The organism is Candidatus Poriferisodalis sp., assembly GCF_965215815.1.
Classification (GTDB): domain Bacteria; phylum Actinomycetota; class Acidimicrobiia; order Acidimicrobiales; family Poriferisodalaceae; genus Poriferisodalis.
Window position 1 is genome coordinate 1 of record NZ_CBDCEO010000011.1, and the last position, 57,671, is coordinate 57,671.

At 67.0% G+C, this 57,671-nt stretch carries 46 protein-coding genes and 1 tRNA gene (1 of these 47 running past the window's edge); 27 read left to right on the forward strand and 20 right to left on the reverse strand.

Annotated features, from left to right (window positions below; translation table 11 throughout):
- The 3 genes from ACOOHB_RS01465 to ACOOHB_RS01475 form a co-directional block, all read right to left on the reverse strand.
- The coding region (locus tag ACOOHB_RS01465) for a class I SAM-dependent methyltransferase (RefSeq protein ID WP_420443057.1) at positions 1–823 on the reverse strand (823 nt) is incomplete at its 3' end.
- 6 nt (positions 824–829) lie between these two features.
- Complete coding sequence (locus tag ACOOHB_RS01470; protein WP_420443058.1) at positions 830–2,182, reverse strand: glycosyltransferase family 4 protein; 1,353 nt, start codon at positions 2,180–2,182, stop codon at positions 830–832.
- 364 nt (positions 2,183–2,546) lie between these two features.
- Complete coding sequence (locus ACOOHB_RS01475; protein WP_420443059.1) at positions 2,547–3,896, reverse strand: HNH endonuclease signature motif containing protein; 1,350 nt, start codon at positions 3,894–3,896, stop codon at positions 2,547–2,549.
- A gap of 339 nt (positions 3,897–4,235) precedes the next feature.
- Between ACOOHB_RS01475 and hemE the strand changes: the two genes are divergently transcribed.
- The 5 genes from hemE to ACOOHB_RS01500 are packed head-to-tail and all read left to right on the forward strand — an operon-like array spanning position 4,236 to position 10,929.
- On the forward strand, positions 4,236–5,348 hold the full coding sequence (gene hemE / locus ACOOHB_RS01480; RefSeq protein WP_420443060.1) for a uroporphyrinogen decarboxylase: 1,113 nt from the start codon (positions 4,236–4,238) through the stop codon (positions 5,346–5,348).
- Positions 5,349–5,398: 50 nt separating this feature from the next.
- Positions 5,399–6,976: a protoporphyrinogen oxidase gene (hemG, locus tag ACOOHB_RS01485; RefSeq protein WP_420443061.1), complete on the forward strand. Its 1,578-nt coding sequence runs from the start codon at positions 5,399–5,401 to the stop codon at positions 6,974–6,976.
- Positions 6,973–8,439 (forward strand): apolipoprotein N-acyltransferase, encoded by a 1,467-nt coding sequence (gene lnt, locus ACOOHB_RS01490; protein WP_420443062.1) that lies wholly within the window; start codon positions 6,973–6,975, stop codon positions 8,437–8,439. Before hemG ends, lnt begins: the two co-directional genes overlap by 4 nt.
- 56 nt (positions 8,440–8,495) lie before the next feature.
- On the forward strand, positions 8,496–10,733 hold the full coding sequence (locus ACOOHB_RS01495) for a HelD family protein (protein WP_420443063.1): 2,238 nt from the start codon (positions 8,496–8,498) through the stop codon (positions 10,731–10,733).
- A complete protein-coding gene (locus ACOOHB_RS01500) occupies positions 10,726–10,929 on the forward strand; it encodes a CDGSH iron-sulfur domain-containing protein (protein WP_419921901.1) in 204 nt (67 codons plus the stop codon). Before ACOOHB_RS01495 ends, ACOOHB_RS01500 begins: the two co-directional genes overlap by 8 nt.
- A 31-nt stretch (positions 10,930–10,960) precedes the next feature.
- Here the strand turns inward: ACOOHB_RS01500 and ACOOHB_RS01505 are convergent, their stop codons facing one another.
- Positions 10,961–11,254: a hypothetical protein gene (locus ACOOHB_RS01505; protein ID WP_420443064.1), complete on the reverse strand. Its 294-nt coding sequence runs from the start codon at positions 11,252–11,254 to the stop codon at positions 10,961–10,963.
- On the opposite strand from ACOOHB_RS01505, the gene ACOOHB_RS01510 reads away from it, so the two are divergent.
- The 13 genes from ACOOHB_RS01510 to ACOOHB_RS01570 all read left to right on the forward strand — a co-directional run bounded on the left by ACOOHB_RS01510 (position 11,245) and on the right by ACOOHB_RS01570 (position 34,791).
- Positions 11,245–16,560 (forward strand): Lhr family helicase, encoded by a 5,316-nt coding sequence (locus ACOOHB_RS01510; protein WP_420443065.1) that lies wholly within the window; start codon positions 11,245–11,247, stop codon positions 16,558–16,560. The genes ACOOHB_RS01505 and ACOOHB_RS01510 overlap by 10 nt on opposite strands.
- Before the next feature lie 73 nt (positions 16,561–16,633).
- Positions 16,634–17,380 (forward strand): ABC transporter ATP-binding protein, encoded by a 747-nt coding sequence (locus ACOOHB_RS01515; protein ID WP_420443066.1) that lies wholly within the window; start codon positions 16,634–16,636, stop codon positions 17,378–17,380.
- Positions 17,381–17,408: 28 nt separating this feature from the next.
- The gene (locus ACOOHB_RS01520; RefSeq protein ID WP_420443067.1) at positions 17,409–19,985 is read left to right on the forward strand and encodes an ABC transporter permease; all 2,577 of its coding nucleotides are present in this window, start codon (positions 17,409–17,411) and stop codon (positions 19,983–19,985) included.
- Positions 19,986–20,033: 48 nt separating this feature from the next.
- Complete coding sequence (locus ACOOHB_RS01525; RefSeq protein ID WP_420443068.1) at positions 20,034–22,673, forward strand: ABC transporter permease; 2,640 nt, start codon at positions 20,034–20,036, stop codon at positions 22,671–22,673.
- A gap of 70 nt (positions 22,674–22,743) precedes the next feature.
- Entirely contained in the window at positions 22,744–26,535 is a 3,792-nt protein-coding gene (locus ACOOHB_RS01530; RefSeq protein WP_420443069.1) for an adenylate/guanylate cyclase domain-containing protein, read from the forward strand.
- Between the two features lie 9 nt (positions 26,536–26,544).
- Positions 26,545–26,961, forward strand: coding sequence for a cobalamin B12-binding domain-containing protein (locus ACOOHB_RS01535; protein ID WP_419921908.1), 417 nt, complete (start codon positions 26,545–26,547; stop codon positions 26,959–26,961).
- A gap of 53 nt (positions 26,962–27,014) precedes the next feature.
- Entirely contained in the window at positions 27,015–27,869 is an 855-nt protein-coding gene (locus ACOOHB_RS01540; RefSeq protein WP_420443155.1) for a 3-hydroxybutyryl-CoA dehydrogenase, read from the forward strand.
- Between the two features lie 12 nt (positions 27,870–27,881).
- Positions 27,882–28,985, forward strand: coding sequence for a phosphotransferase family protein (locus ACOOHB_RS01545; protein ID WP_420443070.1), 1,104 nt, complete (start codon positions 27,882–27,884; stop codon positions 28,983–28,985).
- A complete protein-coding gene (locus tag ACOOHB_RS01550) occupies positions 28,985–30,643 on the forward strand; it encodes a S1C family serine protease (RefSeq protein ID WP_420443071.1) in 1,659 nt (552 codons plus the stop codon). Before ACOOHB_RS01545 ends, ACOOHB_RS01550 begins: the two co-directional genes overlap by 1 nt.
- Positions 30,644–30,772: 129 nt before the next feature.
- Positions 30,773–31,603, forward strand: coding sequence for an enoyl-CoA hydratase-related protein (locus ACOOHB_RS01555; protein WP_419921911.1), 831 nt, complete (start codon positions 30,773–30,775; stop codon positions 31,601–31,603).
- A gap of 168 nt (positions 31,604–31,771) precedes the next feature.
- Positions 31,772–33,265, forward strand: a complete 1,494-nt coding sequence (locus ACOOHB_RS01560; protein WP_420443072.1) for an MFS transporter — start codon at positions 31,772–31,774, stop codon at positions 33,263–33,265.
- Between the two features lie 54 nt (positions 33,266–33,319).
- The gene (locus ACOOHB_RS01565) at positions 33,320–33,871 is read left to right on the forward strand and encodes a disulfide bond formation protein B (protein WP_420443073.1); all 552 of its coding nucleotides are present in this window, start codon (positions 33,320–33,322) and stop codon (positions 33,869–33,871) included.
- Between the two features lie 80 nt (positions 33,872–33,951).
- Complete coding sequence (locus ACOOHB_RS01570; protein WP_420443074.1) at positions 33,952–34,791, forward strand: DM13 domain-containing protein; 840 nt, start codon at positions 33,952–33,954, stop codon at positions 34,789–34,791.
- A 1-nt stretch (position 34,792) separates the two neighbouring features.
- On the opposite strand, the gene ACOOHB_RS01575 is transcribed toward ACOOHB_RS01570, so the two are convergent.
- From ACOOHB_RS01575 to ACOOHB_RS01600, 6 genes are all read right to left on the reverse strand, one after another.
- Positions 34,793–35,152 (reverse strand): hypothetical protein, encoded by a 360-nt coding sequence (locus ACOOHB_RS01575; protein ID WP_420443075.1) that lies wholly within the window; start codon positions 35,150–35,152, stop codon positions 34,793–34,795.
- Positions 35,153–35,207: 55 nt separating this feature from the next.
- A complete protein-coding gene (locus tag ACOOHB_RS01580; protein WP_420443076.1) occupies positions 35,208–35,987 on the reverse strand; it encodes a TIGR03617 family F420-dependent LLM class oxidoreductase in 780 nt (259 codons plus the stop codon).
- A 48-nt stretch (positions 35,988–36,035) separates the two neighbouring features.
- A complete protein-coding gene (locus ACOOHB_RS01585) occupies positions 36,036–36,245 on the reverse strand; it encodes a hypothetical protein (RefSeq protein ID WP_420443077.1) in 210 nt (69 codons plus the stop codon).
- Positions 36,245–36,320, reverse strand: a tRNA-Arg gene (locus tag ACOOHB_RS01590). Before ACOOHB_RS01590 ends, ACOOHB_RS01585 begins: the two co-directional genes overlap by 1 nt.
- Positions 36,321–36,514: 194 nt before the next feature.
- Positions 36,515–38,191, reverse strand: coding sequence for a hypothetical protein (locus tag ACOOHB_RS01595; protein ID WP_420443078.1), 1,677 nt, complete (start codon positions 38,189–38,191; stop codon positions 36,515–36,517).
- Complete coding sequence (locus tag ACOOHB_RS01600) at positions 38,184–39,218, reverse strand: hypothetical protein (protein ID WP_420443079.1); 1,035 nt, start codon at positions 39,216–39,218, stop codon at positions 38,184–38,186. Before ACOOHB_RS01600 ends, ACOOHB_RS01595 begins: the two co-directional genes overlap by 8 nt.
- 650 nt (positions 39,219–39,868) lie before the next feature.
- On the opposite strand from ACOOHB_RS01600, the gene ACOOHB_RS01605 reads away from it, so the two are divergent.
- Positions 39,869–40,195 (forward strand): hypothetical protein, encoded by a 327-nt coding sequence (locus ACOOHB_RS01605; RefSeq protein ID WP_420443080.1) that lies wholly within the window; start codon positions 39,869–39,871, stop codon positions 40,193–40,195.
- A 133-nt stretch (positions 40,196–40,328) separates the two neighbouring features.
- Here ACOOHB_RS01605 and ACOOHB_RS01610 read toward each other — a convergent pair whose 3' ends face one another.
- The 3 genes from ACOOHB_RS01610 to ACOOHB_RS01620 form a co-directional block, all read right to left on the reverse strand.
- Positions 40,329–43,079, reverse strand: a complete 2,751-nt coding sequence (locus ACOOHB_RS01610) for a DNA methyltransferase (RefSeq protein WP_420443081.1) — start codon at positions 43,077–43,079, stop codon at positions 40,329–40,331.
- Positions 43,080–43,504: 425 nt separating this feature from the next.
- Entirely contained in the window at positions 43,505–43,675 is a 171-nt protein-coding gene (locus tag ACOOHB_RS01615; RefSeq protein ID WP_420443082.1) for a hypothetical protein, read from the reverse strand.
- Between the two features lie 115 nt (positions 43,676–43,790).
- Positions 43,791–43,934 carry a hypothetical protein gene (locus ACOOHB_RS01620; RefSeq protein ID WP_420443083.1) on the reverse strand — a complete coding sequence of 48 codons (144 nt, stop codon included), beginning with the start codon at positions 43,932–43,934 and terminating at the stop codon, positions 43,791–43,793.
- Between the two features lie 108 nt (positions 43,935–44,042).
- On the opposite strand from ACOOHB_RS01620, the gene ACOOHB_RS01625 reads away from it, so the two are divergent.
- The gene (locus ACOOHB_RS01625; protein ID WP_420443084.1) at positions 44,043–44,855 is read left to right on the forward strand and encodes a TIGR02391 family protein; all 813 of its coding nucleotides are present in this window, start codon (positions 44,043–44,045) and stop codon (positions 44,853–44,855) included.
- A 157-nt stretch (positions 44,856–45,012) separates the two neighbouring features.
- Here ACOOHB_RS01625 and ACOOHB_RS01630 read toward each other — a convergent pair whose 3' ends face one another.
- Positions 45,013–45,318, reverse strand: a complete 306-nt coding sequence (locus ACOOHB_RS01630) for a hypothetical protein (RefSeq protein WP_420443085.1) — start codon at positions 45,316–45,318, stop codon at positions 45,013–45,015.
- 71 nt (positions 45,319–45,389) lie between these two features.
- On the reverse strand, positions 45,390–46,238 hold the full coding sequence (locus ACOOHB_RS01635; RefSeq protein WP_420443156.1) for a VWA-like domain-containing protein: 849 nt from the start codon (positions 46,236–46,238) through the stop codon (positions 45,390–45,392).
- Positions 46,239–46,285: 47 nt separating this feature from the next.
- Here ACOOHB_RS01635 and ACOOHB_RS01640 point away from each other — a divergent pair, with 47 nt between their 5' ends.
- On the forward strand, positions 46,286–47,554 hold the full coding sequence (locus ACOOHB_RS01640; protein ID WP_420443157.1) for an IS256 family transposase: 1,269 nt from the start codon (positions 46,286–46,288) through the stop codon (positions 47,552–47,554).
- A 6-nt stretch (positions 47,555–47,560) separates the two neighbouring features.
- Here ACOOHB_RS01640 and ACOOHB_RS01645 read toward each other — a convergent pair whose 3' ends face one another.
- The 4 genes from ACOOHB_RS01645 to ACOOHB_RS01660 all read right to left on the reverse strand — a co-directional run bounded on the left by ACOOHB_RS01645 (position 47,561) and on the right by ACOOHB_RS01660 (position 51,003).
- Positions 47,561–48,109 carry a DUF2201 family putative metallopeptidase gene (locus ACOOHB_RS01645; RefSeq protein WP_420443086.1) on the reverse strand — a complete coding sequence of 183 codons (549 nt, stop codon included), beginning with the start codon at positions 48,107–48,109 and terminating at the stop codon, positions 47,561–47,563.
- Positions 48,106–49,257 (reverse strand): AAA family ATPase, encoded by a 1,152-nt coding sequence (locus ACOOHB_RS01650; protein ID WP_420443087.1) that lies wholly within the window; start codon positions 49,255–49,257, stop codon positions 48,106–48,108. The genes ACOOHB_RS01645 and ACOOHB_RS01650 overlap by 4 nt, the downstream gene beginning before the upstream one ends.
- A 103-nt stretch (positions 49,258–49,360) precedes the next feature.
- Positions 49,361–49,501 carry a hypothetical protein gene (locus tag ACOOHB_RS01655; RefSeq protein ID WP_420443088.1) on the reverse strand — a complete coding sequence of 47 codons (141 nt, stop codon included), beginning with the start codon at positions 49,499–49,501 and terminating at the stop codon, positions 49,361–49,363.
- A complete protein-coding gene (locus ACOOHB_RS01660; protein ID WP_420443089.1) occupies positions 49,492–51,003 on the reverse strand; it encodes a hypothetical protein in 1,512 nt (503 codons plus the stop codon). Before ACOOHB_RS01660 ends, ACOOHB_RS01655 begins: the two co-directional genes overlap by 10 nt.
- Before the next feature lie 121 nt (positions 51,004–51,124).
- Between ACOOHB_RS01660 and ACOOHB_RS01665 the strand changes: the two genes are divergently transcribed.
- From ACOOHB_RS01665 to ACOOHB_RS01680, 4 genes are all read left to right on the forward strand, one after another.
- Positions 51,125–52,072, forward strand: a complete 948-nt coding sequence (locus tag ACOOHB_RS01665; protein WP_420443090.1) for a metallophosphoesterase family protein — start codon at positions 51,125–51,127, stop codon at positions 52,070–52,072.
- Between the two features lie 53 nt (positions 52,073–52,125).
- Positions 52,126–52,470 (forward strand): hypothetical protein, encoded by a 345-nt coding sequence (locus ACOOHB_RS01670; protein ID WP_420443091.1) that lies wholly within the window; start codon positions 52,126–52,128, stop codon positions 52,468–52,470.
- Positions 52,467–53,096, forward strand: coding sequence for a hypothetical protein (locus ACOOHB_RS01675; protein WP_420443092.1), 630 nt, complete (start codon positions 52,467–52,469; stop codon positions 53,094–53,096). The genes ACOOHB_RS01670 and ACOOHB_RS01675 overlap by 4 nt, the downstream gene beginning before the upstream one ends.
- A 489-nt stretch (positions 53,097–53,585) precedes the next feature.
- Entirely contained in the window at positions 53,586–54,839 is a 1,254-nt protein-coding gene (locus tag ACOOHB_RS01680) for a DUF5677 domain-containing protein (RefSeq protein ID WP_420443093.1), read from the forward strand.
- Between the two features lie 401 nt (positions 54,840–55,240).
- Here ACOOHB_RS01680 and ACOOHB_RS01685 read toward each other — a convergent pair whose 3' ends face one another.
- Positions 55,241–55,600: a hypothetical protein gene (locus ACOOHB_RS01685; RefSeq protein ID WP_420443094.1), complete on the reverse strand. Its 360-nt coding sequence runs from the start codon at positions 55,598–55,600 to the stop codon at positions 55,241–55,243.
- Between the two features lie 149 nt (positions 55,601–55,749).
- Between ACOOHB_RS01685 and ACOOHB_RS01690 the strand changes: the two genes are divergently transcribed.
- Together ACOOHB_RS01690 and ACOOHB_RS01695 are read left to right on the forward strand one after the other, a co-directional pair.
- Positions 55,750–56,100, forward strand: a complete 351-nt coding sequence (locus tag ACOOHB_RS01690; protein ID WP_420443095.1) for a hypothetical protein — start codon at positions 55,750–55,752, stop codon at positions 56,098–56,100.
- A gap of 80 nt (positions 56,101–56,180) precedes the next feature.
- On the forward strand, positions 56,181–57,671 hold the 5' portion of the coding sequence (locus ACOOHB_RS01695; protein WP_420443096.1) for a cell wall-binding repeat-containing protein. The gene runs 402 nt beyond the window's last position; only the first 1,491 of its 1,893 coding nucleotides appear in the window; its start codon is at positions 56,181–56,183; the stop codon falls past the right edge of the window.

Genomic DNA, 57,671 nt, shown 5'->3' on the forward strand with positions numbered 1-57,671 from the left:
CGGGCGACGTTGCGGGCCGGGGTGCGGTTGGCTGGCGGAACTGCGGGGCCTTGTACGCGTACAGCACGAGCGACTTGGGCAGCACAAGGTTCAAGAAGCGGTCGAGTGTGCGTGTCAGCTTCGGCGCCTCGGTGATGTCCCACACGAGCAGCCGGTGGTATGCCTTCACCAGCCAGTGGTTGTCATCTTGGGGACCCACCACACAGCGCAGCCACCAGTACGGCGTGTGAAGGCCATGCGCGCCGTGGCTGTCGCTCACCGAGAGCCCGGCGGCGGACAGTTTCGCCCGCAATTCGACTGAGCCGTAGATGCGGACATGGCCATCGGGCACTGCGGGCGCGTGATAGTCGCTGCTGAGGGCCCAGCAGACACGCTCCGCGGCTTTGGCGGGGACGGTGATTGCAATGGTCCCGCCGGGGCGCAGCACCCGGGCGAGTTCGGCGATGGCGGCTTCGTCGTCGACGATGTGCTCGAGCACTTCCGCAGCGATAATGCGGTCGAAGGCGCCGTTGGGATATGGCAGCGCTGTCGCATCGGCCCGGACAGCGTGATTCGACGCCGAGCCGCTGTCGTCGTTGTGGTCGGTGGCCTGGTTTGCACTATTGCCGTTGCCTCGGCCGCTTGGCGCCTCGAGGTCGGCCTGTGTTGCCATGGCCGCGAACATCGCGGTCACCGAGCGCAATTCGGCGTGGTCCCGATCCGAGGCCACCGTGACGCAGCCACGGCGCGCGCTCTCGAAGGCGTGGCGGCCCGCGCCGCAGCCGAGATCCAGCACCCGATCGCCCCGCCGGGCCCCGAGACGTTCATAGTCGACGGTGAGCATCAGCGTCTAGGAGGCCGAGCGCAGCATCCGACGCTGTCGAGCGGGTGAGCGCTGGCCGGGTGAGGGCTGGCCGGCCAGCAGTGCCCGGTAGTGCTCGACGGTGTGCTGAGCGGTCGCAGTCCACGAGTAGTTGGACTTCACCCGCTCACGACCTGCCGCGCCGACCGTGGCGCGCAGGCTGGGCTGGCTGAGCGCCCAGCCGATGCGCGCTGCGAGCGCTTCGGTGTCGCCCGGCGGCACCTGCAAGCAGGTCTCGCCGTCGGGTCCGGTCACTTCGGGCAACGCGCCGCCGGTGGTGGCGACGAGCGGAACGCCGCACGACATCGCTTCGATAGCGGGGAGCGAGAAGCCCTCGTACAGCGACGGCACCACCGCCAGCTGGGCCTCGTTGTACAGCTCGACAATGCGTTCATCGGTCACGCCGCTCACGAATTCGACGCTGCCGCGCAAGCCGAGCTCGTCGATCATCCGGCTTGCAGCCGAATCATCCTTCGGACGCCCGATGACGACGAGGTGCAGCTCGGGATCTTCGGTGCGGAGCTTGGCGAGCGCCTCGAGCAGGTACGCAAGGCCCTTCATCGCAACATCGGCACTGGCTGTGGTCATCAGCCGTCCCCGCACCGGCAAGGAGTCGGGCAGTGGGCGGAAGTGCGCGGGATCCACTCCGACGTGGGTGATGTGCAGGCGTTCGGGACGGACGCCGTGGTCCGCAACGATGTCGTCGAAGCTGTTGCGCGACACCGTGACGATGCGGTCGAGTCGCTTCGCCACCCGCGATTGCATCTTGGTGAAGGCGTAGAAGCGGTTCAGCGCGAAGCGCTTGCCCGATGTGGGCGCGTGGGCTGTCTCGAGCCGCCGGTCGACGGTGATGGGATGGTGGATCGTGCCGAGGACGGGCATGCCGGCGCGGCGCAGCCAGTCGATGCCGTAGCCGAGGCACTGGTTGTCGTGGACGAGGTCGAAGTCGTCGATGCGGCCGCGCAGTGCCGCAAAGGCCCGCAGGCTGAACGTCAGCGGCTCGGCAAATGACGCGGTGCACGTGATGGCCCACTCGAGCACGTCGATCGGGGAGCGGAACTCAGCGAGCTTCGGGACCCGGAACGGATCGGGCATTCGGTACAGGTCGAGGCTCGGCAGCTCGGTGAGCTTGATGCCGGGTTCCAGATGCGGGTAGGGAGGACCGCTGAACACTTCGACGCTGTGCCCGAGGGCTGAGAGCTCGCGTGACAGGTGCCGGACGTAGATGCCCTGGCCGCCCACGTAGGGGTGTCCGCGATAGGTGAGCAGGGCAACTCGCAGCGACCCCGACGCCGCGGCGCGCGAGGTCTGCGCCCGTCGGGTCTGTGGGTCGGCGACCATTGCAGCCTCCGCCCGCCGGCGAGGCCTGTGGGGGTCAACCTTGTCGTGGGGTCGACCTGATTCGCCGCGGGTTGGGTGAGGCTACCGGGGACCCGTCCCGCGATTTCCGGATCCGATGGAAAGTCACTTCCAGAAGGAGCACAGCATGTCACCTGCCCTACAGCAGATGGTCCTGTCGGTCGCGGGGTTGGAGTCGGCGGCGCCGGGGCCACACATCGGTCACCGCTCCTGTGACCTTGAAGTCAGGGAGGTCGTGCGACGGTGGCGTGAGGAGAGTCGACTCGGGAGCCCGGTGTGAACCGCCGTTGCGGTTCGAGGTCGCGGTCGGTGGCAGTCGTCGCTCCGGGGACAGCGCGGGGTGTGGTCAAGGGCTGCGGGCAGAGACCGGTGCGGGTGTGGCCGTGTCGAACTCTGATGGAGGCTGGAGGCGGGGGCGGCCGTTGAGTGGGGTGTCGATTTTGGTGTCGTGGTGGTGGAGGTCTTTGTGGCAGGGCGTGCACAGCGACGCGAGGTTCGGCATTTCGGTGAGGCCGTTGTTCTCGAAGTATTGGATGTGGTGGGCTTGGGTGTGCTCGCTGGTGAGCTCGCAGCCGATGCAGCCGCCGTCGCGCACAGCGAGGACGAGCGGTTGGGCGTCGCTGGCGTTGCGTGAGCGGCCCAACGCAAGTTCGGACCAGTCCGCGCTGAACACCGCGGCCAGAACTTTGGCGTCCACGGCGTGCTCGGCGAGCTGTCGCGCCGACAGCGGCGTGCCGTCGTCGAGGCGGGGGTTGGCGAGCCGGTCGTTCACAGCGTCGTAATCCGCGATGATCAAAAGGTTCGTGGCTGCTCGCCGCGTCTTGTCGGCGCCGGCGATGAGGTCGCTGATCGCGTCGGCGGTGAGATGGGCCCGCGTCGGCTCGCCGCTGCCGCCGCTGCCGCCGCTGCCGCTGCCGCTGCCGCCGTCACCGCCGTTGGTGTTGTTGTTGAAGTTGTTGTCGTTGTTGTGGTGGCGTTGTGATCGCACGGCGGCTTGGATAGCGGCGCTGACCTGTCGTCCGGTGATGAAGTCGAGCTTGGCGTGCAGGTGCCACATGCCGTCGTCGCCCATGCGCATCGAACCCGAGCGCTCGAAGCGCTGCAACGCGAGCTCCGCGTCGATGGGGCTGAGCCCGGCCGCGGCGGCCTCGGCTTCGAGTTCGGCGTACACCGCCAGGCTCTCATAGGCCAGCGGATTGCGGGCCACGGTGTCGGAGGGATAGGTGCGGCACAGCTCCAAGAACTCGTCTTCGCTGCGGCGATGCTTCTTGGGAGCCTCGCGTGCGATCACCTTCGCATGCGATGTCTGGATCTGCCCGCACTTGAGCGCGTCGAGCGTGGCGGACAGGTCGTGTTCGACCAGGCTTTGTGCGAGCCGGGACTCCGCGCGTGCCTGGGCGGAGTTCATGCGGGTGAACTCGCGCAGCTGCCACGCCGCGGACTGGGAGCCGCAACGCGACGTCATCTCGCCCAAAGCAGCCAGATACTCGCCTTCGACACGGGCCCGCAAAGCCACGAGACCCATGACCCGGTCCTCCAGATCGCTGTTGCTCAACGCCCCAAGATCGACACCGGCAACGCCATCGCGCCCCGTGTCGACCGCACCGGGCACATGGACAGCGTCGCCGGCCGAGCCGACTGCGTGCGCCGCCGCTGCGTCGTCGCGGATGCGATGCCCAGGCGAGTCGATGAACATGGACAGAGCATACACACGTTCGCTATCAATCACAAACACTCGTACGCATCAATTTCTGAAATTCTTCGGCAATCGTCGCCACGACCGACGGACATGACAGGTTCACCGGCACCCAACCCAGCAAGACGCCCGAACGTGAGCTACAAGCGAGCACAACGCCAGCAATGAACGCCCAACACCGCAAGAGCGGCCCGACCACAGCGAGCTCTTCCACCCTCACAACCCACACTTGACATCTATGGGGACGTCCCAGAGTGGTTTAGTCCGCAGAAACCGCACTACCAGAGGCGATCTGCCCACAGACCACTGCACGCCATCGGCCGGTACCGTTCGCACCGCATGGTTGACGCCCCAGAGACCGTCGAAACGGCCGCCGGTCCCCTCCCCGCGGATCACCCCAGCCGTCGACTGGCCGACAGCGCCTACCTGCGAGCAGCACGCTGTGAGCCGACGCAGCGGGTGCCCGTGTGGTTCCAGCGCCAGGCGGGACGATCACTTCCCGAGTACCGGGCGCTGCGCGGCTCCGGCAGCATCCTGGACGCCATCGCCGACCCGGCAACCGCGGCGGAGATCACGCTGCAGCCCGTGCGGCGCTACGGCGTGGACGCAGCGGTGCTGTTCTCTGACATCGTCGTGCCTGCCGCCGCCATCGGATTCGGCATCGACATCGTTCCGGGCGTCGGCCCCGTCGCACCCGAACCGCTGCGGCGTCGCGCCGATCTCGATCGCCTGCCGCCCCTCGATCCCCAGGCGCACACGCCCCACGTGATCGAGACCGTGCGCTTGCTCGCTGCGCAGCTCGAAGTGCCGCTCATCGGCTTCGCAGGAGCACCGTTCACGGTGGCCAGCTACCTCATCGAAGGCCAGCCGTCCCGCCAGCATCTGCTGACGAAGGCGCTGATGCACGCCGATGCGGCGCTGTGGCACGACCTCATGGAGCGGCTCGCCGCGATAGCGGTGGCGTCGATGCGGTCCCAGGTGCTCGCGGGCGCCAGCGCCGTGCAGTTGTTCGATTCGTGGGCGGGGGCATTGGCACCCGCGGACTATGCCGAATTCGTGGCGCCGCACAGCAAGCGGGTGTTCGACGAGCTGGCCGACCTGGGCGTGCCCCGTGGACATTTCGGCGTGGGCACCGGCGAGCTGCTCGACCAGATGGCCCAAGTGGGAGCAGACGTTGTCGGAGTCGACTGGCGCGTGCCGCTGGGCTTGGCGCGCCAGCGTGTGGGGCCCGGCGTGGCGCTGCAGGGCAATCTGGACCCAGCGCTGTGCCTGGTCGATTGGCCGACGGTTCGCACCGCCGCTGATCGCATTCTTGGCGAGGGCACCGCTGCGCCCGGCTACATCTTCAACCTGGGCCACGGCGTGCTCCCCGAGACCGACCCGTCTGTGCTGGAGCGCCTGACAGACCATGTGCATGCGTACCAGCCGACGCACGCAAGCCAGCACGAGTGAGCGAGCGGGGGCCTCGTCATGGCACCCAGTAGTCATGGTGACCTGTAGTCATGGCACCTAAGCGAGTCGTCGTGGTCGGCGGCGGCATCACCGGGCTGACTGCTGCGTACCGCCTGCTGCATCCCGCTGACGCCGGAACTGCGGTGCCCAGGGTGGTGCTGATCGACAGCGCCGAGCGCCTGGGCGGCAAGATCCTCTCGACTCCCTTCGAAGGCCGGCTCGTCGACGAGGGCGCCGATGCGTTCTTGCTGCGGGTGCCCTGGGCGATCGAACTCTGCGACGAGCTGGGAATCTCGGCCGAACGCATCTCGCCAGCGGTCGGCGGTGCTTCGGTGGCGCATCTGGGCGTACACGGTCCGCAGCTCACGCCCCTTCCTGATGGGCTGGTGGGCGGGGTGCCCACGCGTCTGGGACCGCTGGTGCGTTCCCCGCTGCTGGGTCTGGCGGGCACGCTGCGCGCCGCAGCCGACTATGTCCTGCCGCGCCGGTTCACCACACGCCGAGCAGGTCCCGACGGGATCGACAGGGTGACAGAGGGCGTGCGCGCCACCTGGCGCTTGCGTCTCGAGTCCGCCAGCGTGGGTGACATCGTGCGCTCCCGGCTGGGAGCGGCGGTGGCGTCCCGGGTGGTCGACCCGCTGCTCGGCAGCATCAGCGCGGGGGACATCAACCGGCTGGACGCAACAATGTCGGCGCCGATCCTGATCGAAGCGCTCGGACGCAGCCGCTCGCTCATGCGGGGGCTGCGCGCGATGCAACCGGCTCCCGCCGCACGTGCTCCAGGTGCCGCCGGTCCGGCACCGATTTTCGGCAGCTTCGAAGCCGGGATGGGTCGGCTGGTCGAAGCACTGGTGCAGCGGCTTGACGGATGCATCTTGCGGCTGGGCGCCCCGGTGGAAGCAATCCGGCGCCCCGGAACACGGTTCGCTGTGGACACCGGGTCCGAGGTGCTCGCCGCAGACGCAGTCATCGTCGCTGCACCCGCCCACGCGGCGGCCCAGATGCTGCCGGGCGCGCCCAACGCAGCAGCTGCGCTCGCGCGCATCGGTTACGCGTCGGTTGCGGTGTTGACGCTCAGCGTGCGCCCCGATGCCATCGAAGCGCCGGCCGAGGCCGGCTTGCTGGTCACCCGAGACATCGGCTGGCTGACGACGGCGTGCAGCTACGCGTCGGCGAAGTGGCCGAAGTGGTCCGACGCCGACAACAGCGACGCCGGCAACAGCGACGCCGGCAATGGGGGCAACGGGGGCATCCCGAACGCCATCCTGCGTGTCTCGGTCGGCCGGTATGACGACGACCGCCACACGCGCCTGGGTGACCGCGAGCTGCTGGAAACTGTGGTGGGGGAGCTGTGTGGCCTGGCGCCCCTGCGAGGGCTGCGCGACCCCGCGGCAATCACGTCGTGGCGCGTCTCACGCTGGGAGCGGTCGCTGCCCCAGTACGTGCCGGGTCACGGACATCTCGTCGAGTTCATCGAGAGCGCACTCGCCCGCGAACTCCCCGGCGTGTTCGTGGCTGGTGCGGCCTACCGGGGACTTGGCATCCCCGCATGCATCCGGCAAGGCAACGAAGCGGCAGCAGCAGCGGTGCAGCACCTCGGCTCGGGCCGGCCCGTCGCCTCGCCGTGAGCCGGACGTTGCGCCGAACGCGGCTGGTGCGTCTCGCCCTTGCCGGTGTGCTGGGCGCGCTGACAATGCTGTCGCTGCCGCCGTGGGGGCTGTGGCCGCTGGGGCCGGTCGGCTTCGGCCTTTGGCTTCGCTTCTGCGATCCGGGCCCCGACGGCGGCCGCTGGCGAGATCGTCTGGCATCCGCGTGTGCCTTCTGGCTGGGCGCCTACCTGCTGGGCCTGTTCTGGATGACCGAGCTGACCGTGCCCGGCTGGGCCGCGGCGCTGCCGGTCGAGACCCTCATCATGGCGTTGCCGACATCGATCATTGCCACGCGCGGAACGTGGCGAATGGTCACTGCAGCCGCAGCGCTGGTGGTGGGCGAGGCGGCACGTTGGACCGTTCCCTTCGGCGGCGTGGCCATGTCGAACCTGGCGTTGGGCCAGGTCGACGGTCCCTGGCTGGCGGTGGCGTCGGCGGCGGGATCCCTCGGAATCATCGCCGTCGTCGGCGTCGGAGCGGTCGTCGTCGAGCGCCTGTGTGCACGCGAATGGGTGCAGGTGTGGCAACCAGCCCTCGTGCTGACGGTCGTGTCGGTGGCCGTGCTGGCCGTGCCCGACACCGCAGTCAGCGCCACGATTGACGCGGCGGTGGTACAGGCCGGCGGCGAGCTGGGCACCGATGTCGGAACACCGCAGCGCAGCGTCCGGCTGCGACATCTGGCGACCACCGCGGAGTGGTCGGGCACTGCGGATCTCATGGTGTGGAGCGAAAGCAGTACATCCAGCGACGGCCCGCTCGAAGAGTCACCGCGTCTCGCAGAGCTCGAGGCGCTCGCGTCCGAGCGCGACCTCGTGCTTGTCGCCAACTTCTACGAGCGCACCGCCGATGAGAGTCCCCCACGCTTTCGCAACGCGACAGTCGCGGTCGGCCCGTCTTTTGGCCTGACCGATCGCTACGACAAGGCCCACCTCGTCCCGTTCGGTGAGTACGTGCCGCTGCGCGGCCTCGTCGAGCCGTTCGCCGACCTCTCGCTGATCGCGCGTGAGGCGATCGCCGGCGAGGGTCCCGGCGTTGTGAAGACGCCGCTGGGCGACGTGGCCGTCGCCACGTCCTACGAGATCTACTTTCCCGGCCTTGTGCGCGCTGGTGTGCGAGCCGGCGGCAGCATCGTGGCCAATCCCACGCTGGCTTCCTCGTACCGAAGCTCGGTGGTGCCCTCCCAGTCGCTTGCAAGCGCCCGGCTCCGGGCGGTCGAGACCCGCAGATGGGTCCTGCAAGCCTCGACCACGGGATACAGCGCCATCGTGGCGCCCGACGGGACGGTCATCGCGCGCAGCGAGCTGCGCGAACCGGCGGTGCTGGTGGCTCCGGTCGAGCTGCGTACGGGCACGACGCCCGCCGTCGCGCTGGGCATGTGGCCGCTCGCAATCGCCGCGGCTGCGGTCCTGGCGTGGCGCGGTCTGCGCTTGGGCGACAACTAGCCTTAGCAGGCCGTTTTTCGGCGGATGAGTCCTGTGAGGCAGGTTCGAGACACAGCGTGAGCCATCCTGAAATCTCCGCAGAACAAGCCCAAATTGATCGGGCGTACGAGCTGCTGGAATCGTCGCGGCAACGCGCGACACGGCTGCGTGACATGGTCGAAGTAGGGCGCGGCGGCACGACACAGGCGCGGTTCGAACGAGATGTCATCGAGGAAGCCGTGGTCGGGCGACTCAGCCAGCTCGAACTGGGCTCCTCCTCGTTGGTGTTCGGACGCATCGACCGGCCGTCGAAGGCAACTGCGGCAAACGAGCCGGCACAGCAGCCCACCTTGACCGCATCGAACGAGACCTTCTACATCGGCCGGCTGGCAGTCGCCGACGAGCGTCGAGAACCTGTTGTGGTCGACTGGCGGGCGCCCGTCGCCGAGCCATTCTTTCGTGCGACTGGCGGCGATCCGCTCGGGCTCCTGCGACGCCGCCACTTCGTGTGTCGAGGACGCGAGCTGGCGGACCTCGAGGACGAGGTGTTCGATCTCGACGCGTTCGGCGACACTGCGAGCCCCCAAGGTTCGGGCCACAACGGGCTGACCGCCCACGGCGCGCTGTATGCAGCGCTCGAAGAGCACCGCGACGGTCAGCTGAAGCAGGTCGTTGCCACGATTCAGGCCGAGCAGGACGAGATCATCCGCAGTCCGCGAAAGGGCATTCTCGTGTGCCAGGGCGGGCCGGGCACCGGCAAGACGATCGTGGCGCTGCACAGAGCCGCGTACCTGCTGTACACGTACCGGTTCCCGCTGGCCGGCCAGGGCCTGCTGGTGGTCGGCCCGAACCGGCTGTTCCTGCGCTACGTCGAGCGTGTCCTGCCCAGCCTCGGCGAGGTCGGCGTGCACCTGTTCGTGCTCGCCGACCTGTTCAACGAGCTGTTTCCCGAGGTCCGGGTGCGCCTCGGCGACGCGCCCGAGGTGGCGCGTACCAAGGGTGACGCCCGCATGTCGCAGTTCATCGCCAACGCGCTGAAGGACCGACAGCGCAAGCTCCGTCGCGGCCTGCGGCTGGACTTCGGGCTGGGATACCTGACGCTGCGGGTCGACGAGTCCCGCGCCATCGTGTCCGAGGCCCGCCGACGGTTCCGTCACCACAACGCAGGCCGCGCCTACGTCGAGCAGGAGGTGTACGCGGCCATGTCGGCGTCGCATCGGCGCCGGCCCGACCCCGCAAAGCTGCGCGAGCGCTTCTCACGGCACCCCGATGTGATGGCGGCGTTCGAGCGCATGTGGCCGCTGCTGACGCCGGCACAGCTGCTGCGCGACCTCTACAGCTCGCGGGCGCTGCTGCGCTCGGCCGCCTCGGGGCTCCTCCCCGAAGCCCAGTGGGAATCGCTCTACCGGCCCCGCGGCGACAGCGAGGCCTCCTACCAGTGGAGCGACGCGGACGTGCCGCTGCTCGATGAGGCCTACGCACAACTCGGCCCGCAGACCCGCTCGAAGCGACGGCGGAACGACAGCGGCATTCGCACGTACGGTCACATCGTTGTCGACGAATGCCAGGACCAGCCGCCGATGGCGCTGCGCATGATCGCCCGCCGATCGCTGAATGGCTCGATGACCGTGGTCGGCGACATCGCCCAAGCCACGTCCGCGCACGCTCCGACCGACTGGCACGAAGTGCTGGCCCATCTGCCGGCAGCCTCAGTGGCGCCCCGGCTGGCCGAGCTGACGCTCAGCTATCGGATCCCTCAGCCCAGCCTCGATCTCGCGAACCGTGTGCTCGCCGCAACGGCTCCACAGCTCGCACCGCCAGCAGCGGTACGCATCGCGGGCGCACCGCCCCGATTCGTGGCCGCAGACGCCGAAGCCATCGCATCCGCAGTCTCCCAAGTCGTCAAAGAAGAGACCGAAGCGCTCGGCGGCGGGAACCTGCTCGTCGTCTCGCCGTCAGGGCTCATCGACGAGATCACTTCGGCGTTCACAGAGGCCGGATTGGATTTCGGCCGTGCCACCGCTGCAAGCCGCAACACCACCGGAGCGCTGCACCCGCGCGTCACGCTGGCGCCCGTTCGCCTCTGCAAAGGACTCGAGACCGACGGGGTGGTGGTCGTCGAGCCCAATGCCATGGTTGCCGAAGAGCCCCAAGGCTTGCGCGCCCTGTACGTGGCGCTGACCCGTGCCACCAAGCGCGTCGCGGTGGTCTGGTCGCAACCGCTGCCTGAACCGCTCCATGCTGGCGCTGCCGCGTGCAACACTGACGCAACCGCCGCAACAACTGAGAGAGTCTCGGGAGATTCACATGGCTGACGTCACGGTGCAGGTATTGAACAACGGACCGCTCTTGGTCAAAGGAACCTGCGCGGTCACTGACCACGAGGGCAACACCGTCGCCGACAGCGACTCGGTGGTGGCGCTGTGCCGCTGCGGCATGTCGTCCTCGAAGCCCATGTGCGACGGCACCCACAACACTGGCTTCGACGGCACGCTCAATCCGCCCAGCTAACGCGCCTCGCCGTCGGTCGCACGGCGGCCCGCTATTCGCGCATGACATCGGCCTCGAGCGTGTGACCTGATTGCGTCGAGTCGGCACTGGGCGTAGCTGCGCGGCTCGGCGGCATCGGGGCGCTGCGCACGTTGACGGTTTGTGTCGTGCAGCCGATTGTCTCCCGCTCTCGTTCGGTGCGCTCGTGCCACGATTCGCTGCCTATCCGCTTGGCCTCCAACACGTATTCGGCACTTTGCAGCACTCTTATGGCGGAGTTGCGCCGCTTGGCGCGCTCGCGGTGTGCGTGATCGGCTTGGATTGTCGGTGATTCGAATGCGCACACCATCCACCTCTGACGACGTCGCAGCCGGGCGGCGCAACAGCCATCCTTCGCTGAGCGCGTTCTCGACGCCGACCGCGGAGTGGTTCGCGACGACGTTCGCTGCGCCGACGGAATGCCAGGTGGCCGGGTGGCGCACCATCGCTGACGGCCAGCACTGTCTCATCGCGGCGCCCACCGGCTCGGGCAAGACCCTCGCAGCGTTCCTGTGGGCCATCGACCGGATCATGAGCGAACCCGAGCCCGCCCGAGCTGAGCGCACCCGGGTGCTGTACCTCTCGCCGCTGCGAGCGCTCGCGGTCGACGTCGACAAGAACCTGCGGGCACCGCTGCGCGGCATCAGCTTGGCGGCCGAGCGCCTCGGCATCGAGGTGCATTTGCCGACGGTCGGCGTGCGCACCGGGGACACCAGTGCGGCGGAGCGGCGGCGGCTGGTGACCCGGCCGCCCGACATCTGCATCACGACGCCCGAGTCGCTGTACCTCATGCTGACGTCGCAAGCGCGCGAGACGCTGCGGTATGTGCGATGGGTCATCGTCGATGAGATCCATTCGGTCGCGGCGACGAAGCGGGGCACGCATCTAGCGCTCTCCTTGGAGCGACTGTGCGAGCTGACTGCGGACAAGACCGGAGGGGCTCCTCAGCGCATCGGGCTGTCGGCAACGCAGCGGCCGATGTCCGAAGTCGCGCGGTTCCTCGGCGGCACCGACCCGCTCCGTCCGGCGGATCGACACGTCGAGATCACCGACGTCGGCATGACCAAGCAGCTCGACGTGGAAGTGATCGTCGGGGTGTCGGACATGGGCGACCTGGCCGCAGCCAGTGCCGCGACAGGCCCCAGCGGCCGCGTCGTCGAACGCGCCGATCCCGACGACGATTTCGCACCGCCGGCGCCATTGGGAGCGTCGTCGTCGGCTACTGCGGCGCCATTGGAAGTGCCGGCGCCCGCGGACGCAGCGGTGCCATCTGAACCGGCGACCGCGGAGCTACAACCCCCTGCCCAGACCCACTCCAACAGCATCTGGCCCGCCATCCACCCACGTCTGCTGGCGCTAGTGGAGGCCCACCGCTCCACGATCATCTTCGTGAACGCTCGCCGCCTCGCCGAGCGATTGGCAACACGTCTCAACGAGCTGCACCTCGATGGCCTGAACCGGGCGGCCGAGGCCGAGGGCACTTCACCCCCGCCGGGTGCCGAGCTGGTGCGAGCGCACCACGGCTCGCTCAGCCGCGAACAGCGGCTCGCGATCGAAGACGATCTGAAGGCGGGCCGCGTCCGCGCCATCGTTGCCACGTCATCGCTGGAGCTGGGTATCGACATGGGCGCCGTGGACCTGGTGATCCAGGTGGCGTCGCCGGGCTCGGTCGCATCAGGACTGCAACGGATCGGCCGTGCGGGCCACCAGGTCGGCGAGCCGAGCGTCGGGAAGATCTTCCCGCGCCACCGGGGCGATCTCGTCGAGGCAGCCGTCGTCGCGCAGCGGATGCACACGGGTGAGATCGAGTCGATCCACTACCCGCGTCAGCCACTCGACGTACTGGCTCAGCAGATTGTCGCGATGGTCGCAGTCGACGACTGGGCGGTCGCCGACCTGCTGGCGGTCGTACGCCGCTCTGCGCCGTACGAGCAGCTCAGCGAAGAGGTGTTCACGGCCGTGCTCGACCTGCTCGCCGGCCGCTACCCCTCCGAGGAGTTCCGCGAGCTGCGGCCGCGCATCGTGTGGGATCGAACCGCGGGAATGCTGCGAGCCCGCCAGGGTGCCGGACGTCTGGCAGTCACCAACGCCGGCACCATTCCGGACCGGGGTCTGTACGCCGTGTTCACCACTGACGGCTCGCGCGTCGGCGAGCTCGACGAGGAAATGGTGTACGAGGCGCGCGTGGGGGAGACGTTCCTGCTGGGAGCATCCACCTGGAGGATCGTCGAGATCACCCACGAGCGCGTCGTGGTCACGCCCGCACCCGGCGAGCCGGGCAAGATGCCGTTCTGGCACGGCGACGGTCCTGGCCGGCCGCTCGAACTCGGCCGCGCCGTCGGTGCCTTCATTCGTTCCGTCGCCGATGAGCTGCCCGCGAATCTCGAGGCTGAGTTGACGCGCCTCGATACCGAGGCCGGGTTGACGCGCCTCGAGGCTGGGTCAGCTTCGGCTGATGCCGAGTCCAAACGCAGCACCACGGCCCGTCTGGTCGAACGATTGCAGCGCGATCACTGCCTGGACCGCACCGCAGCGTTGAACGTCCTGCGGTATCTCGATGCGCAGCGCGCCGCGACCGGCGTGGTGCCCGACGATCGCACGATCGTCGTCGAGCGGTTCCGGGACGAGATCGGCGACTGGCGTGTGTGCATCCTGACCCCGTTCGGCGCCAGGGTCCACGCGCCGTGGGGCATCGCCCTGCAGGCGAAGTTCGCACAGGATCCCGCCGTCGCTGGCGACGCCCCAGTCGAGCTGCTGTGGAGCGACGACGGCATCGTGCTGCGCCTGCCAGACGTCTGGTCACCCGACGATTGGCACGACGGCGGCCCAGCGGGGAACGGGTCGGTGTGGGATTCGCCATCCCCCGATGCTTCCGGTGCGGGCGGGCCTCGCCTCGACGGAACAGACGTAGCGCTCGACCCCGACGAGGTGCGTGACGCCATCGTCGCCCACTTGCCTTCCACTGCGCTGTTCGCGTCCCGGTTCCGGGAGGTGGCGGGCAGGGCGCTGTTGCTGCCGCGCCGCCGGCCCGGTGAGCGCGTCCCGCTGTGGCAGCAGCGCCAGCGCTCGGCGGGCCTGCTGGAGGTGGCGGCGAAGTACCCGAGCTTCCCGATGCTGCTCGAGACATCACGCGAGTGCCTGCAAGAAGTCTTCGACGTGCCGGCGCTCGCCGAGGTGCTGAGCGACATTGCTTCTCGCAAGATCCGCATGGTCACCGTCGACACCGATGGCGCGTCGCCCATGGCGCAGAGCCTGCTGTTCGACTGGATCTCGGTCTTCATGTACGGCGGCGATGCGCCGCTGGCCGAGCGGCGGGCCGCGGCTCTTTCGCTGGACCGCGAGCTGCTCGCCGACCTGCTGGGCACAGAAGAGCTGCGCGAGCTGCTCGATGCCGAAGTGCTGGCCGAATTGGAACTCGAGCTGCAGCGTCTGGCCGACGGCCGCCGTGCTCGCAGCGTCGATGAGTTGGCCGACGTGTTCGCCCGCGTCGGCGATCTCACCGCCAACGAGGTGGCGCACCGGTGCCAGTCCGACCCGCCTGACCTGCCCGACGAGTCCGACGTGTCTGATGAGTCCGACGTGTCTGACCCGTCTGACCCGTCTGACCTGTGCGACGTGTTCGACCCGTCTGATCCGCCTGCCCCGTCTGACACGTCCGATGAGTCCGATCGGCCCGGTGCATCGCCAGCAGAGCGCTGGCTGGCCGAGCTGGTGGCGCAGCGCCGGGCAATCGAGGTCCGCATCGCGGACGAGACTCGCTACATCGCCGTCGAGGACGCCGCCCGGTGCCGCGATGCACTTGGCTGCGCATTGCCGGTGGGTCTGCCCGCGGCCTTTACGACGCTGCCGCTGCCGCTGGGTGCCGCGGCGATCACCGATCCGCTGGACGAGCTCGTGGCCCGCTTCGCCTCCACGCATGTGCCGTTCACCGCCGAGGCGCCCGCGGCTCGCCTCGGTGTGCCTCTCAGCCGGATCACCGCGTCGCTGCACCGGCTCGAAGCTGCGGGCCGCCTCACGCGGGGCGCATTCCGGCCCGACGGCACCGGCACCGAGTGGTGCGACGTCGCGGTGTTGCGATCCGTGCGCAGGCGCTCGCTGGCCCGGCTGCGCCGAGAGGTCGAACCCGTCGAGCCCGATGCCTTCGCACGGTTCCTGTGCGCGTGGCACAGCGTCGACCGGCCCCGCGGCGGGCCCGACGCGCTGGCCGATGCCATCACGCAGCTGGCAGGCGCGCCGCTCGTGGCCTCCACGCTCGAAACCGATGTGCTGCCGACGCGTGTACGCCACTACAGCCCGGCCGATCTCGACGCTCTCATCTCGGGTGGCGACCTGGTGTGGATGGGCGCCGGTGCGCTCGGGCCCAACGACGGACGCGTGCGCCTGTACTGGCGCGACGAGATCGCAATGCTCGCACCACCGCCCAGCCCGCCGTCCACACCGCCGCCCAGCCCGCCGTCCGAGCTCGACACCGACGACGGTGATGCGAGAAGCCCGGATCCCATCTCGCAGGCCCTGCTGAACCACCTCGCCCAACGAGGAGCGGCGTTCTGGCCCGACCTGTTCGCAGCCGCAGCCGCAGCCGTGGCGCTGCGAGATGACGACGGTGACGACTCAGGCTCCCGCAGCGGATCGCTTCAAGGGCTCTCGGCGACGAGTCCGGAATTCACCACCCGTGTGCTCACGGCGTTGTGGGATCTGGTGTGGGCCGGGCTCGTCACCAACGACACCTTCGCCCCACTGCGCGGCCTGGGCCCCCGCAAGCGTCGTGCCCCCAAGTCGGCGAGCGCGCGCAGCCGCCACGCACCACGGCACCGACGCACTGGTGTGCTGACGCGCTCGGGTCCAGTGCCGGGATCGGGCCGCCGACCTCGCCCGGGCCGTCTGCGCGCCGGGGGGCCTCCCACCGTTGCCGGGCGCTGGTCCTTGGTGGCACTGCTGCTTGAGCCTGCACCGACCCCCACCGAGCGGGCGCACAGTGCAGCGCTGGCCCTGCTCGAACGCCACGGCATCGTCACTCGCCCCGGAGTGCTCGCCGAGGGCCACCCAGGAGGCTTCGCAGCCGCGTACGGCATTCTGCGCGCCCTCGAAGAGCGCGGCAGCGTCCGCCGCGGGCACTTCGTGGAAGGCCTCGGCGGGGCACAGTTCGCGACAGCCGCCGCAGTGGAGCGGCTAAGAGACCACCGCGAGTCGCCCTCGCCGAGCGCGCAGTCCGCAACGCCTGCGACGCGCGCCGCATCGCGACCCCCAGATGGCCCCGAAGCCGGCGTGGTGGTGCTGTCGGCAACCGATCCCGCGCAGCCCTACGGCGCTGCACTGAGCTGGCCGCCGTGCGATGGCCGCCCCAGCCGAAGCGCAGGAACCCAGGTGGTGCTCGCCGACGGCGTCCCCCTTGCAGTCCTCGACCGCGGCGGGCGCACCCTGCACACCTTCTCAACGACAGCCACCGATCTCCGATGGATCACAGCGCTGCTGTCCGCACTCGCCATCGGTCGAATCCGCAAGGTCGAGCTGGCCCGCATCGACGCTGTCCCCGCAGCCGACCACCCACTGCACGAAACCCTGCTCGCCAACGGCTTCACCCCCGGCTACAAGGGCCCCACCCTTCGAACCTGAGAAATATCTGAACATTCGCAGGCGGACAGCGTCCGTAGAGTTGCCCGCTGGCTGGCGACCCCTTGGAGGCTCAGTGTCCGTGCAAGCTCCGCCCATTCACGCTGCGGCCCGCGCCGTTGCGGCATCGAAGATCTATGGCTCGGGTGACACCACCGTGCGCGCCCTCGACGCCATCGACGTGACGTTCGAACAAGGCCGGTTCACGGCGATCATGGGCCCGTCGGGCTCGGGCAAGTCCACGCTGATGCACTGCATGGCCGGACTCGACACGGTCACATCGGGTCAGGTGCTCATCGGCGATGTCGATCTGTCGCAGCTGTCCGAGCGCGATCTGACGCTGTTGCGTCGTGACGCCGTTGGGTTCGTCTTCCAGGCGTTCAACCTGGTGCCGACCCTGTCCGCGATCGAGAACATCACCTTGCCGATGGACCTCGCCGGTTCCAAAGGCGACAGCGAATGGATCGACGAGGTCGTCGACGCCACGGGTCTGGCCGATCGGGTGCGCCACCGTCCCAATGAACTGTCAGGCGGCCAGCAGCAGCGCGTCGCGGTGGCACGGGCACTGGCCGGGCGGCCGCAGATCATCTTCGCTGACGAGCCGACCGGCAACCTCGACTCCAACACCAGCGCGGAAATCCTGAGCTTTGTGAAGCGGGCCGTGACCGAGATGGGTCAGACCGTGGTGATGGTCACCCACGACGCGGTGTCCGCTTCCTACGCCGACCGGGTGGTGTTCCTCGTCGACGGCAAGATCGTGGACGAGCTCGCCGACCCGACACCGGAGCGCATCCGCGCACACATGAACCAGCTCGGCGCCTGACCGGCGTTCAACGAGACGAGCTGTCGCCATGCTGCGCCTGGGCCTGAAGTCGCTTCTAGCCAACAAGATCCGGTTCGCGCTCACCGCGAGCACCATCACCATCGGCGTTGCGTTCGTCGTCGCAGCGTTCGTGACTGCCGATTCGCTGCGTGGCACGTTCGGCGATCTCGCCGAGGACATCAACACCGGCACAGAGTTCACGATCCGGGGACAGCTGGCCTTCGGTGACCTCACCGAGGGCAACGCGCCGCCCGTGCCCGAGAGTCTGGTTGAACGCGTCCTCGCCGTCGACGGCGTCGCCGCGGCAGAAGGCGGCTTCTTCGTCGATGGCGTCATCCCGGTCGACGGCAGCGGCAAAGCGGTCACCTCGTTCGGGGCGCCTGTTGCTGGTTCGAACTGGACCGTCGATGACGAGATTTCCCAATACTTCCTGATCACCGGTGAGAAACCGGTCGGGATCACGGAATTTGCGCTCGATGCGGGCACCGTCGCCGACTACGACTTCGAGCTCGGCGGCGACTACGAGGTCATCACGCCGACCGGACCTCGCACGTTCACGCTGACCGGCACGATTCAGTTCGGCTTTCCCGACAATGCGGGTGCCGGCGCGACGTTCTCGCTGTTCGACAAGCAGACAGCGCAGGAAGTCCTCGGCTACGGCGACGAATTCGACCAGATCGGCGTGCGCGTCGAGCCAGGAGCAGACCTCGCAGCGGTCGAACAACAGCTCGCTGCCGTGCTGCCTGACGGCGTCGAGATCATCAGCGCCTCCGACGCCACCGAAGAGTTCAGCGACGCCTTCGAGACCTTCATCGGGCCGCTGCAGACCATCCTGCTGGCGTTCGCCTTCGTGGTGCTGTTCGTCAGCGCGTTCATCATCTCGAACACGTTCAACATCGTGCTGGGCCAGCGGATTCGCGAGCTGTCGCTGCTGCGGGCCGTCGGTGCGACGCCTTGGCAGATCCGCAGGTCGGTGCTGACCGAGTCGCTGGCCATCGGCGTCGTCGCTTCGGTCGTGGGCCTGGGGCTGGGCATGGCGGGTGCGCTGGGGATACGTGCAATCTTCTCGACGTTCGCCGCAGGGCTGCCGTCGGGATCGCTGCCGCTCAGCTTCCGGACGGTGATCTGGGCAGCCGTCGTGGGCATCGGCTTCACCGTGGTGGCTTCACTGGTGCCCGCCATCAAGGCCTCGCGCATCTCGCCGATGGCCGGCCTGCAGGAGGAGTACGCCAGCACGTCCCGGCAGGGCAGCGTGATGCGCCCCGTCGTCGGGGGGCTGCTGCTGGCAGCGGGCCTGGCGCTCACCGGGTGGGCACTGTTCGGCGACTTCGACGGTGCAACGCCTCAGCTGATCACCCTCGCCGCCGGCGGCGCGATCGTCTTCATTGCTGTGGCCGTGCTCAGCCCGTTGGTTGCCGGAGCCATCGTGGGCGCCATTTCCCGGCCGTTGCCCGGGTTGCTCGGCACGCCCGGGCAGCTCGCACGCAACAATTCGATCCGCAATCCTCGGCGCACGGCGGCCACGGCGGTCGCGCTGACGATTGGCCTGTCGCTGGTGACCATGGTCGCAGTGATGGCTGAGTCGCTGAAGGTGTCGTTCGGCGAGAGGTTCAGCACAGCGGTGACGGCCGACTTCGTCATCACCGCCAACACCCAAGCCGGTCTGCCCAAGCCCGCGGGTTCCGATCTTCGTGCAGCAGGCCTCGGCACAGTCGTCGGATTCGATTTTGACCGGGTGGAGCTTGCGGGACTGAGTGACGTCGACGGGATCGTCACCGAGCTCATCACCGATGTGACGGCGGTCCACGTGGCAGGACTGGCCGAGGTCGCCGACCTCGACATCACCGCCGGCTCGCTCGGCGGATTCGACCCCGCAGCGGGCTTGCTGATCCATGAAGATGCTGCTGCCGACTACGGCCTCGACATCGGCGACGAGGTGGTACTGGGCTTCGTGAGCGGTGATGAGCGGGTGGTCTCGGTGGAGGCCGTCTTCACCCGGAATGCACTGTGGAGCAACTGGATCATCGACCAGTCGTTGTACGCGGAGGTGTCGACGACGTCGTTCGACGACATCTTGCTGGTGGCGACCACGATCGACGATCCCGAAGCCGCCAGAGCAGCGGTCGACCGGGTGCTCGAGACCTATCCGCAAGCCGACGTCGACGACCGCCAGGAATTCCAGGCCGGCATCGAGTCGAACCTCAACACGGTGCTCGTGATTTCCACGGTGTTCTTGGGGTTTGCGCTTCTTATCGCGCTGATCGGCATCGTCAACACCTTGACGCTGTCGGTGTTCGAGCGCACCCGTGAGATCGGGCTGATGCGCGCGGTGGGCATGACCGGCCGCCAGCTCCGCCGAATGATTCGATGGGAAGCCGTCGCGGTCGCCTTGTACGGGGCGCTTGTCGGCCTGGTCCTCGGCTTGGCATTCGGCATCGCCACGATCGCCGCGATCCCCGACGACATCATCGGCACCGTGGCTGTGCCGATTGTGTGGCTTGTCGTGTTCTTGGTGCTCTCACTGGTGTTCGGGCTGATTGCGGCGCTGTTCCCAGCGTTCCGGGCGAGCAGGATGAACGTGCTCGCCGCCATCGCGGACGAATAGGCCACCGACGAACGACACCGGCAAGGCTGGGCAGGGAACGGTGAAGCAGTGCTGAAGCTCGCCCTGCGCAACCTGTTCGAGAAGAAGATCCGCTTTGTCCTGACCACGCTGTCGGTGGTCATGGGCGTGATGTTCGTGGTCGGGACGTTCGTGCTGACCGACAGCCTGCGTTCCGCTTTCGGCGATCTGGCCCAGGACATCGCCGGCGAGACCGACCTGACGGTGCGGGCGTTCCAGGACATCGGCAACGAGGCCGACCGTCCGACCGTGCCCGACTCGCTGTTGGCAGAGATTGCCGCAGTCGACGGCGTGGCCGAGGCTGTCGGAAACGTCGCAGCGCTCAACGTCGTCATCATCGACGACGAGGGGAAGTCCATCCGGCCCCAAGGTCCGCCGGCGCTCGGACTCAGCTTCTCGCCGCAGAACCTCTACGTCATCGACGGACGAGAGCCGGCTGGCCCGGGCGAGTTCGTCGTGGATGCCACGACGGTCGAGCGAAACGACCTGGTGGTCGGGAGGATCTACGACGTCCACGGCCCGCTCAGCGCGGAGCCATTCCGACTGGTGGGCGTGTTCAACTTCGGCTCGCCGGAATCCAACACGAGTCTCGGGCAGACCATGTCGGTGTTCGAGCTGGGCACCGCACAGCGGTTCCTGGGCTACGAAGACGAAGTCGCCGAGATTCGCATCGGGGTCGACGCCGGAGCTGACCTCGAAGAAGTTCGCTCGTCAATTGAGGCATTGCTGGCGAGCCAACCGGACCAGTTCCCACCAGACCGGTTCGAAGTCATCACCCGTGAGGTCACCGCACAGGAACAGGAGGACCAGTTCGACAGCGCCGTCGACATCTTCAGCGCGATCCTGCTGGTGTTCGCGTTCATCGCGGTGTTCGTGTCGGCGTTCATCATCAACAACACGTTCCAGATCATCGTCAGCCAGCGGGTGCGCGAGATCGGGCTGTGGCGAGCGATCGGGGTGACGCCCCAACAGGTGTCGCGCTCGATCGTCATCGAGTCGGCGCTGGTGGGCTTCATCAGCACCGCCATCGGCATTGCCGGCGGCATGGTGCTCAGCGTCGTCATGCGCGCCGTGATCCGTGCGGGCGGGTTCTCGCTGCCTGCGGGGCCGCTGGCGCTTCGCCCTCGCACGCTCGTGCTGGCGATCGTCATCGGATTCGGCGTCACGATGGCAGCCTCGATCGTTCCCGCTGTGCGCTCGCGGCGGATCGCTCCGGTTGCCGCGCTGGCGCACGACTACCGCATCGATACGGGCGGGCTGCGTCGCCGAATGGTCCTGGGCAGCGCCGTCACGGGTATCGGTCTCGTCTGCCTGGCGCTGGGCATGTTCGCCGACCTCGATACCGAACCCGTGCTCGCGCTGACCGGCGTCGGCGCGCTTGTCACCTTTGTCGGCATCAACATCGCCAGCCCAGTGATCGCCCGTCCGGTCGCCCGAGGGCTCGGCCGACCCATTCAGGCCGTGTTCGGTGTTCCGGGCAAGCTCGCCCGCGAGAACGCAGCGCGCAGTCCCCGCCGCACCGCATCGACCGCGGGTGCGCTGATGATCGGCTTGGCGCTGGTGTCGATCGCTGCCGTCGTTGGCGCATCGGTGCGCAAGACCGTGGTCGAGACGCTGTCCGACGCCGTGCAGTCCGACTACTTCGTGCAGACCGAGCAAGCCGGTTTCGATCCGACGGCCGGCTTCTCGGCTCAGGTGGCGGACGACCTCGATGTGCTGGACGTCATTGACAGCACCATCTCGCTGCGCGTGGCGTTCGGCGGCATGAACGTCGATGGTGTGAGCCGCGACATCGTCACCACCGACTTCGACGTGGTCGAGGAACACCTCGACGGCAACGTCGTCTCTGGCGGCTTCGCCGGTTCCGATCCGCGCACCAGCGTGGCGCTGCATGTCGATCCTGCCGGGGATCTGGGTATCGCCGTCGGGGACACGCTGGAAGCGACCTTCCCCGACAACGAGACCGACACGCTCACGGTGGTAGCGATCTACACCGACGCGGTCATCTACGGCAACTGGGTCATCGACAACGTCGTGTGGGACGAGCACTTCGTACGTCGCGACGTTCGGTTTGTGAGCGTGACGGTCGCGGGCATGCGCGAGCTGACGGCGGAGAACTTTCCCGAGCTGAGCACTGAGGCACTGGCCCAGCGCCGCGGCGATCTGCTCGAACGCAGCCGCGTTGAGGTGGAAAAGGTGATGGCGGCCTACCCGGGCCTCAAGGCGGAGAACCGGGTGGAATTCCGCGAGAGCCAGGAGCAACTGCTGGATTCGTTCCTCGCCACGATTACCGGGCTGTTGGGCCTTGCATTGGTGATCGCGCTGGTGGGCATCACCAACACGCTGGCGCTGTCGGTGTTCGAGCGGACCCGCGAGATCGGCTTGCTGCGCGCCGTGGGCATGACCCGGCGCCAGCTCCGGCGGGCGGTGCGGTGGGAGGCCGCCATCGTGGCCACGTTCGGCGGGCTGCTCGGCGTCGTGGTCGGTGTGGTGCTGGGCATCGCAGCCGCCCTGGCGTTGCCCGACTCGTTCGTCACTGACGTCGATGTGCCTGTCGGCTCACTCGTGATCTACGTGGCCGTCGCCGGGCTGGCCGGTCTGCTGGCGGCCGTGCTGCCCGCCCGACGCGCCGGCCGAATGAACATCCTCGAAGCAATCGCGCACGAGTAGCACCCGTCGGCTGTGAGGATTTGAAGCGTCGACACCTGACCCGGCGGCGGGCCGTTTCTACACTGTCGTGATGAGTTGCCCGGTGTGCGCCACAGAAGTGCCGCCGAGCGCGCGCTATTGCCCGAGTTGCGGCAATCTGCTGGTCCAGACCGAGGAACGCCGTGTCGTCACGGTGCTGTTCAGCGACCTTGTCGGATTCACCTCGATGGGCGAGGCGGCTGACCCTGAAGAGCTGAAGCACATGGTGGATCGGTGCTTCCAACGGCTCGTGGCCGACATCACTGCTTTCGGCGGCACGGTTGACAAGATCATCGGCGACGCCATCCTGGCGCTGTTCGGCGCGCCGACCGCTCACGAGGACGATCCCGAGCGGGCGCTGCGGGCCGCATTCCGGATGCAACGTTCGCTGGAGGACTTCAACGCCGAGCGCGGGCTGGACCTGCAGATGCGCATCGGCATCAACACCGGTGAGGTGCTGGTGGGCGCGCTGGCGGCCGGTGGCGACTACACCGCCATGGGCGACACCGTCAATATCGCCAGCCGGCTGCAGACCATCGCGGAAGCCGGCGAGGTGCTCGTGGGCGGAGCGACACACGCTGCCACGTCGGGCGTCGTGGAGTACACGCCCCGGGGCGAGATCGGTCTGCGGGGACGTGACGAGCCGGTTGAGGTGTTTGTCGCCAGCGGCGAGCTGGCACCGCCGGGTCGTCGCCGCAGTGCGTCGCTGTCGCCGCTGGTCGGACGCGATCTGGAGTACGCGCTGCTGCAATCCGCCCTCGACACTTCTGTCGCTCGCCGCCGCGCCCAGCTGGTCCAGATCGTCGCCGAGGCCGGCATGGGCAAGACCCGTCTCGCGCGCGAGGCGGCCGCGGAAGCCGAAGCGCGCCACGGCGCGATCGTGCTCGAAAGCATGGCGCTGCCCTACGACGAGACAAATCCACTGCGCTGCATCGGCGATGCCATCGCAAGTGCTGCAGGCGTCGGCAGCAACGATTCCACGGTGGTCGCGACCCGACGAATCTCGTCACTGGTGGCCGACGTGCTGCAGCCGCAATCCGCCGATTTCTCCGAGCCAGACTCATTCGCAGCAGGGAGCTACGAAGAGATCGATGAGATCACCGATGTTGTGCTGGCGGTGCTGGGCCGCGTCGGCTCGGGCGACGCCGCGGAGATCGAGTGGCGTGCCGAAGCCACCTTGCGATCGCTGCGCCGGTTCCTCGGAGCGCTCGCCCGCCGACGGCCAGTCGTGCTGCTGCTCAGCGACGTCCATTGGGCCGACGAGCGGTTGCTGTTGTTGCTCGAGCAGCTGCTGGCGTCGCTGGCGACACAGCCGTTCGTCGTCATCACGACCGCCCGCTGGACCGTGGACGAGCAACGCTGGCAAGTGCCTCCGGGCCGCCACAGCACGGTCGTGCTCAACCTCGATCCGCTCAGCCGAGAAGCCACGACGGAGCTGGTCGCCGAGCTGCTGGGGGCCAATGTGCACGCGCACATCGCCGAGCAGCTCTACGAACGCAGCGGAGGCAACCCATTCTTCCTCGAAGAGATCAGCGTGCTGCTTCGTGAAGCCGGCGTTGTCGGCCCGGGGGCGCGGTCTGACCACGAAGAGCGCTCAATAGCGGAGCTGCCGCACACGCTGCGCGGTCTGGTCGCTGCGCGCCTCGACGCGCTGAGTGCTCCCGAGCGCCGCTTGGTGGACGCGGCATCGGTCATCGGGGGCGGCGGTTCGGTCTCCGATCTGCTGGCACTGGCCGCGCCCGACGTCGACGCCGACCTCGACGCCGACGCCGACGCCGACTCGGTTCGCGACAGTGTCTTCCAGCGCCTCGTGGACAAGGACATCCTCACCAGCGAGACCGACTCGTGGACCTTCCGCAGCGATGTGGTGCGCGACGTGGCCTACAGCATGCTCACCAAGGTGGCGCGAGCCGAGCGGCATCTCGATGTCGCGTTGTGGCTGGCGCAGAATCGCGATGATCCGTCCGGCGAATCGGTCGGCGTGATTGCGGATCACTTCGCCTCTGCTGTCGAGCTCGGCGCCGGCGACCAAGCCGGGCGAGCCGACGCCGCCGCAGCCGAGATCGGCGGACCTGGTCGCACTGCCCCCAAGCGCAACGACGAGGACCCCTTCGAGGGCGGCATGTCCGAGGTCGCCATCGAGTGGCTGGGGCGGGCCGGCGCGTGGGCCGCCGCGCGTGACAGTCACTATGCGGCTGCCCAGTTCTACCAGCGCGCCATCGAGCTGCTGGGCGACGCCGATCCGCGTCTCATCGACATGGCGCTGGGCCGCGCGGCCGCACGCCTGCGCCTCGGCGAGCTGCACGGAGCGCGCGCCGACGCGGAGTTGGCCCGCGCGCTCGCAACGCTCGACGGAAACCGCATCGCGGCAGCGCACGGCCTGCGGGTGCTGGGCGAGATCGCGCTCGCCGAGGACGACCACGCTGCCGCCGACAAGCTGCTGGCCGACGCGCTGGATCAGTTCCGCACCATGGGCGAGGTGCGTGAAGCGGCCGAGACGCTGCGGCTGCGGGGCCTCGCGTCGCTGCGCGGTGGCGACTACGGGCGTGCCGACCGCTACATCAACGAGGCGAACGGCACCTTCGGACATCTCGGCGACGAGACAGGTGCGGCGTGGTGTTTGCAGAATCTGGCCTGGCTGTCGTTCGAACAAGGCCTGATCGCCGAGGCCGGTGATCGGCTGCACACCGCCATCGAGCGTTTCAGCGAGCTGGGCGACATGCTCGGGCTGGCGACCGCCCAAGGTCTGCTGGCCTTCCTGCGATTCCACGCCGGCCAGCGCGACGAGGCCGAGGATCTGGCCCACATGGTGCATGGCATCGCGCACGAGCGGGGCGAGCGTTTCACCGAGGCGATGATGGATTTGCTGCTGGCGTCACTCGGATTGTGGTCTGGGCGAGCGTTGGCCGCGGTCGACCGTGCCCGTGCAGCCGAGCACGTCTTCCGCCAGGTGCACAGCGACTTCGGCGTCGTGCAGGCGCTGGGTTTGCTGGGCCGGTCCTTTGCCGCGGTCGGCGAGCTGCAGCGCAGCCGCGCTGTGCTCGCGGAGTGCTTCCAGCGGGCGACCGACATGCCCGGGCGGCCGCTTGAGGGCTTTGCGCGTGCCGTTCGTGCCGGTGCCGCCGTGCAGATGGGCAGCCCCGAGTCGGCGATGGAAGAACTGCTGCGGGCCGGCTGGGATGCCCGTTCGGGCTTCGACGACCCCGCCGCGCCCCCGGTGCCCGTCCGCTCGGGACCGAACGAGCGGACCGCGGTCATCGGCTTGCTCGACTTGGAGGTCTCGCTGGGACTGGCGCTGCTGCAACTCGGACGTCCCGAGGATGCGGTCACCGCGCTCGAGGCCGTGCCGGTCGAAGAGGGCCTGCCGTCCACCTACCTCAATTCCAGCTTGGCGATGGCCTACGTCTCGGTGGGCCGAACCGCCGAGGCCCTGGAGCGGTCCCGGGCTGCGATGGCCAGCGGCACCGGCACCTATCTCGATGTGCGCACGGCCCTCGTGGCCAGGGCGCTGGCGCACGCGCGCGACGCAGATCGTCCCGCGATGGAGGCCACCTTCGAGCAGGTCATGAACATCATCGACGAAACCGACAGCCGGCTCAGCCAGGCCGTCGTGCGCCTCGCTCGGGCGATCGGGCACGAGGCCTTCGACGCTCCCGACACTGCCGATCTGCAGGCCGAAACCGAGATGGCCATCATCCAGCTCGGCGCTCGCCCGACAGGCTGGGAGACGGCGTTCCGGCTGGCTGCGGGACTCAGCGTGAGCAAAGAAGTCGTCAGCGGCACGCTGCCTGAGGCGATCCCGTACCCGGGTGACTCCGATCAGCCCGCACACCCCGGCCGGTAGGGTCGCCGCATGTCCCAGCCTGCCGACAGGGTGCTGGTCACCAAGATCGGTCTCGACGGGCACGACCGCGGTGTGAAGGTCGTTGCGCGCATGTTGCGCGATGCCGGATTCGAGGTCATCTACACGGGCCTGTTCCAGACACCGCAGAGCGTGGTGGCGGCCGCGATCGATGAGGATGTAGACGCCATCGGCGTCTCGATGCTGTCGGGGGCCCACGAGGTGCTCGTGCCGCTCGTCACTGCGGGCCTCGCCGAAGCTGGCGCTGACATACCGGTGATCCTGGGCGGCATCGTGCCCGACGGCGACCTCGAATCCATGCAGCAAGCCGGTGTGGCGGCGGTGCTGACTCCAGGCGCTTCCTCGGCGGAAGTGGTCGCCGCAGTGCGCGACGCAATCGACCGCTCCCGCGCCGCTCGCAGCCAGTAGCAGCCGCGGGTCTCCGCGAATTGGGGCAGGCCGGTAGATTGCCCGGCGTGCCTATGGAGAAAATTGGGGTGGTGGGCTGCGGCCTGATGGGGTCCGGCATCGCCGAGGTGGCTGCTCGCAGCGGTTGTGACGTCAAGGTCGTCGAAGTCAACGACGAGGCGCTGGCGGCCGGCATGGCTCGCATCGAGCGCAGCTTGAACCGTGCCGTCAATGCAGGGAAGCTGGACGAGGCCGGGCGCGAGGCCGCGCTCGGCGCCATGTCGTTCTCTGAGGACCTCGGCGACATGGCCGACCGTGAGTTCGTCATTGAGGCGATCATCGAGTCCGAGGCCGCCAAGCTCGACGTCTTCGAGCATCTGTCGAAAGTGGTGGTGGACCCGAACGCGGTGATGGCGTCGAACACGTCAGCCATCCCGATCATGAAGCTGGCCATGGCCACCGACCGGCCGCAGCAAGTCATCGGCATGCATTTCTTCAACCCCGTGCCTGTCATGGGCCTCGTCGAGGTGATCTCGTCGCTGCTGACAGGTGAGGAAACTGCCGCGAAGTGCCGGGCGTTCGCAACGGATCGGCTGGGCAAGCGGGTGGTGAACAGCGGGGACCGGGCCGGCTTCGTGGTCAACGCCCTGCTGATCCCGTACATCCTGTCTGGGGTGCGAATGCTGGAGTCAGGCTTCGCGTCCACCGAGGACATCGATGCCGGCATGGTGCTGGGCTGCAACCACCCGATGGGCCCGCTCGCGCTGTGCGACCTCATCGGGCTCGACACCACCATGGCCGTGGCCGAGTCGCTGTACGAGGAATTCCGCGAGCAGCTCTACGCACCGCCTCCGATGCTCAGCCGCATGTGCGACGCCGGGCTGCTGGGTCGCAAGACCGGCCGGGGCTTCTACACCTACGGCAGCTAGCGGTTCGCCGGCGTGTCAGCGGGCACAGAGACCGTCGAGGTGCCGGCGGGCATCAACGCAGTCTCCGTCAGCGCATGGTTCGCGCAGAATGTCCCGCAGGCCGCTGCGCCGTTGCGGTTCGAGCTGATTGCGGGCGGCCGTTCCAACCTGACCTACCGGGTGCACTGCGCCGACGGCAACTCGGTGGTACTGCGGCGGCCGCCGCTGGGTCATGTGCTTGCCACTGCGCACGACATGGGCCGCGAGCACAAGATCATCTCCGGCGTCGGGCTCACCGATGTTCCCGTGCCGGCCACGATCGCACTCTGCGAAGACCCCGAAGTCAACGATGCGCCGTTCTATGTCATGAGCTACGAGCAAGGCGCAGTGCTGCACTCGGCGGACGAGTCCGCGCTGGTGCCCGACGCCGAGCGCATGCCGCTCAGCCGCCGGGTGGCCGATGTGCTGGCCGAACTGCACGCCATCGAGCCTGACGATGTCGGCTTGGGCGACCTCGGTCGGCGCGAGGACTATCTGGGGCGCCAGCTGCGGCGCTGGACCCGCCAATGGGAGCAGTCCAAGACGCGAGAGCTCCCGATCATGGACGAGGTCGCAGCCGTTCTGGCGGCCCGCAAGCCCGACCAGATCGGGGCCGCGATCGTTCACGGCGACTACCGGTTGGGGAACATGCTGACTGGTGCCCGTCCGACTGGTGCCCGTCCGACTGGTGCCCGTCCGACTGGTGCCCGTCCGACTGGGCACTGGGGGATCGTCGCCGTGCTCGACTGGGAGCTGTGCACCCTCGGCGACCCGCTCGCAGATGTGGGCTTCCTCATGAACAACTGGGTGTCGCCCGACGAGCCGTCTGCGGGCTCCTCCGCGCCGACCCAAGCCGGCGGTTTCGCTTCGCGCACCCAGATGCTCGACTGGTACTGCGATGCATCGGGCCGCGATGTGTCCGGCGTCGAGTACTACCGCGCGTTCTCATACTGGCGATTGGCTGCTATATCCGAGGGTGTGCTGAACCGGTATCTGCACGGCGCCATGGCTGACGCGCAGGAGACCGACACGAGTGTGTTCCGCGACTCGGTCGACTTCCTGTCGGCAAGCGCCGCCGAACGCCTCGCCATCCGCTGATGACCGCCACCGATCCCAACCCGAGCACCCCTGCCGAGCCGGAAGGGGACGACGAACCGACGCCTCCAGCCCAAGCGCCGGATCTGGCGACTGGGATGGTTGACGAGTCGCCGGCGAAGATCGCCCGCGAGCCGCTGGCCCGTCCGGGATGCCTGCTGACTGCCATTGCGAGCGCGGTCGGGGCGATCGTCGGCGCTGTGGTGACGGGCGTCATTCTGCTGGTGGCCCTGAGCGGCGACGACGGCAACGGCACGTCAGAGTCGGTCACCGCGTCGCCAAGCGCTGTCTCGGCTACGTCGGCGCCCATCGGCACCTCACCGTCAACTGCGGTGGAGGTCGCTGCGTCCGGTGTCGAACAAGCCGAATTGGGAGACCAGGCGACGGGGGGCGATGCTGAGATCGCCGACGCTGGTTCGCCCGATGCACAATCGCGGCCGATCCTGGACGGGACGATAAGCGACGAGCTGCTCAGGTCAGAGCTCGCACGACTGCTCGCCGCAGCCGACGAAGCACCCCTTACTGCTGACGATGTCGTCGGCACCCCGCCGGTACTTACCGAGGCCGACTTCGCCTACTGGGATCGACTGCTCCGCGGCGAGTCGGGCGAACCCGGCGCGCCGCTGGGCAATCGCCTGCAGCAGATCAACGTGAAGGCCGTGCTCGAAGCGGTGCAAGAAGCTGTCGTCATCGTGCGCGTCACGACCGCCGACGGCGAGGGAGGCGGTTCGGGTTTCGTCGTGACACCGCAGGGACGCATCGTCACCAACGCGCACGTGGTTGCTGACGCCGAGACCATCGAGGTGCGCTTCTTCGGCGGTGCGCAGATGACCGCCGAGGTCATCGCCGTCGATCCGACGCGCGATCTTGCGGTGCTCCAGGTCGAGGCCGACGGCCTGCCCACGGTCAAGCTCGGCTCCAGCGACGGCGTCGAAGTCGGCGATGAGGTGATCGCGATCGGGAACGCCATCGGCATCATCGGCGAGCCGACGGTCACGAGGGGCATCGTTTCGGGGCTCGAACGCTCCATCGAGCTCGAAGACGACACTCGGCTAGTACGCCTCATCCAAACAGATGCAGCCATCAATCTGGGCAACTCTGGGGGTCCGCTGGTGAATGCCGCCGGAGAGGTCATCGGGGTCAATACTGCGATCGCCGGCGGACGTGTCGAGGGCATCGGGTTCGCCATCTCGATCGACCACGCCCGCCCGATCATCGACCTGCTCCTCGAAGGCGTCGTCAAGGCCAAGGCGTACCTCGGCGTTCGGATCATCTCCGTCGAGGACTTCCTCGCCGACAACTCCGACGACCCCGTCACCGACGATCCCCTCGAGGGCTTGGGCGACTCTGGACCTGAGACCGTCGAGCCGGGGCCCGATCCGGCCGACGAGCTCGCCGACATCGAGGTGCCCGCCGGCATCACGCAGGGTGCGCTCGTGGTCGGCGTCGACGAGGGCGAGGCTGCCGACCTCGCCGGCATCGAGCGCGGCGAGATCATCGTGGAGTTCAACGGCACCGAGATCACGAGCAGCCTCGATCTTGTGAACGAGATCCTGGCGCTGGTGCCCGGTGACAGCGCCGAGATGGCGGTCGTCGGCACTGACGGCAGCCGGCGGACGATCGAGGTGGAGCTGGGGTCGTTCGACACCGAAGCGTCCTAGGACCCTGGCGGGCAGCGAGCGGCGCGCCTGCAGCTCCGGTTCGCGATACTTCTTGGTCGGGTCGCCCTGTCGAGCCGTCGTGGCTGGCGTGGGACCATCGAGCCACACACAACAAAGGGAGTGCTCACGATGCCAGATCGAGTCTTTGACACCGGAACCGAGGACCTCGCGGTCGAGGTGACCGACGGCGTGATGACCATCACGCTGAACCGGCCCGAACGCCGCAATGCAATGTCCACGCCCATGATGGACGGTCTCGTGGCCGCCATTGCCGACGCTGAGATAGCGAGCGATGTGGGTGCGCTGGTGCTGACTGGGGCCGGCGGCGCGTTCTGCGCCGGCGGCGACGTGAAGGGGATGGCCGCAGCCGGTGGCGAGGGCGGCGGCAGCCCGCTGCAGTACGACGCGCGTGTGCATCGGCAGCGCCGCAGCCAGCGTGACACCTCCGGGAAGCTCTACGAGATGCCCAAGCCGACCATTGCTGCGCTGCCCGGCGCCGCAGCGGGGGCAGGGCTGTCGATCGCTCTGGCGTGCGACCTGCGCTACGCCACACCCAACGCCGTGATGACCACGGCGTTCGCCCGTGTCGGCTTCAGCGGCGACTACGGCGGCACGTGGTTCATGTCGCGCCTTGTCGGCTCGGCCAAGGCCCGCGAGCTGTACTACCTGTCCGATCGCGTCGACATGGACCAAGCGGTTTCGCTGGGTTTGGTGAACGGCGTGTTCGGTGCTGAGAGCCTGATGGACGAGGTGGGTGCGGTCGCTCGCCGGCTTGCGAACGGGCCGACGGTGGCCTTCCGGTACATGAAGGAAAACCTGAACCGGGCCGTCAGCGGCGACATGGGCGAGTGCTTGGACATGGAAGCGGCGCACCATATTCACTGCGGGCAGACCGACGATCACAAGGAAGCGGCCCAGGCCTTCGTGGACAAGCGCGAGCCGGTCTTTCACGGCCGGTAGCTGACTCGCCCGCCAGGCGCTTGGGCTCAGCGTGGCCGTTTGAGCGGTTTCCTAAGGCCGATTTGTTTTTTGGCTGGCCGGTGGTGAGCGGGCCGTACGATTGAGCGGATGCGCAGCCAGATCGACCCCGGACGGGTTGATTTGTCGCGGGTGCCGAGGGTGCCGAGGATGCCTGCAGCGCCGGTGGCGACGCCGGCCATTCAGCGCGTTGATGGCGCTCAGCCGCAGCCGGCGCCCGCTGCGGATGGACAGGGTCCGCCGCGTCGTCCCCGAGCTCGCGAAGCGGTGTCGGGACGGGCTTGGCGGGCGCTCACCGTGGCGTCGCTGGGCACGGTGCTCGTCGGCTTCAACAGCACTGCAACAAACATCGCGCTGGATGCGATCCAGGAGAGCTACGTCGGTGCCACAGCGGCCGATGTGGGGTGGGGCATCGCTGGCTTCATGGTCGGCACGGCCGCGTTCTTGCCGCTGGCAGGCCGCTTGGCTGACCGCACCGGGCGCAAGCGGATGTTCCTGACGGGCCTTGCGCTGTTCGCACTGTCCGCGGTCGCCTCGGCGCTGGCACCCACCGTGTGGACGCTCAATCTGGCCCGGGTACTGCAAGCCGTCGGCGGCGCTGCGATCCTGCCGGCCTCGCTCAGCTTGGTGCTGCCGCTCTTTCCTGCGTCACGGCGCACCACCGCAGTCGGTCTGTGGTCCGCTGCCGGTCCCCTGGCTGCCGGCATTGCCCCGGGGGTGGCCGCGGTCGTGTTGGGGGCAGCCGGCTGGCGGGTTCTGTACTTCGTGAGCGCTCCCGTCGCCGCGCTGATGTTCGTGGTGGCGTGGCGGGTCCTCACCGAACTGCCGACACCCGAGATTTCTCATCGGCTCGACGTCACCGGAGCGGCAGCAGGGACGGTGGGGCTCGCCGCGTTGGTCACCGCAATCATGCAGGGCAGCCGGGTCTGGGGCTGGACGTCGCCGGTCACACTCGCCGTAGCGGCCGTTGGTGTGGGCGCGTTCGCCTGGTTTGTCACCAGTTCGCTGCGCCATCCCGAGCCGCTGCTCAACCTGCAGTTGCTGCGCCGACGGGGCGTGTGGGTGACGCAGTTGGCCAACTTCCTGGTGGGCGTGTCGTCGCAGGCGATCTGGCTGATCTGGCCGCTGTTCATGTTCAACTTCTGGCAGTACTCCGAGAACCAAGTCGGACTCGGCGTCACGGTCGGGCCCATCGTGGCGGGCGCGTCCACGGTGTTCTTCAGCCGGCTGGGCGAACGATGGAGCGCTATCACGCTTTGCCGCACCGGTGCGGCCATACAGATCATGGCCATCGGATGGCAGGTGGTTCGGCTGGGCACTCAGGCCGACTATCTCCGCGAAATGGCACCCACCATCGCGCTGTTCGGGTTGGGCTGGGGCATGTGTGTGCCACTGCTCAACAGCGTGGCGCTGGCCTGGGTGGACGAGTCGTACTTCGGCGAGGTCAGCGGTCTGTTCAACACGCTGCGGTACGCGGCCTCGGCGATCGGCATCGCTGGCTTGTTCGCGCTGCTGAAGCAGGACTCCGGCGAGGGCGCGCTCGTCTACTACCAGCATGTGCTGGTGTTCTTCCTGGTCTTCGCGATTGCTGCATTCGCGTCGCTCTGGATCCCCATCGGCCGATCGGACCGCTCAAGCAGGTAGTAGTCGATATTGGCAATTGGTGGTATGCAGGCGTGTATGGCACGCTGAGCATCCGTGACATTGGCGCAGATGCTCGACGTGTTCGCTCTCGCAGCGATCGCCTGCAACGTCGCGACCGTGGGCTTGACGGTTGCGACGATGCGGCGGCGGCACAATCAGCGCTTCGGACGCGTCGCGAACTACCGCCAATCTGCCGCGATGAGCACCCATGCCTTCTTGAGCTTCGCCGCGCTGTTGGCGATCGGGGCGTCGCTGGGCTCGCTGTACCTGTCTGAGATTGCCCATCTCGAGCCGTGTCGCTGGTGCTGGTTCCAGCGCATCGCCATGTACCCGCTGGCGTTCGTTCTGGCTGTGGGATGGCTGCGGCGGGATCAGGGCGTTCACGTGTACACGTTGCCGATGTGCGTTGTGGGGGCTGCGATGTCCATGTGGCACTACCTGCTGCAGCTGTTCCCGACGCTCGAGGGCAGCACAACGTGCAGCATCACCAGCCCGTGCACGGTGCGATACGCGTGGGAGTTCGGCTTCGTGTCCATCCCCTACATGGCCGGCAGCGTGTTCATCCTGGTTGGGGTGCTGTTGAACCTCTCGCGTCGCCGTTCCTGACCCTGTGCGGCTGGTGACCATGCACCAGTGCACTTGGCTCCTACGGTTGAGGCCATGACTAACAGGAGAGCGACCGAGCGATGAGGCAGTTGCTGAACAGGTTGATTCCCCGGACGACAGGCGGCTGCTGGGCGGCTGCCGCCGTCTGTGCGGCGGGAGCCGCGCTGGCCTTCTTCCTGGCCTTCTTCGTGTTTGGCTTCCACCTGATCTTCGTAGACGAGGTGGTGGACGAGGAGGCCCCCGAGTTCGCGGTGGCTCTTGGCGAGACCGACATCGACGATCTCATCAGTGCGGCTGTGGCCGGCGGTGATTCGAGTGCCCTCGCCGAGCAGCGGGAGTCGCTCCAAGCCGGCATGGACCGCATGCGCGAAGAAGCGCTTGCCGATGGCTCGGATGACGCGATGGGAGTCATGTACGGCGAGCTCGACATCATGCGCGAGGGGGTTGCCCGGCTGGCAGCCGCCGAAGAGCAGATGTTGGGCCCTGACGAGGCTGCACAGCTCGCCGCCGAACGCGAGCGAGAGAAGGCCGAAATGATGGGCGCGGCCGAGGCGATGGCCGCCGATGAGGGCGCTGTGCGGGTCGCCGCGGTGGGCAGCTTCATTTCGCGGTCGCATCCTTCTTCGGGCACCGCTGCGGTGCTGACTGACGGCACGCAGACGTTTCTGCGTTTCGACGACGACTTTGCGACCGACAACGGACCCGACCTGAACGTGTACCTCTCGGCAGCGAGGCCCAACGACTCGGTCGGCGATCTGGCTTCGGACTTCATCGACCTCGGCGACATGAAGGGCAACATCGGCGCGCAGAACTATGAGGTGCCTGCTGGCACCGACCTGGACCGGTATCGCACCGTGGTGATCTGGTGCGTTCGTTTCAGCGTGGCCTTCGGAGCTGCCGAGCTCGCCCCCGTCGGTTGAGTCAAGCAGCTCTCATGAAACGAACGTTGAGGTGGAGGTAGGCGTTGGTGTTGGGGTGCTTCGCCCAGATGTCCTGCCACTCCGGGCTGCCGAGTGTCACCCGGAAGCCTTCCTCGCGGGCGGCCCTGCTGGGCCAGCGGATGATCCAGCACACGTTCGGCTGACCATTGGGGGACACCACCGGGGCGGATCCGGCGACTTCGGGCTCGTGGCCGTCATCCACCCAGAAGTCGATGACGTCCAGGTTGGCCCTCAGCCAGGGCCCAGCGAGCTCGGACGCCCATTCCCGATAGGCCTCGAACCACTCCGCTTCGATGGTGTAGTCCCGGATTTCCACAATTGCCTCAGATGCCTCAGGCATGGCTGTTCCTTTCGCTGGTTGCAGACGTTTCGCACATTCTCCCAGGCGGGTGTGATCAGGCGGGTTGCCCGGCTGACGGGATGGCTTGGATGTCTTGGATCACGTCGGGCGGCAGGTCGGCAGCGATGTCGGCGGCCACACTGGCGTTGACCTCGTCGACCAGTCCGTCGAAGTGCTCGGATATGGCACCGGCGATCTCGTCGTGACGGCCGACGGCGGCGAACAGCCGCACCACGTCATCGTCGACGCAGCCGGCCATCTGGCCCCAGCCGTCGTTGCGTGAGAGATGGTTGAGCCGTTCGCCCAGCTCGCCCAGGTCGTGCTGTTCGAGCACTGGCCAGTACGCCCGGGTGCTGCCGTAGAAACCGATCCGGTAGCGAACCCACTCGACCATCCGGTCCACGGTCTCGTCGTCGGGCCCGGTGCAGATGAACCCGCCGCCGGTCACCCAGAAGTCGCTGCGGCTGCGCCCGGCCCGGTCGAGCCCGGTCTGCAGCTGCGGGATGACGTGTTCTCGCAGGTAGTCCGGCGTGCAGAAGCCGTGTAGGCGGACGCCGTCGCAGTGCTGTCCGGCGACCCGCAGCATGGCCGGGCCGACCGCAGCGATCATGATCGGCGGCGCCGGGCCCTCGAGCGGCTCGGGCGTGAAGTTGGGCGTCATGAGAGAGAAGCGGTAGTGCTCGCCGTCGTAGTCGAGCCGTTCGCCTGTGGCCCACGTGTTCCAGATGGCCCGGATCGCCTGCACGTATTCGGCCATGCGGGGCGCCGGCGCCGACCACGGCACGCTGAACCGCCGCTCGTTGTGCCCCTTCACCTGGCTGCCGAGGCCGAGCACGAATCGCCCGTTCCGACGCCGCCTGCAAGTCCCACGCCGTCGAGGCCGTCACCATCGGGCTGCGCGGAAAGCTGAAATGGCCACGCTGGTCGACAGCCGCACCCGCTCGCTGTGCACCGCAGCGATGCCCAGCGGGATGAACGGCTCGTGCCGATTCTCCATCGTGACGACGCAGTCGTAACCGTCGGCCTCGATCCGCCGCACCTCGTCGGGCACAGCTCGCAGGTCGTGCTGGGGCAATGTCGCGCTGACGTGCATGGCGCCCCCGGCAGGACTCGAACCTGCGACGCACGGTTTAGGAAACCGACGCTCTATCCCCTGAGCTACGAGGGCGGGCGGGTGTGCACAACGTAGTGCGAATCCTTGTGCGAATTGTTTGGGGGCGTTTTGGCATTGCGGGTGCTCTTCGGGGTTCGATTTTGGCACTTGGGAGACGTTTGAAGGACTAGTCCGAGGTCAACGCGCTTTGAGGGGCGCGCTTCGGTAGGCGCCTTGGCGTGCTGTAGGGATGTCTGGGGTGCGTGACGCTATGGTTCGGCGCTGGCGCCGTTTCCTTGTGGCGTTGGGTCGCTGTTTTGGAAGATCCCGGGTTCGAGTTGGAGGTATTTTCCGAAGAATGGCTCGGTGTCGGCGCCGACGCGTTTGCAGTAGGCGAGTGTTGCGATGGTCACAAATTTGTGGTTGATGCCGATGCCTTTGAAGATGAGGCTTTCTTTGTGGTAGAAGTTGGCGCGTCGGTTCGGCAGTCTGGATTTCAGGGTGTCGAAGTAGGACTCGATGTCTTGTCGGCGGCCGAAGTACTGCGCGGAGCCAGGGTGGGATTCGGGGTGGGCTCGTAGTGCGGCTGTGCGGCGCCTGTGGGGTTTCTGGTCGCGTTCTTTGTCGGTGCTGTTGAGCCGGATTCTGACGGTCGCGCCTCGTAGGTCGGGGGGTACGAGCGGGTAGTTGGGAAGGCTCCAGTACATGTACATGACCGTCCGCCCGTTTTTCTGTCGTTTTCGAGGCTCGAGGTAGCGGGGGTCGAGTGCGACGCGATATTTGTGGCCGTGGCTGTCGACGAAGAACACGTTCGGGCTGCCGTCTGTGGCCTGGACTGCGAGGGTGGTCGTGGTGCCGTCGGTTCGCTTGAATCTGTGTTTTCCGAGGCTGCGGCCCGCGTATTTGTTGCCCGGTGTCCTGGCGGTCTTGGCGATTCCGTGTATTCCTTGGTCCAGCAGCCGGTCCATCTGCATTGAGTGCATGGCCATGTCGTGAATCATTGCTCCGATGTGCGCATCGGGTCGGAGTTTGCGCATGCGCTCGATGGCGTCGATGGCGATGTCTGCTTCGGTCCCTTCCCTGTCGCGCCTGGGGTCGAAGCTGAGGAGGTAGCGCTCATTCTTGAAGTTGCTGCGTACGGCGCAGACGACGATCTTCGTGGTCGGAGCGGTGGACCGGGTGCCGTCCCGGTTGGTGTGTGGCTTGGCGTCGTTGTCGCGGCGCTTGCGAGTCTTGTTGTTGTGAATCGCCTTGATTTCGGTCTCGTCAGCAGTAACGCACTGGGAGAGGTCAGGGTTGGTGCGGGTCCCTCTTCGAGGCTGCAGGCATCCGCCGTGGATCGCCGCGTCGATCGCGCTGCCGGTGGCGCTGTCAGCGAAACCGAGAAGCGTTTCGACGGAGAGGTAATCCATGCGGAACCGGTAGAACTTGAAGCGATCCGGGCGTGACTCGCTCAGGCGCCGTTCGGGATGATCGGGCCAACAGGCCTCCAGGACGCATCGCAGCTTGTCCCACAGCGACCCCACGTTGCCGCCGGCGGTGTCCGGGCTGATGAGACTCTGGGCTACGACGGTCCCGCCGTAGGTGATCTCGATTGCGCTGAAGGCCAGCATGTCCGCGGCGGTCCACGTGCGCTTGGGCCCACTGCGGGCAGGCTCTCCGGGCGGATAGTCGAATTCGTCGATGATGGCTTGGAAGTGCTCGGACTGGCGCCAGAACCCGTCGCTGCACACCTGTGCGAACAGTTCCTGTTCTGGGGTGAGCTTGATGCCCGGCCCTTGGACGGTGCGTTCTGAGTCGCTGGAGGCATCGCCCGGCGCGTTGTTGGGCCCGGCGGGTCGGGTCTCTGGCGGGAGCTCGTCCTCGTAGATTTCGATTTCGTCGTCGCGTACCGCTGTGCGGCCTTCGAATAGCGGCCTGCCCCGGCTGTTGCCGCTGCTAGGCATCGGGGGCTCCGTGGGAGTTCCAGCCGAGCGCGGCGACGGTGCGGTCCAGCGACTTGTTGCCCAGGAATCGTGCTGCGGCGAAGATGCCGTCGGAGGCCGCTATGGCCGCGGCGGCGGTGAGCCGGATGGAGCCTGCCTTTATGCCGGGTCGCCCGGCGAGATCGGCGTCGATGAGGATGTTGCGCAGCCGAACCGTCACCGAATGGGTGGCGCGTCCGTGAGGCAGCGACGCGGTGACGCACAGCGGCGTGCCGGGTTGGGTCTTGTGAGGATTGCTGCGCAAGTGCGACGCGATCTCGACGAGACTCCACTCATCGACAGGGTTTGTGCGTTCCGAGGAACCGCTGAAGCGCACTGTGGCGTTGTCGATGTCCACGTCGGCGCCAGTGACCGCCGCGATCTCTCGGGGAGTCCCGCCGGCGAATGCCAGGCCGGCCAGCACCGGCCGTTCTGACGTCCACAGTCCCGCATCGGCGAAGTCCCGGACGGTCTGGGCCTCGACCTCGGTGAGGGGCCGCGCGGACTCCTTGGGCGGGGTGCTGCCTATGGGATCTCCCAGCAGCGCAGCGACGTCTAAGTTCACGCCGAGCGACACTGTGGTTTCCAGCGACCCCTTAACGGTCCAGCGGCGGTTGCGGGCCGTGGCCGCTGACACCGACCGGTGACGCCCGTTTCGGTCGGGGCGTGCTGCCCACAGGAACTCGTCCACCAGTTCAGGGGTGACCTGCCACCAGTACTCCACGCCGCGGGCGATCAGGAATCGGATGAACCGCTGAGCGTCGGCGACGATTTTCTTTGCCGTGGTTGGATTGGCCCCATAGAGGCCGTGCAGGGCCTCAAGGAGCACCGGCGCCCACAGCTCAAGGCGGTCCTCGTCGTTCATGCAGAGGTTCCACGCCGGGATCGCTGCGCGCAGCAGCGACGTCCCCCAGAACTCGTCGAGCGGCAGCATGGGGGTGCCGTCGCGCGTCTCAGCACGGAGCGGCCGTTTAGGGCCGATTCCGGGGTCTCTGTTGCTAATGTCCATCCCATGGCCTTCGGGCTTGGGCGGGCCAGAACGTGGAATGTCTTGTCCGGCAATGACACGTTCTGGCCCGCTGCGACATACCGTGTGTACCAGCGAGATCGGCGCGAGCGGGATATTTGGTCGACGGCCGCGAAGCCGCAGCCGGCCAGAAATGCGCGAAGTCCCAGGTCAGATATGGTTTCTTGGGCGATCGGAGGTCTTCGGCGCTCGCGCGTGCTGCGCGCTTGTCGCGGGCGCGCCGGAATCGCGCACATTCATGCGCGCCGTACGCCTGGCTGAGCTGCCGCTGTCCGCTGGTGCTCGACCGAATCGACAGCGTTCCTCCAGAGGTTTCCCGGCGCCCCACTGGCGGCGGCGGCAGCCAAGCCTCCCGTTTGTCCGTATGAAATGACACCACGAAGCGGGTGTGCCAGCACACCGAGAGCCCACGCGCTCAGGCCGCGAGACCGATGCCCGCCACCCCATCGGGCCCCAGCTGAGCCCACGGGATCGATAGCGACTATGCGAGGCCCTGCGAACACACCGCTAACAGCATCCGCGAACCGTGATAGCGGTATCCGTTGACCGAGATAACGAGTCCAACTGAGGAACGGTGCGAGGCGCCATCGGCCGACATGAGCCGAGCAGGCAGCGCACTAGCGTCCCGCATAATGGTCCGACGAGGCAGTCTCAAGCGCCCCCGTGACGACCTCGAACACAACAGCGAATGGCCCGACGGACGCCTCGCAGACCACGCGCCACCCGAAGCACGCCTCGCACAAGCAGTCTCGCAACGGCTCCGCAGACACCTCACAGACCACAACCTCAGCCTGCGACAAGCCGCCCGTCTCGCCGCCGCTTCCCGCCAGGCACTGTTCAACGCCATCCACGGCAACACATGGAGCGACCTCGCCGCCCTCGCCCGCATCGAACACGGACTCGGCATCGAACTGTGGGGGAACGAGCATCGCGTGCAGGAATGCTCGGTACCTTCATGAGGTGTTTGGCACCGACTCCTCCAGCTTCCGGAAATTCGAGCTCCGCGCCTTCGGTACCTACACGAGAGGCCGTGTCAGAGAGTGACCGCTGATGACTTCATGGATTCCACATCACAGAGCACTCGTCCGTCGTCTATTGCGTTGCTGAGGTGAGTTCTTGGTATTCGTCGAACAGCAGTGTGAGACGCCTTGCTTCGGTGTCCAGGAGTCTTCTTGGGCTGTAGCTGCGTTCGACCGCGCGGTCTAGCGCATCATGCGCCTTCACCAGCGATGGGGGCATTGAAAGACGGTGGTAGAGATCTGCGAGTGAGGATTCAGGGAAGTCGGACCTGACCTCAATGACTTGCGAAGCCGCTAGCTCGATCTCGTCGATCCGTGGTTGTGTCAATTTGGGAAACGGGAATGTGTTGTACACGGCACCTGGAGAAATGCGCGGATCGTTCTTGAATCGGCCACCGACGGCCCTCATCCAGCTGTCGAACATCGCCGACTGCAGTATCCCGAACAACCAGTGGGGCGCTTCTTCTATCGAATACACGGTGTTCGTGATGATCGTGGTCGGCCGTAGGTACGTCATCGGGGCAATGCGCCTGGCTTCGCTGCCGGTTTCCGGCGCTGCCAGAAAGCGAGACTTGGGCTGCTTGTTGTTCCAGAACAGCGCCGGCGTTGCAGCGGTCGCTTGTGTTTGCTTGTTCGGCGAGGCAGAACGGTGCTTTCGCACCCCTTCGAGCCGATCCCGGATGGCCTTGGTCTTGCGGAGTTCGCGGAGTTCTTTCGGTGATGCGTCGGCAAGCCACAGGCACCAGCGTTCGAGATCGTTCAGTAGCTCGCGGCCACCACAAGCCTTGCGGGTGTAGCGGTCCTGAATCCACTGCGGCAGGCTGTGCCGCTCGTCCGGGGAGAGAAGCAGATTGCCGGCGTCGTTCGGCTTGCTTCCGATGCGCAGCTCAGGCACGTCGCCCAGTGGCTTCCTTCTGCGCATGATCAGGATGTTGGGGGCTTCTACGAGGTAGCTGTTGATCTGCTTGACGTCGCGCTGTTCGCCTTCAGCATCGATCTCCGGGTACTCGACGAGTACGCGTCGACCGGTCGGTATCTGATCGAACCCGATGATGACCACATGGACGTTGGCACGACCGCGGGCTTCGCTCTTCCACGCAAACGTTCGATGGGCGAAACGCACGTTGGCGGCATGATCCTGGAACAGTCTTGTGAGCACGGCTGCCTGCTCACCCTGGGTGACGGAGTTGGTCGAGACGAACGCGCAGCGCGTGTTGTCGGCCGCGTAGTCCAACGCCTTGGCGTACCAGCCGAACACGTAGTCGACGCGTCGAGATGCCTGGTCTCCAAGGACACGTACGAGGTCGTCCTTCTGAGATTGGGTGCGCAGCACGAATCCGACGAACGGCGGATTGCCGAATACATAATCAATCTCTTGGCCCTCGCCGAGGTCATCCCAATCCATGTCGAGCGCGTTCCCGATGTGGATGTGCGGGCTGCGCTCGATGGGGAACCGCTGGTAGTAGTCGCCGAACTCCCGTGATGCCTCCCTGTTCGCGATGTGATCCGCCAGATAGAGAGCTGTCGAAGCGATACGTGCCGGAAACTCCTCGATCTCGATGCCCCGAAACTGATCCAGCGTGATGCGCAGGATCAGGTCGAGGCTGGCTGCGCGTTCCCCGAGGGTCCTGATCGTGCCTGACCGTCTCGACGCACGCTTGCCCTGCATCGCCCTGATCGTCTCAAGCTCGAGTCTGCGCAGCTCCCGGTAGCTGACGACGAGAAAATTCCCGCACCCGCAGGCAGGATCCATAAACGTCGCGGTCGCCAGGCGCTCGTGAAACGCCTCGAGCTTCGGCAAAGTGTCGGCTCGCTTGAGCTCCGCTTCCATGTCGTCGAGGAACAGCGGCCGGATGGCGCGCAGGATGTTCTGCTCGCTCGTGTAATGGGCGCCGATCTCGCGCCGCTCGAGCGGAGTCATCACCTCTTGGAACAACGAGCCGAAGATCGCTGGCGAGATCGACGACCAGTCAAAGCGGCACACCTCGAGCAGCGCAGAGCGGATGTCCTCGTTGCAGTACGGCAGCCGGATGGACTCAGCAAAGATGTCACCGTTGATGTAGGTGAACGCTGCCAAGTGTTCGTCCAGGCCGGCTGAGCGGTCTCCGTCGGGCGTGTTCAGGACCTGGAACAGCGTCGCCAGATGCCCGCCCAGATCGCTGCCGTCCTCCCGTGACTGGTCGACGTAAGTCATGAAGAGGTTGCGGTCCCACACGGCCGTATCGTCGGCAAAGGCGCAGAAGAGCACCCGCGTCAGCCAGACACGGCGAGCATGATCCGGGTATCCGGTGTCGCTCAGATTGTCGTGGAGGTCACGCATCAGAAGCGTCGCTGTGAAGTTGAGCGCTTCCTCGCTCTCGAACTCGTCTCCGATCTTCTCGTGCCCAGCGAGCCACCAGAACTCTTCGATGTGCTCAGCGAGCCCGCCGAGTGGAAAGCGAACACTCTGACCTGTCCTGAGGTTGTCGATGTAGAACGTGGCGAAATCGCACACGACAAGCAGCCATGGCGATTCCGCGTCTGACAGCGACGGCAAATAGTCGAGCAGTTGCTCCATTGCGGCGTCGAGGTCCTTGTCCGCCGACTTGTGCTCGACCGCCATCTCTCCGGGCATGAGCATGTCCATGGCGCCAACGCCGCCCGTGCTCACTCGTTTCGCGTGTCGCTCGAACTGGCCGGTGAGTTTGCGGTCCAACCCAAAGATCTCGAAGAACTCGTTCCAGAATGTCTGCTTCTCAGCACTCTCGCTGGTCGTGCCGCCCCACCGCTCGGCAAAGCCCGCCGCCCTTCGGCGGATCGCCGGTTTCTGGATCTCCGCAGTCATAAGGCCCCTGTCGCCCGCACCAGATTCCGCACCGTAACAAGCAGTGCACCGACGGGACAAGCGAGCGAAGCGTTTCGAGTCCCGACACCGCGCAGGCCGGTGACTCGCCTTGTGAGGATCAAAATCTCAACCGTTTCCCTAGCCGCCGACGGCAGGCGACACCTTCGCTGTGAACGCGATCAAGCGGACGGCCGCGGAGGAGTCCTCGACGGTTCACCGAATCCAAGCCTCCGACGCCCGAAGCAAACCAGTCCGCAACTGAGCAAGAAACTTGGCACGGGACATGGTTTGCGAGCCGAGAGATGGTGCTTTGGATCATTTGGCGGTGGGCTTGCCTTTCGGTCGTGGCGGTCATGGAGTCCCCTCAAGTGCAGCAGCGGGCGGTCGGAGACATGGAGCCGACTCGAGACTGGCGTCGGCGAGCGCTATCCGGTGCATCCCCAGCCGTTGTCGCCTCGGTCGAGCCGGTAGGGATCTATGCCGGTCTCTGTGACCTTGACGGGTTTCTGGTCGGAGGTGAGGTCGCCGCAGCTGGGGGCGTCGCCGGGCAGGTTTAGCAGGCAAGGTTCGTAGACGGCGCGGCGATCGTCGTCCACCGGGTTGGCTCCGGGAGGCGTCGGTTCGGGCGTCTCATTTCGAACTTCTAAGACGGGGCATTGCGGACGCGACCATATGGCTGGTGTGTGACAGCACTGCGGACCATTGGTTGTGCTACACCCAAAGTCGTAGCCATTCGGGGTCCACAGCTCGGGAGCTTGCGATGCCTGTGGCGTTCGGGACCTGCTCTTGGTCGCTGAGCGCCAGCAGCGGGTCGCCAATAGCGCAGTCGGTGACGTCATCGGCGAGAGCGCCCACCTTGCCGCTTTGACGTCATCTATTCGGTCCGCAACGAAGAATCCGCATTCTGCGGATATGTTCCCCTAGATCTGCCGGGATTGGTTTCGAACGGGCAAGGTGGGCACTTTGGACTACGAGAGAGCAGCTGCAGTTGTCGACGAGTTCCAAGACCTCCTCGCGCAGCACAGGGCCAAGGACGCTTACTTGGCGAAGATCAAGCCACCAGTGATCGTCGGAGGCGGGAGCAGGCGCACGCATCCTGATGAGCAACCGACTCGTGAGGCTCTGGCTGAGTTCCACGCCGAGATTCTGCAGCGTCAGCCGTTGATCGAAGACATCGCTGTAGAAGTTGATGCCGTCGACAACCCGGCGCGATTCGCGCCGCTCCCCACCGACGCGTTCGGTTGGCGGTGGGCGTCGGCGATGGAGGCGACCCAGCGACTAGTTGGGGTGCTTCGCAACAGGAGCGTGCGGTCAGCGATTCTCGGTCCGAGCGGACCGCTGCTGGCCGCGAATCAGTTGCATCCTTGGGTGTGGAACGCAGCTGTGGATCGATGGGATAGCAGCCATTGGACGGATGCAGTCGATGCCGCAGCGCGCGCCGTCGAAGAGCTGACCCAACACAAGACCAACCTGAGCAGCCTGAGCGGCCCTGACCTCTACAGCAAAGCATTCAGCACCGAGCCGCCTGAGCCCGGTAGGTCCAGGCTGCGCTTCAGCGCAATCCCTGAGAAGTCTGAAGACGGCAAGGCATCACGCAGATGGACCTCTGCGCATGAAGGCGCTGGGGCGTTCGGAAGAGGCTGCGCGCAGGGCATCCGGAACATGCACGCGCACGGCACCGCCGAATTGTCCGAACAGCAGGCCATCGAGTTCCTAGCGGCACTCAGCGTGCTCGCTCGATGGGTAGACACGGCTGACGTCGTCCGGGAGGCGTGACGTCCGGAGGGGGCTCGGTTGCGATCAGTACCACCAGTCGAATCGCTCGGATTGCGAATCCGCTAGTCCTGCTGTGTCACGTCCATCTACCGGCTAACCGCAGCGTGAGACAGAGGACAAGTAGTGGCGACGGCTCCTGGCTTCGTTGGTGAGTTGACTAGCGCTGCTGCGCTCGTCGATCATCGGCTTCGATCAGGCGCATCACAAGGTTCTCGGTCGTCGCGTAGTCCTCAACAGTGTGCTTCTTGGTCTGGTGGACCTTGGAGAACAGCGGACGGAAGATCGTCTTCCACACGTCGTAGTACTTGAGGCATTGACGTTCGGTGCCGAACATCTGCCCGTAGTCGCCGCAGATCAGAGCGTGGGTGATCTGCTTGCGGCGTCCGTTGGCTTCCTTGGCGCGGTCGATCTGGTCGGGTGTGAGAGTCGCGAGGACCAGCGGCAGCTTCTTGGTTCCCGACATCCGGGTCACCTAAGCACACCAGGGCCGTGTGCGCCGGATCGGCGCCTTGCCGAGCCCGCTTCTGCTGCTGGTCAGATGATGTGGATGGTGCGCATCCAGTCGGGGATGTCTTCGGTTCGTGCGTGTGGGCCGATGAGGGCGGCGATGACGGTGGGGTTGCCGGGTGGTGGCTGGTCGGGCCAGGGTGTGTGGCCGTCGGTGAGGACGATGATGGCGTCGGGTCGTGTCTGGTTGGCTTGGTTGATGCCGGCTGTCATGTCGGTGCCGCCGCCTCCGTGCAGTGGCAGGTCGCGGACGCTTGTGATGCGTTGGTGGGTTTGGGTCTGGGTGTCGACGGCGTAGTAGTCGATGTGGTGTCCGGGGATGATGTGGCGGCAGATGGCGTCGATTTCTGCGACGGCTTGTGCGTGGTGGTCGGTGGTCATGGATGCTGAGGTGTCGACGATTATGGCGAGGTCGGGTGTGGGTCGGGTGGTGGCTGGTCGCAGGATCTTGCCGTTGGGGGTGGTCGGGTTGGGTCGTCGTGGGGGTCGTGTCCAGGTGTAGTCGGCGTCGCCTGAGCGGTGGTGGGCTGCTTGTCGCAGTGCGGTGGCGAGGGCTTGTCGCCAGTCGGCTTTGGGGCGCAGCTGGTCGCGGGCCCATCGGATGAGTCCGTCGGGGACGCTGCCGGGGTGGTTGTTGTCGTGGTCGAGGGCTGCTTGTGCTGTGCGGCGGCGCAGCAGGCGCGCTTCGAGGTCGCCGGGGGTGTGGGTGTCGTGCGGTGGTTCCCAGTTCGGGGTGATGCCGGTCGCGCCGGAGCCGCAGTCGCTGGGGGGAAAGCGGATGTCGCCGTGTCGATGTTCGACTAACGCGACGGTGCCTCTGTCGAGGTCGGGCCTGTCAGAAAGTTTGTGTATCGGGCGTGATCTGAGGGTCCGCAGCTGAGGGCTGTGGGCTGGGAAGGATCATGTCTGTGACTGATCATGAAATGCCGGTTGTGCCGGCGAGCGAGGCTGCCGACGAGGCAGCGATGAAGGACTGGGCCGAGCGGCTGGTGGCCCAGGCACGCGCCGAGGGCGTGGAGCTGACCGGCGACGGCGGCTTGTTGACGGGGCTGGTGCGCCAGGTGCTCCAGACCGGTCTCGAGGTCGAGATGACTGAGCATCTGGGCTACGAGCGCCATGCGGTCGAGGGCCGCGGGACCCCGAACTCTCGTAATGGGTCGACGCCCAAGCGGGTGACCACCGAGATCGGCGAGGTCGATCTGCGGGTGCCCCGTGACCGTGCGGGGTCCTTCTGCCCGGTGACGGTGCCCAAGCATCGGCGCCGCCTCGACGGGCTGTCGGGCAATGTGATCTCGCTGTACGCGAAGGGGCTCACGACCGGTGAGATCCAGGCGCATCTTGAAGAGATCTATGACACCTCGGTGAGCCGGGAGACGATCTCGAAGATCACCGACGAGATCGTGGCCGACATGGCGGTGTGGCAGAACCGGCCCCTCGACGCGGTCTACGCGGTGCTTTTGATCGACGCGATCGTGATCAAGGTCCGCGACTCCCAGGTCGCCAACCGGCCCGTGTATGTGGCCATCGGCGTGGATCTTCAAGGCGAACGCGACGTGCTGGGCCTGTGGCTGGGCCCCGCCGGCGGCGAGGGCGCCAAGCAATGGGCGACCATGCTGACCGAGCTGCGCAACCGGGGCCTGGCCGACGCGCTGATCGTGTGCTGCGACGGACTCAAAGGACTGCCTTCCTCGATCCGGGCGACCTGGCCCGACGCGACGGTGCAGACCTGCGTGGTGCACATGGTGCGCAACAGCCTGCGGTATGCATCCACCAAGCACTGGGGGCCCATCACCAAGGCCATGCGCGACATCTACACGTCTTCCACCGTCGAGGCCGCCGAGGCACGCTTCGAGGCCTTCGCCGGCGACTGGGAAGGCACCTACCCCGCCATGATCGGCTCCTGGCGCCAGGCCTGGGACGAGTTCGTCCCGTTCCTGGAGTTCCCGCCCGAGCTGCGCCGCGTCGTCTACACCACCAACGCCGTCGAGAGCCTCAACGCCCGCTTCCGCAGGGCAGTGCGCCATCGAGGGCACTTCCCCAACGAACAAGCCGCAATGAAGATCCTCTACCTTGTCGCCACCGCCAGACGCAAGAACCGAACCAACCTGACCGGAAAGACCAACGGCTGGACAACCATCCTGAACACACTGACCGTCCACTACGGCGACCGCATCGCCGACCACATCCGATGAACACCATCACGGCCGGTTACACAAAAATTCCGACAGTCCCTCGAGGTCGATGCAGATGCTGTCGAGCAGTTCGCGGTAGTAGGTCTCGGCGGTCTGGTTGGCGTTGCAGTTGAGGTTCCATGGTGCGGCCCAGTGCTCGGGCAGTTCGGCTTGTCTCCATGGGAGTCCGTCGAGGAGGTCGTCGTTGATCTCGCAGTCCGCGGCGACGTTCCATGTGAGTGCGAGCGGGGGATCGGTGATGGTGTGCTGGGCGCGTTGGTGGTGGCTGCGCAGGACGTGGTTGAGGACGTGCATGAGCTCGACCGCGGTCTGGGCGACGGTGAGGGTGTTGATGTGGGCGGGGTTGGCCCAGATGCGCCAGTGCCGGTCGATCGCGACGGTGTGGGTGTGTTCGGTGGTTCGCAGCGCGCAGCGGTACAGAGCGGTCGTGTAGTAGGGGCAGTGGCTGGCGATCCAGTAGCGGGCGGCCCGCAGCCGGGTCTGCGCGGCCTGCTCGGGCGTCTTCGTGTCGTCGCTTCGGTCGTCGTCGGGCTGGTGGTCGTTGTGTGGGGTCATGTGCCGGTGTGGGGGTCGAGGGGCTGGCGGTCGGGGTCGAGCTCTTCGAGGAACACGTCGTTGAGCAGTTCGTGGCCTTCGGGCAGGCGTGCTCTGGGGGGCCGGATGGCGGCGAAGGTGCGTGCTGCGACCATGGCGATGTCGGGCGCGTCGGATCGGGCGGCGGCGATGCACACCTCGAAGCCTTTGGCCCATCGTGCGGGGGTGTTGTGCTCGGCGATTGCGGCGGCGACGGCGTGCAGGCAGGCGAGCTGCTGGTCCGGGCGTTCGGGCAGCACCAGCGACGCGGGGTCCGCGATGAGCGCTTCGGGGTCGGGCAGGTCCAGCTCGGACACGAACGCCAGATACTCCGCAGCTGCGGCGGTGCCGACGAGCGATTCTGTGATCAGCGCTGCGACGTCAGGGTGGGCGTCGGCTGCGTCGGCCGCGGCGAGACAGACCGCGGTGCGTTCCCAGGTGCGCGGCGACGGCCAGCCGTGACCGCCGGCGGTGTCGTCGGCTGTCGCTGCGAACGCGTCGGGGACGTCGCACAGCAGATTGGGGCGGCGTCGGATGAACGCTGATTGCATCGCCCGGTGATAGGACACCCGGGCGGGGTCGGGTTCGGGGCATTTGGGCGGCTCGGGCTCGGGCCAGCCGGCGAGATAGCCGGCTGCCCATTCGTCGACGCTGAGCGGCCATGACAGGTGCGCGAACCGGTTCGCCAACGGCGCGGACAGGTCCCACGCGCCGCTGTTTTGCGCCGCAGGGTTCGCGGCGGCGGCGAATCGGGCTCTTGCGCCGAGGTCGAGATCGCCGACGTGGCCGCTGAGCACGACACGCATCAGCGCGTTCTGGGTGGCCGGCGCGGCGGTGTTGATCTCGTCGAAGAACACCAGCGTGTCGATGTCGCGTTCTGCGGTGCGTCGCGCCCATGCGGGCGGCTCGAGCACCACTCCTGCGGGGGTGAGCACCGGCAGCCCGCCGATGTCTGTGGGGTCGTGCAAGGATGCGATCACCGTCTCGGTGGCCCACCCCGCAGCGTGCGCGTGCCGCTCGACGGTGGTGGTCTTGCCGATGCCGGGATCGCCCCACAACAGCACCGGGACGCGTGCTGCGAGCAGGATCTGCATCGCCTCGAGAGTTTGCCGCTGGGTCGTGTCGCTCATCGTGAGCTCCTGTTGTGTTGGCCGGGTTGGGGAGGCCGCGAACCCTGCCAGGGGGGTGTGACATGTGTTCGCGTCACAGCGGTGTCGGGTGCGCTGTGGTAGGTCATCGGGTTGTCCATCTGCGCCGCTCGGTGGGGGTCATGGACTGCTGCGGGGGCGGGCCGGCGAGCTCGATGCATTTCTCGGCGACGCGGTCGCGCAGCTCGCCGTCCACGCTGCGGTTGCCGAGCAGGGTCAGCAGCATGTCGTGGTCGTTCTCGCAGCGGGCCCGTGCTGCGATCCGCTCGAGCGCGTCAAGGGGTGTGCGCGTGATCGTGGCGACGGTTCGGCGTACTTCGCGGTCGGTGTCGGCTGCGAGGCGGGCCAGCAGCTCTGCGGGCGTGTCGGGCAATTCGGCGGCGAGCGGCGCGGGCCCACCACCGGCTGTCGTGCGCGAGCCGAACGACTACCGGGCCGAGGGCGTCGCGTTCGGTGCTGGGATTCTGCGCGGCGGCGGCGACGACGCCGATGTCGGCGTCGTCGCACAAGGCGCGCAGCACCCCCGGCGCGGCGGCGGGGTTCGCGGCCGCGGCACGCCGCACCGATCACGACCCGGTCGCGGGCGACCCGTTCGAGCAGCGTCTGGGGCGTGTTGGGGTTCGCAGCGGCTGCGGCGCGCACCGACCGGTGCGGATCCGCGCCGGCGCGCTCGAGCAGCGTCTGGGGCGTGTTGGGGTTCGCTGCGACCGCGGCGCGCACATCTGTGTCGAGGCTGGGGGCGAGCGCTTCGAGGACGCGTGCCGGTGCGCGCCGCGACCCCGCGACCACGGCGCGCACCCGCGGGTCACTGTGGGAGGTCAGGTCGCGCAGCAGGCTCGACGGGCAGCGGGGATGCCGGATCGCCCAGCTGCGCTGCAGCGCAGCGGCTGTGGTTCCCTGCCACCAGCGCTGCTCGAACCGGTTCTCGGTGCGGGCGACCGCGGCTTTGGCGATGAGATCGGCGGGTGTGGAGGGGTTCTGCAGCACCCGCAGCCGCACGCACACATCCGCGTAGTCGTGCGCGGTGCGGCAGCCCAGCGACTCGAGCGCCTCGACCGGTGTGGAGGGGTTCACCGCGATCAGGTCGCGCAGGTTCTCGTCGCCGCAGCGGGCCAGCTCGGCGAGCCGGCCGGGGTCCGCGCCGGGATCGGTCGCTGCCACTAGGTCCCGGAATCGCTGATCGGGGTGAGCCGCCATCGCTGCGAAGAACTCTGCGCCCAGACGCCGGTCCAGTGTCGTGTCGAACTCCCAGCAGGTCGCCCCGAGCCACGCGTGGCGGCCCGGAGGCACCCACGCGACGCGGCGCAGCGACCATTCGAGGCGTTTCGCGAGCACCCAGCACACGAACTCCCACACCCCCTCGACGACGTCGAGATGCGCGCACGCGACCGCCAACGCGTCCCGCTCGTCGACCCGAAGACGCCCATAGCTGCGCGATCCGCGGGCCCATATCCTCGCCAGCCGCCGCGCCAGAGCCGACACCTGATCAGGGCGCACCAGATCCGCGTTCAGCGCCGCCGCGACACCGCGCGCACGCTCCAGCGCCTCGTTCGGCTGACCGAGAACGTCGAGCAGCCTCGCCTCCGAAGCGAGCCGCTCCTCGCCGACAACAACCCACACACCGTCGCGGCGCTCCAACGCGACCTCGACGCCGTCGAGGACCACCCGACGGCACAGATCGCCATCGGGCCACACCACTGCGGCGTCGCGTTCGTCCTTCTTTGACATGGGCGCGACGCTCGCGCAGGGGTGTCACACACAGCCGCCCCAACAAGGCGCGGCACACGCGATCAACAGCCGACGCCGTTGCAGGCCCACCACCAGCGCACCTGTGCCCAGCGAGATAATCGTGCCGTTCGTGTCGCATGCCCGGTCTACGTTGAACGAGCGGTCCCAACGCGGCGACCGTGTGCCGCAGAACCAGCCGCAGACCGAGCCTGCGGCTGAACTGCCGGGAGGCCTTTCAGTGATCGAGCGGAATCTGTATGAGTTCACGACCCAGCACCATTGGGACGACGTCGCGCAGCTGAGCGCTGAGCGCGTCCGCGACGTGCTCGTGGTGGGAGACGTCCACGGCACCAAGGCACATCTCAGCGTCGGAGCGATCGTGCAGGTCGGCGACTTCTGGCTCTCAGACCGACACGGAGCACAGCACCGCTCCGAGGAAGCCGAGTTCATGTGGGAAGCACACGACTCGCCCGTGCCGCTCGTCGTCCTCGACGGCAACCACGAGGACTGGCCCGCGCTCAGCCGCTACGCCCGAACCCCCGCTGCGCAAGAGACGATCGCGACGCGACGTCCGCTGCATCTGGGCGGGGCGCTGTGGTGGGCATGGCGAGGCAGCACCTGGACCTGGGCAGGTATGCGATGCGCAGCCCTCGGCGGAGCAGTTTCCCCCGACCGCCGCGACCGGGCAGTGCGCCGATGGCGCTGGCCCCAAGAGGCACTCGCCCCGCACGAACTGGACCGATTCACAGCCAATGTCGACACCGATCACAACGGGCATCTTGATGTGCTGTTCACCCACGACGCCCCCGCACAAGTCCGGAACCTCAAGAGCGGCATGCGAGACATCCCCTCCGAAACCCAGCACGCGATCACGCAGACGCGCCTGCTGCTCGCCCGAGCCGTCGACCACACACAGCCCCGCCTGGTGATCCACGGCCACTGGCACCGCTCCCACCGCGAACAGATCAGCGCAGCCACCGAATCGGTCGGGCTCGCCAACGACGGACGCCGCGACCACATCGCGTGGCTCACCGCCGAACCCGAACTGCACGTGTCCCCCACGAACTGAGCACCGACCGTGCCCCGCGGGGCGATGTCACAGCCCCGCGCGAGCCTGCAGCCATGACCGGACCCCTCGACCCACGCACCCGAGCAGCACTCGATGCCTTCGACGAGCGTCTCGCCGCAGAGCAGATCAACCTGCGCCTCTACGTCAGCAACGGCATCGTCGCGGCGTTCGTGTTCGACCTCGACGAGGACCCCGTCGACTTCGCAGCCGCAGCGGACCGAGGCGACGAGGTGCTCGCAACCATCGGAGCCGACATCGCCCGCCAGCACGGCCTGCCCGCTGACTGGATCCACCGGATCGACCCCCGACCGCCCCCGCCGACGCCGCGCCGCTGGCACGCCGGCCACCTCGGAGCGTTGCTTGGCCGTGTGCGCCGCCCGAAGATGAGGTGCCCGTGACCGCAAGAGAACTCAAGGGAGATGTTCGAGCGCTGCTGACCCGCGATGCGGCCCAAGCCGGCAACGCCGAGCTTCTCGAATGGCTCTCGATGCGGGGAATGACCGACCCGTCCAAAACCCAGACGAACCTCTATGTCGGTGCGCGGGGCTCCGAGGGCGCACCGGATCCACAAGGAGCGTCAGCAGAAGCAGAGGATCACCACCGGCGACCTGACCCCGAGGTCCTGCTGATCAACGCGTATCGGATCTACCGCGCCAGACGGGCACTCATCGCCCAAGGCACCATCACGGTCAACGAAATCGCCACAGCGCAACGCTGCCATCCCAGCACCGCACGTCGACGCCTGCAGCGTGCTTGCAAGCGCCATGAGCTGTTCACGGTCCGCATCAACGGCCGCATTCACGTCCCCGCAGTGTTGCTCGACCACAGGCGTCAGGCCCGACCCGAATGGCAGCCCGTGATCGCCGCCCTCACACAAGCCCGCCTGTCCGACTGGGCCAAATGGCGATGGATCGCCAGACCCAACGCCGGACTATCAGGAGAAATCGCCGCCGAGGTGATCAACACAGACCCCGAACGCGTCCGCACGGCGGCCCTACGCAGAGTCGCCCAATCGACGGAGTGACCTGCTGCGCAGCGGCAAGCGGCGTTGCTTGCATTGCTTCATCGCGACGAGTGCGACAACAATCCGCCATCACTGGTCGAGATCTGCACAGATGTATCGGGTGGCTACCCGGCGCAGACCTAGACCGGAGAGAGGTCGACGCCTGGACCGTTCGATCGAGTCCGCAACGATGGTCGGCCTCTCATGGGCAACACAGCGTGCCTCCTTCGCACGCCGCTGATGCGATGGCTGGCGGCTGCCGCTGTCGCACTTGTGTCGTTGTCGGCGTGCTCTACCAGCATCTTTCCTGCATCGGACACTGCTGCGCCGAGCACGACAGCGCGGCCATCGTGGACCTCCGTGGCTCGTTGGCTGCTGTGACGGTCGCACAGCGGCCAATCGGCTTCGCTGGCGGTCGGTCCCACCGGTCACGCCCTGATGTCGGCCATCACTTCGCTCGGGTGAGTTGCCAGTGCGCTCATTGCCGCTTGTTCACGGCAGGCTGGGTCGGTGCCTGACGACGACAGCTATTGGCCCAATGGCTTTTCCGACGAGCTGCTTGCATGGGCGGAAACGGTCTCGGCCGTGGACTGGGAGCCGGGGAACCTCATCGAGATGTGTCAGCGTGCAGCTGAGGAGATCACCGCGAACGCAGTTGCCCGTCCCCGGCAAGCGCACAGTGAAGCCGCCGGGCAGACAGCGGCATTCGAGGCTCGCTTGGAGGCCAGATGGGGACGTGGGCTTGACTTGGCGGACCTTGTGGTCGACGAAGCCTTGGAGTCTGGCAGTTGGGTGAACGACCGTCTTCGGGCCATGGCGGTCACGGCACTCGACGATCAGTATGAGGCGCTGATCCGGCTGCACGCGAAAGCGGTCATGACCGCTCGCGAGGTCATACTCCTGCTTCGAAGCGGCTATTCGACAGGGGCGCTCGCCAGATGGCGAACACTGCACGAGGTCTGGGTTGTCTTCCTGCTGCTCGTGGATGGCGATGCAGAACTGAGCCGGCGATATCTCGCCCATGAGGACATCGAGACAATCAAGGGACAGAAGGAATACGAAGAGACGTGGGAGGCGATCGGCCTCGAACCGCCCGACTGGAACTCCGCAGATCGCGACGAGATTCGAGCAGAGCTGAAGAACGAGTTCGGTACAGTCTTCTTGCGAGACTACGGGTGGGCCGCTCCGCTGTTCGACGGCAAGGCGCCGAAGTACAAGGATCTCCAAGAACGCGCCGAGCTGGATCATTGGCGCGGGTTCTACCGGATGGCTTCCCACGGAACGCACGCGACCCCGAAGGGCACCACCTGGAGTATCCAGAGCCCCGCACCGACTGGCGTCGTGTGGGCCGGGCCATCGGGCTCGGGCCTAGCTGATCCAGCCCAGTGCACGCTCATCGCTCTCACCCGCATAACGGCTGAGCTGCTGGCCCACGCAGTCGGCGAATCGACCGAATCTGGGCACGACGGATTCCCAGACCAGACCAGCGCACTGATCCGATTCCAATCGATTCTCGTGCTAGTGGATCACGCGATTAACGAACTGGCCGAAGCGCACGCCCAACAAGAAGCCGAGGAGGAGGCGATATCTGACCTTGTCCAAAGGGCACTGACGATTCTGCAGACGGGCGAACCCATGACCGCGGAGGACCTGGCCGCTGCGCTTGATGTCGAGCAAGAAGACCTAGAAGACGCACTCGCGACCGCGGCCGACCGCGGCGAGTTGCTTCAGGAAACGCTGTACCGAAGGAGGGCCAACGGGTGAGCAGCGCGGACCAATGTCAGCCCGAGGCGAACTCGATGGCAGGCCCTCACATAGCCCTTCGGCCGGGTCCACGACTACAACTGACACCGACACCACACCGCTGTTGGCGGCCCACCCGCATCACGCGCGCACAATCTCACGCGAAGAGACATGCGTGCTTGAATCGGGCTGGCAGCGCCGGCGGGCCATGACCCGACCCTAACGACGGCCCCGGACCACAAGACCCGCGCCAAGTAGCTCGCTTGGGCACGGCAGCGGATGTCCGTGAGGGCTACAGCGCAACGAGCAACAGCGCACCGTCCTGATGCGCCCCTGGACCGCTCGTCAACGCTTAGGCCGACATGACGCGCACGCAACACGGGGCATCGCAGGGCATCGTCGACTATTTCCTCAGCGCCGCTTCAGAGTTCCTCTCCTTCAGGCCAGCCTTCAAGAGGGGGCTCATCGTCCTGTTCGCCTTCGAGCACAGCTACCGCGAGCGCCGCTGACAACGTCAGCTCCGGCAAGCGCTCGGGGTCATCGCCGTAAGCCGGGTGTCGCTTCACAGACAAGAATCGGGCCGCCAGGTAGTAGTCCTGCCCGTACTGCTCCAAGTCGTCCGCCGGCAACGACGCGCATTCGTCCCCGTTGCGTCTCTGGTAGCCCACGAGCGGGACGTCTTCGCTTGTGAAACCGTCCAATTCTCCGGCCCGCACCCATACGGCGTCGCGCCAGACGATCGGTTCAGGAGCGTCTCTCCAGAGGTCGGCCTCGAGGTCCATAGTCCATTCTGACCCACACCCAGGTGTCAGACAAAGCGATGAGTCCGCCCTATCGGCGCAAACAACCTCACGATCACCGGCTGCTAGGGGACGAGGCCACGGGCCGATGCCCATATTCGCGGGTGCGATCCGTTGTTTGGAGGTGCTTGATGGGCAGCAAGACACGAGTCTCGATGTTGAAGTTTGGGTTCGGCGTGTTCGCGGCCGTGACGGCTGCTGGGCTCGCGGGGTGTTCGTCTGATGCTGATGTTCCGCGGTCGAATCCACTACTGGGAGAGCCAGCGGCAACGGTTGAGACCCTTGAACCCGCTACGACGGTCGGAACTCTCGATCCAACCGCAGATGTCGAGACAGAGGCGCCGAGCGAACCGCCTGTCGCGACAACTGCTGGAACTGTGACTCCGTCCACGACCGAATCTCCTGTGGCCGCGGAACTGCCCGATGAGATTCCTGCCACAGTCGAGCCGTCGACCGACGGCAGCGCCTCGGGCGCTGGGTGAAACGCAAATGCCTGGCAGCCGGAGAACGAACAGTCACAGCCCTGAGGGAAACTGAAAGTCTGCAGCAAGGAATGGCCTCTATGGATATCCGCTCCCGAACTCGTGGAACTAGGCGCACGCGGCGCACAGTCGCGGCCTTCGCAGCCGCTGCGCTGCTGTCCGTCGTGCCCACGGTCGCGCCCGCTGGTGCTGCGACGGATGATCTCGCGTCGGTGCATGTGATGCGCTACGGCGGCGCTGACCGCTATGCAACATCGCTGCTGATCGCCGAGGCGTTCGCCGCCGAAGCCGGCGGCTCGCTGGGCACTGTGGTGATGGTGTCCGGCGTGCACTGGACCGACGCTGTGGTCGCTGCGTCGGTGGCAGGCCGCTTCGACGCGCCGGTGCTGATGACCCCGCCTGACCGGCTGCTCGACGACACGCTCGTGTGGCTCTCCAATGTCGGCGTCGAGCGCGTTGTCGTTGTCAGCGCCGATCCTCCGAACAAGCCTCCGACCGTCAGCGCCGACGTGACCGACGCGCTCCGTGGCGGCGGGTTCGACGTCGAGCGTGTCTCAGGCAACGACCAGTACCGCACCGGCGTCGCGGCAGCACAGAGACTTGGCGGGGCAGGTGATCTGGCCCGGTTCGGGCCGAGCGCGATCATCGCTTCGGGCGAAGTGTTCGCCGATGCGCTTGTCGCCGGCCCGCTTGCCGCCAAGAACAGACTGCCGCTGTTGCTCACACCCAAGATGGGGCTCCATCCCGACGTTTCTGAGTATCTGACCGACGCGGGCGTCAAGCGTGTCGTGTTGATGGGCGGCACTGCTGCGCTGTCCGCTGACGTCCAGAGCGGCATCGAAGCGCTGGGCATCATCGTGGACCGCATGGCCGGAGCCACCCGGTTCGAGACCGCCACGAAGTTCGCCGCCTATGCCGCCCGTCACGGCGGCGACTGCTGGGCCGACGATGAGGTGGGGCTGGCGAGAGCGTTCCTGCCGTTCGACTCGTTCAGCGCCGCTCCGCTGCTCTCCCAACTGTGCGCCCCAGCGGTGCTCACCGACCCGGCTGCGATCCCCGACACGACCACTGAGTTCCTCAACGAAGCCCGTCAAGGTCACGAGCGGATCACGCTGCGGGTGTTCGGCGGCGACGCCGCCGTGTCCCAGGACGCCATCGACACCTATCTCGATGCGACCGAGCCGACAGCCGACGGCAACTACAAAAACCGTTCAGAGAACTCAGTTCTGCCCGCGACCGACCGGTACTTCATCGACCACGACGAAGCCGCGGCACTGTTCCCGGACTGCAACCCTGCCCCGGACTACAACGAGAACACGCTTCGCATTCTTCGCGAACTGCAAGAGCGCTACGCGGGCTTCGACACCGAGATCACCACCGGCCCGTTCGGAAGCACGACCATCGACTTCACCACTGGCTGGTGGACCGACGACACGCTCCTGTTCGTCTACGGCCCGACCTACCCCGAGATCAACGTCGAGTGGGCCAAAGCCAACGTCACGATGTGGGCGTGGAACCAGATCGGCTTCGGCTGGCGCGCACAATTTGCGGCAATCCCGGGGGAGAAGCAC

Coding starts and splice junctions, on each gene's coding strand:
- ACOOHB_RS01470 (WP_420443058.1), bottom strand. CDS start 2,182: ATGGTCGCCGACCCACAGACCCGACGGGCGCAGACCTCGCGCGCCGCG.
- ACOOHB_RS01475 (WP_420443059.1), bottom strand. CDS start 3,896: ATGTTCATCGACTCGCCTGGGCATCGCATCCGCGACGACGCAGCGGCG.
- hemE (WP_420443060.1), top strand. CDS start 4,236: ATGGTTGACGCCCCAGAGACCGTCGAAACGGCCGCCGGTCCCCTCCCC.
- hemG (WP_420443061.1), top strand. CDS start 5,399: ATGGCACCTAAGCGAGTCGTCGTGGTCGGCGGCGGCATCACCGGGCTG.
- ACOOHB_RS01500 (WP_419921901.1), top strand. CDS start 10,726: ATGGCTGACGTCACGGTGCAGGTATTGAACAACGGACCGCTCTTGGTC.
- ACOOHB_RS01510 (WP_420443065.1), top strand. CDS start 11,245: ATGCGCACACCATCCACCTCTGACGACGTCGCAGCCGGGCGGCGCAAC.
- ACOOHB_RS01520 (WP_420443067.1), top strand. CDS start 17,409: ATGCTGCGCCTGGGCCTGAAGTCGCTTCTAGCCAACAAGATCCGGTTC.
- ACOOHB_RS01530 (WP_420443069.1), top strand. CDS start 22,744: ATGAGTTGCCCGGTGTGCGCCACAGAAGTGCCGCCGAGCGCGCGCTAT.
- ACOOHB_RS01535 (WP_419921908.1), top strand. CDS start 26,545: ATGTCCCAGCCTGCCGACAGGGTGCTGGTCACCAAGATCGGTCTCGAC.
- ACOOHB_RS01540 (WP_420443155.1), top strand. CDS start 27,015: ATGGAGAAAATTGGGGTGGTGGGCTGCGGCCTGATGGGGTCCGGCATC.
- ACOOHB_RS01550 (WP_420443071.1), top strand. CDS start 28,985: ATGACCGCCACCGATCCCAACCCGAGCACCCCTGCCGAGCCGGAAGGG.
- ACOOHB_RS01555 (WP_419921911.1), top strand. CDS start 30,773: ATGCCAGATCGAGTCTTTGACACCGGAACCGAGGACCTCGCGGTCGAG.
- ACOOHB_RS01560 (WP_420443072.1), top strand. CDS start 31,772: ATGCCTGCAGCGCCGGTGGCGACGCCGGCCATTCAGCGCGTTGATGGC.
- ACOOHB_RS01570 (WP_420443074.1), top strand. CDS start 33,952: ATGAGGCAGTTGCTGAACAGGTTGATTCCCCGGACGACAGGCGGCTGC.
- ACOOHB_RS01575 (WP_420443075.1), bottom strand. CDS start 35,152: ATGCCTGAGGCATCTGAGGCAATTGTGGAAATCCGGGACTACACCATC.
- ACOOHB_RS01585 (WP_420443077.1), bottom strand. CDS start 36,245: ATGCACGTCAGCGCGACATTGCCCCAGCACGACCTGCGAGCTGTGCCC.
- ACOOHB_RS01595 (WP_420443078.1), bottom strand. CDS start 38,191: ATGCCTAGCAGCGGCAACAGCCGGGGCAGGCCGCTATTCGAAGGCCGC.
- ACOOHB_RS01600 (WP_420443079.1), bottom strand. CDS start 39,218: ATGGACATTAGCAACAGAGACCCCGGAATCGGCCCTAAACGGCCGCTC.
- ACOOHB_RS01605 (WP_420443080.1), top strand. CDS start 39,869: ATGGTCCGACGAGGCAGTCTCAAGCGCCCCCGTGACGACCTCGAACAC.
- ACOOHB_RS01610 (WP_420443081.1), bottom strand. CDS start 43,079: ATGACTGCGGAGATCCAGAAACCGGCGATCCGCCGAAGGGCGGCGGGC.
- ACOOHB_RS01630 (WP_420443085.1), bottom strand. CDS start 45,318: ATGTCGGGAACCAAGAAGCTGCCGCTGGTCCTCGCGACTCTCACACCC.
- ACOOHB_RS01640 (WP_420443157.1), top strand. CDS start 46,286: ATGCCGGTTGTGCCGGCGAGCGAGGCTGCCGACGAGGCAGCGATGAAG.
- ACOOHB_RS01645 (WP_420443086.1), bottom strand. CDS start 48,109: ATGACCCCACACAACGACCACCAGCCCGACGACGACCGAAGCGACGAC.
- ACOOHB_RS01650 (WP_420443087.1), bottom strand. CDS start 49,257: ATGAGCGACACGACCCAGCGGCAAACTCTCGAGGCGATGCAGATCCTG.
- ACOOHB_RS01655 (WP_420443088.1), bottom strand. CDS start 49,501: ATGCTGCTGACCCTGCTCGGCAACCGCAGCGTGGACGGCGAGCTGCGC.
- ACOOHB_RS01660 (WP_420443089.1), bottom strand. CDS start 51,003: ATGTCAAAGAAGGACGAACGCGACGCCGCAGTGGTGTGGCCCGATGGC.
- ACOOHB_RS01670 (WP_420443091.1), top strand. CDS start 52,126: ATGACCGGACCCCTCGACCCACGCACCCGAGCAGCACTCGATGCCTTC.
- ACOOHB_RS01685 (WP_420443094.1), bottom strand. CDS start 55,600: ATGGACCTCGAGGCCGACCTCTGGAGAGACGCTCCTGAACCGATCGTC.
- ACOOHB_RS01690 (WP_420443095.1), top strand. CDS start 55,750: ATGGGCAGCAAGACACGAGTCTCGATGTTGAAGTTTGGGTTCGGCGTG.